General features: G+C 45.4%; 44 protein-coding genes and 1 pseudogene (1 of these 45 running past the window's edge). 20 read left to right on the plus strand and 25 right to left on the minus strand.

All coding sequences use genetic code 11. The features are described 5' to 3' along the window. Positions 1–82: 82 nt before the first annotated feature. Positions 83–373, plus strand: a complete 291-nt coding sequence (locus QUB25_RS22765) for a Uma2 family endonuclease (protein ID WP_333186455.1) — start codon at positions 83–85, stop codon at positions 371–373. Between the two features lie 130 nt (positions 374–503). Here QUB25_RS22765 and QUB25_RS22770 read toward each other — a convergent pair whose 3' ends face one another. The 4 genes from QUB25_RS22770 to QUB25_RS22785 form a co-directional block, all read right to left on the minus strand. Next, positions 504–836, minus strand: coding sequence for a hypothetical protein (locus QUB25_RS22770; protein WP_333186371.1), 333 nt, complete (start codon positions 834–836; stop codon positions 504–506). 118 nt (positions 837–954) lie between these two features. Beyond that, entirely contained in the window at positions 955–5,235 is a 4,281-nt protein-coding gene (gene avs2 / locus QUB25_RS22775) for an AVAST type 2 anti-phage system protein Avs2 (protein ID WP_333186374.1), read from the minus strand. Between the two features lie 122 nt (positions 5,236–5,357). Beyond that, positions 5,358–6,083 (minus strand): ribonuclease PH, encoded by a 726-nt coding sequence (rph, locus tag QUB25_RS22780; protein WP_333186377.1) that lies wholly within the window; start codon positions 6,081–6,083, stop codon positions 5,358–5,360. 130 nt (positions 6,084–6,213) lie between these two features. Continuing rightward, on the minus strand, positions 6,214–6,780 hold the full coding sequence (locus QUB25_RS22785; protein ID WP_333186459.1) for a nucleoside monophosphate kinase: 567 nt from the start codon (positions 6,778–6,780) through the stop codon (positions 6,214–6,216). Between the two features lie 356 nt (positions 6,781–7,136). Between QUB25_RS22785 and QUB25_RS22790 the strand changes: the two genes are divergently transcribed. Next, on the plus strand, positions 7,137–7,664 hold the full coding sequence (locus tag QUB25_RS22790; protein ID WP_333060921.1) for a P-loop NTPase family protein: 528 nt from the start codon (positions 7,137–7,139) through the stop codon (positions 7,662–7,664). Positions 7,665–7,792: 128 nt separating this feature from the next. Here QUB25_RS22790 and QUB25_RS22795 read toward each other — a convergent pair whose 3' ends face one another. Next, positions 7,793–7,972, minus strand: a complete 180-nt coding sequence (locus QUB25_RS22795) for a hypothetical protein (protein ID WP_333077141.1) — start codon at positions 7,970–7,972, stop codon at positions 7,793–7,795. A gap of 400 nt (positions 7,973–8,372) precedes the next feature. Continuing rightward, the gene (locus tag QUB25_RS22800) at positions 8,373–9,872 is read right to left on the minus strand and encodes a GUN4 domain-containing protein (RefSeq protein ID WP_333186381.1); all 1,500 of its coding nucleotides are present in this window, start codon (positions 9,870–9,872) and stop codon (positions 8,373–8,375) included. Between the two features lie 612 nt (positions 9,873–10,484). On the opposite strand from QUB25_RS22800, the gene QUB25_RS22805 reads away from it, so the two are divergent. After that, positions 10,485–11,936: a hypothetical protein gene (locus QUB25_RS22805; RefSeq protein ID WP_333186384.1), complete on the plus strand. Its 1,452-nt coding sequence runs from the start codon at positions 10,485–10,487 to the stop codon at positions 11,934–11,936. 10 nt (positions 11,937–11,946) lie between these two features. Here the strand turns inward: QUB25_RS22805 and QUB25_RS22810 are convergent. Next, positions 11,947–12,091 (minus strand): annotated as a pseudogene (locus tag QUB25_RS22810) (IS5/IS1182 family transposase); the annotation flags it as partial. Positions 12,092–12,963: 872 nt separating this feature from the next. Here QUB25_RS22810 and QUB25_RS22815 point away from each other — a divergent pair. The 9 genes from QUB25_RS22815 to QUB25_RS22855 all read left to right on the plus strand — a co-directional run bounded on the left by QUB25_RS22815 (position 12,964) and on the right by QUB25_RS22855 (position 25,514). Continuing rightward, on the plus strand, positions 12,964–15,789 hold the full coding sequence (locus tag QUB25_RS22815; protein WP_333186387.1) for an ATP-binding protein: 2,826 nt from the start codon (positions 12,964–12,966) through the stop codon (positions 15,787–15,789). Continuing rightward, positions 15,786–17,177 carry a response regulator gene (locus tag QUB25_RS22820; RefSeq protein WP_333186389.1) on the plus strand — a complete coding sequence of 464 codons (1,392 nt, stop codon included), beginning with the start codon at positions 15,786–15,788 and terminating at the stop codon, positions 17,175–17,177. Before QUB25_RS22815 ends, QUB25_RS22820 begins: the two co-directional genes overlap by 4 nt. A gap of 198 nt (positions 17,178–17,375) precedes the next feature. Then, positions 17,376–17,564 (plus strand): hypothetical protein, encoded by a 189-nt coding sequence (locus QUB25_RS22825; protein ID WP_333186392.1) that lies wholly within the window; start codon positions 17,376–17,378, stop codon positions 17,562–17,564. Between the two features lie 324 nt (positions 17,565–17,888). Beyond that, positions 17,889–18,356, plus strand: coding sequence for a ribosome maturation factor RimP (rimP, locus tag QUB25_RS22830; protein WP_333040953.1), 468 nt, complete (start codon positions 17,889–17,891; stop codon positions 18,354–18,356). A gap of 270 nt (positions 18,357–18,626) precedes the next feature. Beyond that, positions 18,627–19,916 (plus strand): transcription termination factor NusA, encoded by a 1,290-nt coding sequence (gene nusA / locus QUB25_RS22835; protein ID WP_333060929.1) that lies wholly within the window; start codon positions 18,627–18,629, stop codon positions 19,914–19,916. 94 nt (positions 19,917–20,010) lie between these two features. Further along, complete coding sequence (locus tag QUB25_RS22840) at positions 20,011–20,325, plus strand: YlxR family protein (protein WP_333060930.1); 315 nt, start codon at positions 20,011–20,013, stop codon at positions 20,323–20,325. Positions 20,326–20,707: 382 nt separating this feature from the next. After that, entirely contained in the window at positions 20,708–23,902 is a 3,195-nt protein-coding gene (infB, locus tag QUB25_RS22845) for a translation initiation factor IF-2 (RefSeq protein ID WP_333040949.1), read from the plus strand. A 432-nt stretch (positions 23,903–24,334) separates the two neighbouring features. Then, positions 24,335–25,054, plus strand: a complete 720-nt coding sequence (locus QUB25_RS22850) for a low-complexity tail membrane protein (protein WP_333186397.1) — start codon at positions 24,335–24,337, stop codon at positions 25,052–25,054. Positions 25,055–25,289: 235 nt separating this feature from the next. Beyond that, positions 25,290–25,514, plus strand: a complete 225-nt coding sequence (locus QUB25_RS22855) for a hypothetical protein (RefSeq protein WP_333060937.1) — start codon at positions 25,290–25,292, stop codon at positions 25,512–25,514. 415 nt (positions 25,515–25,929) lie between these two features. On the opposite strand, the gene epsE is transcribed toward QUB25_RS22855, so the two are convergent. From epsE to QUB25_RS22890, 7 genes are all read right to left on the minus strand, one after another. Then, positions 25,930–27,198 carry an exopolysaccharide biosynthesis GT4 family glycosyltransferase EpsE gene (epsE, locus tag QUB25_RS22860; protein WP_333186400.1) on the minus strand — a complete coding sequence of 423 codons (1,269 nt, stop codon included), beginning with the start codon at positions 27,196–27,198 and terminating at the stop codon, positions 25,930–25,932. Between the two features lie 388 nt (positions 27,199–27,586). Then, the gene (locus tag QUB25_RS22865; RefSeq protein WP_333186403.1) at positions 27,587–28,804 is read right to left on the minus strand and encodes a DegT/DnrJ/EryC1/StrS family aminotransferase; all 1,218 of its coding nucleotides are present in this window, start codon (positions 28,802–28,804) and stop codon (positions 27,587–27,589) included. Positions 28,805–29,425: 621 nt separating this feature from the next. Next, a complete protein-coding gene (locus QUB25_RS22870) occupies positions 29,426–30,001 on the minus strand; it encodes an alpha/beta hydrolase (protein WP_333186406.1) in 576 nt (191 codons plus the stop codon). 706 nt (positions 30,002–30,707) lie between these two features. Beyond that, positions 30,708–31,016 carry a DUF3493 domain-containing protein gene (locus QUB25_RS22875; RefSeq protein ID WP_333057719.1) on the minus strand — a complete coding sequence of 103 codons (309 nt, stop codon included), beginning with the start codon at positions 31,014–31,016 and terminating at the stop codon, positions 30,708–30,710. Positions 31,017–31,185: 169 nt separating this feature from the next. Then, a complete protein-coding gene (locus tag QUB25_RS22880) occupies positions 31,186–32,418 on the minus strand; it encodes a DUF445 family protein (RefSeq protein ID WP_333186408.1) in 1,233 nt (410 codons plus the stop codon). Positions 32,419–32,503: 85 nt separating this feature from the next. Next, positions 32,504–33,211 (minus strand): bifunctional demethylmenaquinone methyltransferase/2-methoxy-6-polyprenyl-1,4-benzoquinol methylase UbiE, encoded by a 708-nt coding sequence (gene ubiE, locus QUB25_RS22885; protein WP_333186411.1) that lies wholly within the window; start codon positions 33,209–33,211, stop codon positions 32,504–32,506. A 219-nt stretch (positions 33,212–33,430) separates the two neighbouring features. After that, entirely contained in the window at positions 33,431–34,375 is a 945-nt protein-coding gene (locus QUB25_RS22890) for a response regulator (RefSeq protein WP_333186413.1), read from the minus strand. A 156-nt stretch (positions 34,376–34,531) separates the two neighbouring features. Between QUB25_RS22890 and QUB25_RS22895 the strand changes: the two genes are divergently transcribed. After that, positions 34,532–35,626: a RuBisCO accumulation factor 1 gene (locus QUB25_RS22895; protein ID WP_333060946.1), complete on the plus strand. Its 1,095-nt coding sequence runs from the start codon at positions 34,532–34,534 to the stop codon at positions 35,624–35,626. A gap of 102 nt (positions 35,627–35,728) precedes the next feature. On the opposite strand, the gene QUB25_RS22900 is transcribed toward QUB25_RS22895, so the two are convergent. Next, on the minus strand, positions 35,729–36,736 hold the full coding sequence (locus tag QUB25_RS22900) for a DUF4349 domain-containing protein (RefSeq protein WP_333186417.1): 1,008 nt from the start codon (positions 36,734–36,736) through the stop codon (positions 35,729–35,731). 457 nt (positions 36,737–37,193) lie between these two features. Between QUB25_RS22900 and QUB25_RS22905 the strand changes: the two genes are divergently transcribed. Continuing rightward, the gene (locus tag QUB25_RS22905) at positions 37,194–39,656 is read left to right on the plus strand and encodes an ATP-dependent helicase (RefSeq protein ID WP_333186421.1); all 2,463 of its coding nucleotides are present in this window, start codon (positions 37,194–37,196) and stop codon (positions 39,654–39,656) included. A 469-nt stretch (positions 39,657–40,125) separates the two neighbouring features. Here the strand turns inward: QUB25_RS22905 and QUB25_RS22910 are convergent, their stop codons facing one another. After that, positions 40,126–41,853 carry a pseudouridine synthase gene (locus QUB25_RS22910; RefSeq protein WP_333186424.1) on the minus strand — a complete coding sequence of 576 codons (1,728 nt, stop codon included), beginning with the start codon at positions 41,851–41,853 and terminating at the stop codon, positions 40,126–40,128. Between the two features lie 293 nt (positions 41,854–42,146). Here QUB25_RS22910 and QUB25_RS22915 point away from each other — a divergent pair, with 293 nt between their 5' ends. After that, on the plus strand, positions 42,147–43,829 hold the full coding sequence (locus tag QUB25_RS22915) for a tetratricopeptide repeat protein (RefSeq protein ID WP_333186427.1): 1,683 nt from the start codon (positions 42,147–42,149) through the stop codon (positions 43,827–43,829). A 231-nt stretch (positions 43,830–44,060) separates the two neighbouring features. Here QUB25_RS22915 and QUB25_RS22920 read toward each other — a convergent pair whose 3' ends face one another. The 4 genes from QUB25_RS22920 to QUB25_RS22935 form a co-directional block, all read right to left on the minus strand. Continuing rightward, a complete protein-coding gene (locus QUB25_RS22920) occupies positions 44,061–45,125 on the minus strand; it encodes an aldo/keto reductase (RefSeq protein WP_333186430.1) in 1,065 nt (354 codons plus the stop codon). Positions 45,126–45,209: 84 nt separating this feature from the next. After that, positions 45,210–45,377, minus strand: coding sequence for a hypothetical protein (locus QUB25_RS22925; RefSeq protein WP_333186433.1), 168 nt, complete (start codon positions 45,375–45,377; stop codon positions 45,210–45,212). Between the two features lie 311 nt (positions 45,378–45,688). Then, positions 45,689–46,873 carry an L-dopachrome tautomerase-related protein gene (locus QUB25_RS22930; RefSeq protein ID WP_333186436.1) on the minus strand — a complete coding sequence of 395 codons (1,185 nt, stop codon included), beginning with the start codon at positions 46,871–46,873 and terminating at the stop codon, positions 45,689–45,691. A gap of 150 nt (positions 46,874–47,023) precedes the next feature. Further along, the gene (locus tag QUB25_RS22935; protein WP_333186462.1) at positions 47,024–47,734 is read right to left on the minus strand and encodes an MBL fold metallo-hydrolase; all 711 of its coding nucleotides are present in this window, start codon (positions 47,732–47,734) and stop codon (positions 47,024–47,026) included. Here QUB25_RS22935 and QUB25_RS22940 point away from each other — a divergent pair. Then, complete coding sequence (locus QUB25_RS22940; RefSeq protein ID WP_333186465.1) at positions 47,615–47,968, plus strand: hypothetical protein; 354 nt, start codon at positions 47,615–47,617, stop codon at positions 47,966–47,968. The two genes, QUB25_RS22935 and QUB25_RS22940, sit on opposite strands and share 120 nt — an antisense overlap. A 111-nt stretch (positions 47,969–48,079) precedes the next feature. Here QUB25_RS22940 and QUB25_RS22945 read toward each other — a convergent pair whose 3' ends face one another. Together QUB25_RS22945 and QUB25_RS22950 are read right to left on the minus strand one after the other, a co-directional pair. After that, on the minus strand, positions 48,080–48,889 hold the full coding sequence (locus QUB25_RS22945; protein WP_333186439.1) for an SDR family NAD(P)-dependent oxidoreductase: 810 nt from the start codon (positions 48,887–48,889) through the stop codon (positions 48,080–48,082). A 1,155-nt stretch (positions 48,890–50,044) separates the two neighbouring features. Beyond that, positions 50,045–50,197, minus strand: coding sequence for a hypothetical protein (locus QUB25_RS22950; protein WP_333040727.1), 153 nt, complete (start codon positions 50,195–50,197; stop codon positions 50,045–50,047). A gap of 109 nt (positions 50,198–50,306) precedes the next feature. Between QUB25_RS22950 and QUB25_RS22955 the strand changes: the two genes are divergently transcribed. Together QUB25_RS22955 and QUB25_RS22960 are read left to right on the plus strand one after the other, a co-directional pair. After that, positions 50,307–50,618: an RNA-binding protein gene (locus QUB25_RS22955; protein WP_333040726.1), complete on the plus strand. Its 312-nt coding sequence runs from the start codon at positions 50,307–50,309 to the stop codon at positions 50,616–50,618. A 408-nt stretch (positions 50,619–51,026) separates the two neighbouring features. Continuing rightward, a complete protein-coding gene (locus QUB25_RS22960; RefSeq protein WP_333040725.1) occupies positions 51,027–51,638 on the plus strand; it encodes a hypothetical protein in 612 nt (203 codons plus the stop codon). Positions 51,639–51,926: 288 nt separating this feature from the next. Here the strand turns inward: QUB25_RS22960 and egtD are convergent, their stop codons facing one another. The 3 genes from egtD to egtC all read right to left on the minus strand — a co-directional run bounded on the left by egtD (position 51,927) and on the right by egtC (position 55,430). Continuing rightward, positions 51,927–52,982, minus strand: a complete 1,056-nt coding sequence (gene egtD / locus QUB25_RS22965) for an L-histidine N(alpha)-methyltransferase (RefSeq protein WP_333186443.1) — start codon at positions 52,980–52,982, stop codon at positions 51,927–51,929. 380 nt (positions 52,983–53,362) lie between these two features. Further along, positions 53,363–54,670: an ergothioneine biosynthesis protein EgtB gene (locus QUB25_RS22970; RefSeq protein ID WP_333186446.1), complete on the minus strand. Its 1,308-nt coding sequence runs from the start codon at positions 54,668–54,670 to the stop codon at positions 53,363–53,365. Further along, positions 54,642–55,430: an ergothioneine biosynthesis protein EgtC gene (gene egtC, locus QUB25_RS22975; protein ID WP_333186449.1), complete on the minus strand. Its 789-nt coding sequence runs from the start codon at positions 55,428–55,430 to the stop codon at positions 54,642–54,644. Before egtC ends, QUB25_RS22970 begins: the two co-directional genes overlap by 29 nt. Before the next feature lie 165 nt (positions 55,431–55,595). Here egtC and QUB25_RS22980 point away from each other — a divergent pair, with 165 nt between their 5' ends. Together QUB25_RS22980 and QUB25_RS22985 are read left to right on the plus strand one after the other, a co-directional pair. After that, the gene (locus tag QUB25_RS22980) at positions 55,596–55,814 is read left to right on the plus strand and encodes a hypothetical protein (protein WP_333040721.1); all 219 of its coding nucleotides are present in this window, start codon (positions 55,596–55,598) and stop codon (positions 55,812–55,814) included. Between the two features lie 1,460 nt (positions 55,815–57,274). Next, positions 57,275–57,671, plus strand: the 5' end (the start) of a protein-coding gene (locus tag QUB25_RS22985; RefSeq protein WP_333186452.1) for a methyl-accepting chemotaxis protein. The gene runs 1,169 nt beyond the window's last position; only the first 397 of its 1,566 coding nucleotides appear in the window; it begins with the start codon at positions 57,275–57,277; the stop codon falls past the right edge of the window.

Genomic DNA, 57,671 nt, shown 5'->3' on the forward strand with positions numbered 1-57,671 from the left:
TCGCTTCTGTGATTTATTGCGTAAGCGTTGCTTGCCGAAGCCATCGCCTCCCTCTTGAAAAACTGTCCGGAGTATTGATCAAATTGACTTAAATGAATATCCGCCACCTGATTTAGTAATCGAGATTGACCTTACTAGCAGTTCTATCAACCGCATGGAATTGTATGCGAGTTTGGGGGTGCAAGAGGTTTGGCGTTATGACGGTTGGCGTCTAATATTCTATCAGTTAGAAGGTCAGGAATATCTTGAACGGGAGGTTTCTCCTCACTTTCCTTTTTTGTCGCCATCTGAGATTATGGGATTTTTGGAAATGCAAAAAGATGTGGGTGAAACGTCGATGATTCGAGGGTTTAGGCCGTGGGTGAGGAGTTAAATTCAGTCAGAGGAATGAAAGGGCGATCGCCTACGGGATAGCTCCGCTTCACGCTCTTTTTTAAACCGATACTATCGCGCAGGCGGGAGGCTCGTGCCACGATGAAGGCGGATAGATAAAAGGGCGATAGTCAAATATTCGAGCTTTTGAGAAGCACATCGGGTTTTCTATGCCAAGTATTCAGCTTTTCTCCATCTATTACACCATTTTTTAGCCGATACACACCATAAATTTCTAGGCGTCCAGGCCATTCATTATGATTTCCACCAATCAATTGACGTTCTCCTAATACTGTCCAAATAATATCTAAATTATTTTCACTTAGAAAGTTAACCAGTTGATTTTTGGAGATTAAAAAGTTTGCTGGGGACAGTTGATTTAAAGGATTAAACGCCACAACTTCATTGTTTGAATTCCTAAACTTCAAATATTCTCCTGACCATCTTAATTCCATATTCTTCATTAGCCAAGCGGAAGGAATTAAAGCAGATATTGTTTCATCTGTTGAACAATCAAAACTACTACTAAAAGAATATCCGGTTGTTGTTACAACGACTGGATAAGGTAAATCTCCGTCTGTACTATTTATTTATTTGAGAAACCCAAGAATTAGCTTCAATCCATTTATGATAAGGTAAACCCCAAGAAAATTCGCCAATAAATATATCAGAAATTTCTCCAGATTCTGGCATCCATCTCCCTTCAAAATTCTTATCTTTTAACCATTGGTAGGTTTCTTCCATATTTTCACAACGCACAATATAGCTTCGTATCTGATACCACATTTGTCGTTGAGAACTTTGATATTTTTCTTCTTCTAAAGGTTCTTTTTCTTCCCAACTATAATGACCTTCTAGAGTTAACCAAACTGTTCGATCATTAGGATTAGTTAATTCAATGAGTTGACATGGATCGGGACAGTCATCTTGTTGCTTTATCCAGTCTATCTGTCCTTGTTTATCAACTTCGTCAAATATATAGTCGATAGGTTTTAACCAACTTTTTTGATTATTTTGTTGAGATTCAGGAAGTTGTTTTAACAAAAAGGATGGATCGATATCTCGGATTCCTATCTGCCAAGTTCCTTCATAAACAGATGATTCAGATGCTTCATCCAACCCAGAAGAAACTGTAAACTCTAAATTATCTGCCATGCAACCAAGAAATTCATGAAGGGCAATCCATTGGTATTTCTTACCAATTCGTTCTGGTTTATCCGCACCACGACCATTACTACCACAACGCCCATCAAACCAACCGAACTTTTCAATTGTCCATCCTAATTCAAGAACTCGCTTAACAATCCAGCGTTTTGCAATAGAAGTATCGAACCGACATTCATCTTCTCTTGGATTTTCTAAAAATTGTACAACATACTTTTCAAAAAATTCTGTTTTTTCCTGGTCACTAATTTCATAAAAAGATGCTTTGCCCGATGTAATAGCTTCCTTTAATTCTTCATCTGTAAACTCTTCTTCAAAATATTTTATACGACTTTCAGGCTCTAGTTGTTTATACAACTTGACATTCTCGGATATTGTTTTATATTCTTCCCATACTGGTTTCTGTGTAGTTGTAAGAGAGTCTATAAATTGCTCATATCTCTGTTTTTTAGTGGGTTCATTTGGCTCTCCTAATATAGAGGAAGACCAGTAACGAGTACGATATTCTATAACATACCGAGAAAAATCGCCTCCCATAAAATAGTCCATAACTGATGTATAGAGAACATCAAGGCTCCATTTAGGATCTTCTTTAAAACTATTAAATTGAGTTTTCTTTGAAACCCTTCTTAGCTTACATATAATTAAAGACTTTGACTCCCATGACTTAAATAATAAAAGTAATAGTAATAGAGGTATATTGATGTCAAAATCAAGCTTTATTAATTCAATATATAGTTTTAATTCTTCTTCTGTTGGTAGATCGAAATTCCAATCACTTTTATAAGGGGGATGAGTTTTATCAATATCTACCTTGTCTGATAAAGTACCCAGATGATTAGCTACTTCAATAACACCACGAGCATAATCACGCAAAAGTATATGTACTGGTGGTGTACCTTCTTTAAATACCCATTCATAGATTTTGTTTGCAAGTTCTCCTATTTTGTCAGCATCATTGCTAACCATTGCGACTCCATAAGCAACAGCATAGAGCCGTTCTAATACATAAATATCATCAACTTCTAAAAACTGCTCGATAATTTTGACTAAAACTTGAGGTCTTGGATGTAGCATTGAAACAAGAGCTTTTGTTGCACGATCGCGAAGAAAACGATGAGATGTTGTTAAAAACCATGTCAAAGCAATTGCACAAAGTTCGATGGATTCATCTGAGATATGGTCTTTTTCGGCTTCCCAGACCCATTCAAGTAAACGATCGACTGCCCCTTTTTGTTCATACTGATCGAATAAATAAATAGACCAAATTGCATCGCGATCTGGCATTCTGAGATTTATGAGATGACGATGAAGAGATTTTGCATTTAAAGGATGTTCAGGAGCGGTAGCTACTGTCAGTAGTACATTATAAACTTTTTCTTCGTTTCCTTCTTCTTGGAATATTTCATCAAGATAATCTTTGGTTGTTTGAGTTATTTTAGTGGGATTACGCCAAATAAGACTTTGTAAAAATGGATGTTCAAACCACCATAATCTAATTGATGTTAATTCCATTACTTCTTTTCCAAGTCGTTCAGGAATTTGAATACATAAAGCTTCCAGTAAACCACTTATACTATGTGTATTCCATCTAGCTGCTACTAACCTACCTAGCGGTTTATTTTCATCAAATGATTCAGTTGGCTTGTCTTTATCAAGGTAGTTTTTCAGCAAATAACGGACTATTAAATGATCGCTAAATTTTTCGTAGGGAAACTTAATAATATCAATCTTTTGATTTTGTTCTTCTTCATATTCGTCTTCTGAGGCACGATAAATTAAATCTTCTGATAGTAACCCCTCAGCAAGCAGGTGATAAAATAAGCTCTGTGAAAAAATATTATTAGGCAAGAAATAATTAACAATACTTTTTGCTTCTTCTCTATCTATCCAAGGCTGTTCTTTTTCTGCCATTCGACAGGCTAAAGCTTCTACTGATTTTCTTACTAAATTAGTCTTATCATCATAATCGAGTCGTACACATAAAACCTCATTAACTGAATCTATAAATAGATTAAAAACAGCAGTAATCCCCTTAATGCCTTTAGGGATTCGTGTTAATTTACGATTTTTAATACCTTTACAAAGTGTTTTTAAGAAAAGTGGATTAGAAAACTCTGGAACTAACAAAGGAACGTTAGGATGTTCAATGCCATAATGAGAAAAAAAGGTTTTAGTAGCAATATATTCATGGTTAGCAAATCCATGATGTTCAACTTTAACTAACTTTTCTGGAACAATGCTTTTTGGTATTGTTACGCTTTCGTATGAAGTACGACAGCTTACTGCAATAGTAATGCGTGGATAGTTATGCAAAACAGCTAACATACCTGCTAGTTCCTTTTTCCATAAACCTTTATCATCACTCTCATTAAGAGCATCAATCAAAATCATTGCATGACTACCACAAGCTTGTGCAGCAGCATCTAATGCGCCTAAAAACTCGTCACGCTGACAAGAAAGGTGCAATCTCTGCATTATTTGAATCCAAGGGTTGCCTTGACAAAAGTGCTGACCCAATAAAATTATGGTCGGAAGTGAGTTATCAAGACGATGTTTAGCTATATCACAGAAGAGATGAGTTTTACCTGTTCCAGCTTCACCCGTAAGTAGAAGTGCGCCTTGATTACACGCAGTAGTAATATCACTGGTGGCAAACTCGTAAATTTCTATTCCTATTTCTTTTACTTTTGAAATTTTATCACGAACTGATTTTAAGTCTTCATTTGAACGATTATCAATGTCTCTATTTTCTATTTTTTCCTTTGGTTGTCCGTTATGAGACGGATTCGCTTGCCGAATTTGTGTGTAACTATCATATTGCCAAAGTTTTTTTGACAAAGAAGCAATTAAGTCAAAATCAATTGGTGACAAAGCCTGTCTATCAGATGCTTTTTTCAATGCACTGATGAGTAAGTTGACATCTTTACTCAGATCGTTTAAAGATTTAGCTACATTAGGAACTTTTTCCTGTAATTCTTCTGACGGCTTCTTGGCATCTTTCCACTTTCGACAAAGCTGACTGTATAAGTTGTCAATGCGGTCAAAGAAAAGATCGGTTCTACCAAGTCCTTCAAATATTTGAGCTGCTGGTAAATCAACATGAATTTCTGGTGTGTAGCGTGCCCCAGCATTTTCTCTAACTTCTTGAAAACGCTGAATCATCCATTCATTAGTTAGTTCTTGTTTATTAAACCAAAAATAGGCACGACCAGCATACTGAGGTTGTGGGCGAGAAAGCCTTTCAATAATTTCTGATTCTCCCCAATAAACAAACTGAACTTTCATATCATGTTCTTCAGCCCATCCTTCCCATGTTTGAACACGCTCATCCCAGCGATCCATTTGGGATTTTTCTCCGTCCTTGCGTCCTTCAGTACGGTTAAGGGGCAAACAGATTATATATTCAATTAAATTTGGATGTTTATCCAAGGCCGCTTTAACGGATTTATCAATTTGTACCCATTGGCTATCTCCCAATTTATCAGGAAAATATTTTGTTTGCCAAGCCTTCTCATTTCCATTAGGTAATCCCCAGTAACATTCAACACCAGCATCTCCTCCAGCACCCGATTTGCGACGAAAAATAGAGTCTTTTGGTACTTCCTCAAATGATGCAAGTTGACAGCATAGTTCTTCAAATCCTTCATGTTGACTACCTTTGTGAGTGCGAATGTCTTTGAAATCGATTTGAGTCATTACTAATACTCTCCTAGACAAAACTAACGTTCTACTTAGCTAACCTCTGATTCACGGACAGGCTTATATTTTATTCATCTGCCCGATCGATCGAGTACATAAAACTGACGGCTGACTAATGACTAATGACTGCTGACTAAAGCTTGCCTTTGAGCCTCCAACAATTCCTGAATTCCAGTTTCTGCCAAATCCAAAATTTGATTTAACTGACTCCGACTAAAACTTCCTTCTTCCGCAGTTCCCTGAATTTCAATGATATTCAAATCTCCATTCATCACCACATTGCAATCAATTTCAGCCGCCACATCTTCCAGATAATTCAAATCTAAAAACGGCTCCCGTTCCAAAAGCCCCACAGACACGGCCGCCACTTGACGAATCAAAGGAGACTGCACCAAATCACCTTTTTGCACCAACTTGTTCAAAGCATCAGCCACAGCCACAAACCCGCCAGTAATTGAAGTCGTGCGAGTCCCCGCGTCCGCTTGCAAAACATCCGCATCCACAAGTATTGTGCGTTCTCCCAATAGTTGCATATCCAAGCACGATCGCAAACTGCGCCCAATCAACCGCTGAATCTCTTGAGTGCGTCCCGATAATTTCATAAATTCCCGCTCTTGTCGCTGCGGCGTAGAACCAGGCAACATTCGGTATTCCGCTGTCAGCCAACCTTGTCCGGTATTCTCCAGAAATCTAGGCACTCCCGGCTTGATTGTAACGCTGCAAAGTACCTGAGTATCGCCACTTTTCGCGAGTACGGAACCGCTGGCAAATTTGGTAAACTGTCGATCGAAACTAATCGGACGAATTTGATTTGGTTGTCTGCCATCTGGACGCTGGAAAGACATAATATTTAGGTGATTGGTAATGGGTAATTGGGTATTAAAAATTTAAACTTGGTGATTAATCTTCCTGTTTTTTCGCTTCGGTAAATATGCAGTCATTCAATCTAAAATCTAAAATCTAAAATCTAAAATGCTATGACGATTGGCCCTTAACCTCGATCAATTGGAGAATATCCTGCTGGACTTGTTCTGGGGATTGATCGCCATCCACAGTTAACAGTTTGTTGCGGTATTCGTAATACTCTAAAAGAGGAATAGTGCGTTCGTGGAACAAATCGAGCCGACGCTGTAAAATTTCAGGGTGGTCATCCGATCGATGGCGCTCGATCGACCTACTCAGCAAAACCTCGATCGGCACTTTCAATAAAATCGCCCAATCTAGCTCCTGCGCCAAATCCTCTAATAAAAAATCCAATTCCTCAGCTTGAAAAGCCGTTCGCGGATATCCCTCCAACACCCAGCCATTAAAGACATCCCACAGCAGCAGCCGGCGGCGAAAGAATTCAATCATAGTTGCGTCGGGAACTAATTCCCCTCTTTCGACATAAGACGCCGCCAGCTTGCCTAAATCTGTGTCTTCTGCGATCGCCTCCCGTAGAATGTCCCCCACAGCGAGCAAAGGAAGGCTCAAATTGCTGCACAGTAGTTCAGCCTGAGTTCCCTTTCCCGCTCCTGGCCCTCCCAGAATCACCACTCTCACAGTCCCTGCTCCTAGTGCCGCGACATTCAAATTTTACGCGATGTGTGTACCTTTTCTGAAAAGCCCTGGACGCAGCGAGACTCTCATCACCTTGGTTTTTCACCCTATAACTGTATAAATGTCAAGCTCCACGCCGTATTTTCCTAAAAAACCCCGTTTCTGTGTAAGTGCTAATTGAGTTCAAAAATCGCACAAACGACTGCGAATGCCACTGCCGCGAGCTTTTGACAACTTGTATATCTAGTGTTCGATCCGATGTGCACTCGGCCCCGTACACTATATATTGTCAAGCAGGCTTCAGCCACGCCAAGGTCGGATCTGCACTCAAGACTTAGTTGCTGATTAAATATTGCCCTATGGTTGCTCAGTTACAAACCCCTAAACTAAATTTAAACCACAGCTTGCCCTACACAGTTCAAGGGCTGGTGCAAGTCTTTACAGGCCCGCACCGCTGCTTTTTTACCAGTGTCATGGCTCAAGCCCTCAGAATAGCAGGACAGGGAGCTCCCGTGCTAGCTGTGCAGTTCCTCAAAGGGGGAATTAATCAAGGGCATCAGCATCCGGTGCGGCTGGGGCAAAATTTAGATTGGGTGCGCTGCGATTTGTCACGCTGCATTGAGAATGCCGATTTAGATGAGCTGGAGACGCGATCGATCGAACAATTGTGGCAATATGTTCAAAATGCGGTGCGCGAAGGTCGTTATTCCTTAGTTATTCTCGATGAATTGAGTTTAGCTGTTAATTTGGGCTTGATTCCCGAAGCCGAAGTGGTGGCATTGATTGACAGCAAGCCGCATCATTTGGATATGATTTTTACCGGGCCATCCATGCCCCAAAGAATTTTGGATGTTGCCGACCAAATTACTGAAATTCGCCGCAGTTAAGGACAATGATTCAAGTTGCGATCGCCTGTTTAGCGGTCGCATTTTTTATGTCAAAAAATAGTATCTAAAAAAAGAGGCGATCGCTTAGCTCAAAGAGCGATCGCACGCTGATCAATTTACCAGCGACGTTACGCTTGAACTACCGGATCGAACACAACACTCAATCGATCCGCCGGCACCATCCGCTTGAGAATTTTCAAGTGACCGTCTGCATCAGACCAACTGCGAAACTCACCCACAACCACCTTTTCCACATTTGGAAGCGAGCGAACTATAGTCCACGGCTTGAGACGTTTTTCTTGCAACATACTAAATAAATCTCCTTGGTAAATTGGAGCAAAAGCCACTCCTCATGGTTGGACACCGCCGAGGACTGGCTTTTGACTTTGCAAACTTGCCCTTCTCTAAGAACATAGCACAAAAAAAAAGGTTTGTGATTATATCTTATTTGTCACTTTTTTTAGAGCTATTTTCTACACAACAGATGATTAAACTCAAAACTTGTTAACACTTTAATTCCCAACTCAAAACTATAGCAGTTCTCAATAAAGTGAGGTATTCCCTATGCCCTATGCCCGATGCCCGATGCCCTATATCAAGCGTGCACCTCATGTTACTGAGAAAGGCTATATTTCATGACTAACACTTCGACTTCGCTTGGGGTGCAGTCTGACTAATAAATTTTGCCTTCTACCTTCTACCTTCCTTCTACAAATCCCGCCGCGACAGCAGAAACCAGATCCCACCCAAACCCAAAACACCGCACAAAACCCCGCCTTCCCACCCAAAAACAGTCCCCCCCGGCAAATGTCCAGGCTTTGCTTTAGAAGTAAAATTCAGCTCCGAATAGTATACCCACTGGCTGTTAACCCGCCAGCCCACGCGATCGCCAAACTTCTCCCAAACTGTAGCATCATAAACACCAGCCTTTCCCCCCGACTTTACCCACAAACCCTTTTGCACAGAAAAACCGAATCGGCGGTGACTGTGCCGCACCCAAAGTTGATCGATAGTCTGCAAATCCTTAGCTGGAAACTTCCTAATATCTTCCTCGCTCAAATAACCCCGTGAAACTTGCTGCATCACCTCCAGCATTTTCACAGAAGTTTCCTCATCAGCACCCCGCCAATTTTTAGCAGCGAGCAGACTTGCCAAATGAGAATAATCAATCCCTTTTTCCGACTCTAAATTCACAGAAACTAGCGGAGTCTCAGTCACAGGTTGAGTCGGTACAGAAGGACTAATAACAGTTGCCTGCGGCGACTTTTCCAGCACGGGGACAACAACAACAGGAGGTTTTAAAGCATCCAAAACTTCCACAGCCGATTTGTAGCGATCTTTAACATATTCTTGAATCAACTTATCCAAAACCAGACCTAAATCCTGGCTAATTTGCGTTCCTTTTGGCAAAGCTTCTCTCCAAAGCCATCGGCCTTCTAGCGGATCGTAAAGGTCATCGTGAATGTCTCCGTAGATATCGAGATAAGGCATAACAGAAGTCAGCAAGCGAATGCAAGTTACCCCCAAACTATAAAGGTCGCTAGCAGGAACAGCCCTACCGTGACGCTGTTCTAGAGCCGCGTAGCCGGGAGTTCCCAACTTCGTTCCAGTTTTAGTTGGAGCAGCCGCTACTACCTGTTTGGAAACCCCAAAATCTATCAGAACTAACTTGCGATCGCGAGATCTGCGGATCACATTCTCAGGCTTAATATCGCGGTGAATTACATTTCGATCGTGAACAAACTTCAATAAAGGCAACAAATCTAACAGCAGTTCGCAAGTTTTAATTTCGCTATAAGCACCGTACTTATCTAACTCATCCTTTAAATTATTGCCATCAATAAACTCTTGCACTAAATACAAGCGCCCATCTTCCTCAAAATAAGAAATTAACTGAGGAATTTGCGGGTGCTTCAGTTCATATAACCGCCTTGCCTCTTGTTCAAACAGTCGAACATATTTTTTAAAATGACCAGGTTTACGTTGAAATTCTTGAGGGGGCGACAACTGTTTGATTACGCACAATTCCTCAAACTTTCCATGATTAACAGCTCGAAAAGTCCTGCCAAATCCCCCATCGCGCAGCGGCTCAGTTGCTGCATAAAGGTCTTTTAACAGCAGCTTTGAACCACAATTAAGACAATACTTTGTGCCTGGGGGGTTCTGACGCTTGTCTCTTGGGCAATCGAGATTAAGGCAGTATGTCATATATTAAAAAAAATGCGAACCAATTTATACTCAGGGTTTAATATTATTCAAGAGTCCGATCGCGATCTGGTTTTTGTAGAGGTGACACCTCGAACCTTACTCTGGCGGCTGCCACGGGAGCGCTCAGAGGGTGCACTCTCGCCCGAGTGCCCCTGAGCAAGTATAACTCTCTTGAGGGTTTGACCTCAAACTCAAAGTCTAAATCTAACCTTAGACTCCGATCCGTGCAATACATTTGATTTAGCCGTCAAATAGCGAGTATATCAAACAGAAATAGTAATTTATTACCAGCCCACTTAGCTTTGCAACACCGACAAAAAACTTAGGATTCCGCCTGAGATATAATTTTATTGCCAGAGAGAAGCAGACTAACGGGAGCTGCCACTTCCGTTAAGTTCGCTCGACCTTAATATTTTACCAGTATATTTTTTTACCTAACCAGCCCCAATCAACAATCCAAAACTCCCTAAGAAACGCACGTTAAAATAAAGACTAGCTTCCTCCAACGCAATCCGAGCGTGACGGGACAATTAGCTAGTTTTCCCTGTTTCCTTTTTTTAGCTATTACCAGTTACATCTATTTCGATCTGTCTACTTAATTAGGAACCGCCAGTGACACCAAAACTACAGCCCTCTAAAACTCCAAACTCCCGCCAAAAATCACCAAAAGTACCTTGGTTCGAGCGGTTCATGGCACTGGTCGCCCTAGGAAATTTAAGCCTAGTATTATTTGACATAAGTTACGTGCCCGGGCGAGATTTTTACCTCCGGCAACTGCCAGTTATAACTCAACTATACGACCCATTTAAAGGAATTAAACCCCACCGAGACACCCAGCAATATCTAGAAACCTTAGAAGAATTAAAAATTCAAGTAGTGCAAACAGGGTTGCCATCTCCCCAAGTAGCAGCCAAATTGCAGGAAATAAACAATCTGAGCGCGAAAATGATCGACGAAGATCCCTTTCGAGTAGCATCAAAAAGCGGCACCCTAGAAAAAATAAAAGACCGAATGCGCGATCGCATCCCGAATTCGCAAGACTCCGCTAAACAATCATTCCAAGCATTCTGGCGCCAAGACTATTTAAACAAACAAGGTTGGCAAAAAGAAATCAAGTGGTTTGATGCCAAAATCAAGCCATTAATCGCCATTAACTATTACCGCGAGATAGGAGAAAACGGTGAATTCACCGATAACTTCTGGCAAATAGACCTGCCATTTATTGCCATATTCGCGATCGAATTTCTCGCCCGTACCTACTTGATCAGCCGCCGTCACCGCAGCGTCACTTGGCGAGCAGCCATGCTCTGGCGATGGTACGACATCTTCCTGATGCTCCCATTCTGGCGCCTGTTGCGAATATTACCCGTCACAATTCGCATCCACCAAGCCAAAATGCCAGATCTGCAACCCATACGCACCCAAATCAGCCGAGGTTTCGTCGCCAACTTCGCCCAAGAATTGACCGAAGTTGTAGTAATTCAACTCATCAACCAGATGCAGCAATCAATTACCACAGGCGAACTCACTCGTCAACTATTTCAATCTCAAAAACAGCGCTATCTAGACATCAACAATATCAATGAAATAGAAGCGATCGCCACCCATCTCGTGCAAATAACCGTCTACAAAGTCCTCCCCCAACTCCAGCCAGACCTAGAAGCCCTCCTCCGGTACAATATTGAAAGCTTGCTCAAACAATCCCCCGTCTATCAAGGATGGAAGCAAGTACCCGGCCTGGGAAATCTGCCCGGACAGCTAGCAGAGCAATTAGTTGCAGAACTCTCCAAATTAGTCACCCTCGGTCCCCAAGATGCCTACGAAGCCTTCAAAATCGCCAGCGAAGACCCCATAAGCATCAAACTCTCAAGCCAGCTAGTCCAACATTTCGGGCAAGCTTTAGGAACCGAACTGCAAAAGCAGCAAACCTGGCAAGAAATACAACTGCTGGTGTGCGACTTCCTAGAAGAGTTCAAAATCAACTACATTCAGCGGTTGAGCGAAGAAGACTTCGAGAAAATTTTAGAACAAGCCAAAGAACTGCAACGGATAGCCCCACGTTAGGGCGTGTCCTGACTCGGAAATCCCCAAACCGTTCGGGCAAGTCTCCCCGCGCGGTGTCCGCTGGGTAGCCGTACAACACCGCTTCCACGAACAACCAATTGTAGGCAGACTGTCGCACCCACATAACCTTCACATCCGCGCAACAAATCTTCGATCCTTTCCCACTGTTAATGCCGTAGGGCATAACGGCAGCTTGTCATGCCGATCGAATCCTTCTAGTCGGCTGTATCTCTCCTTTACCTTCCTTTACATTAACTGATGACAAACCCTAGCCTCTAGGATTTGAAAAAGCTTTAAATCCTTGCCAGCCATGTGTTTACCTCTAATACCAAATTCACTATTAAGCTTAGATAGTTTCCCAGGATTAAAAGAATAGCCCTAACCCTCTTCTGTGTCATAATCCCCTCTGCTCCACCGCTCTACTTATTTTTTTCTTCCCCAATTAGCAATTAGCAATTACCCTGCTGTAACTCCTGCAAATGAAACTTGCTGGAATTGTAAAGTTTCATGTGCGATCGGCATTCTCTACGAGAGTCATCTGCAGAGTTGTGCATCAAATCTTCAGCGCGGTAGCGAGTTAGACCGCCGTTACGGTTCTCAGCCGCCTAGCGTGTCATGTTTTTAGCGAGAAAGGTCAATTTTTTTAGACGTATATTATATCAATTTATATGTAAGTTTGGTGAAATTATACTTTTTATACTCAATCTGTAAAGTAAAGTTAAAAACTACTACAAATAGCTCTCAACCAAGTAATCTATTAGATATGATTGCTAACTGGTTTTTTCAAGGCTAAAAATATTTACAAAGGCTAGAAAAAAATAAGACGCATCAGTATCTTTAGTTAGCTTTTATTATAACGATATCAGAGAAAACACGTAAGTAGCGATGCTTGTTTAAGCAAGTTACTGTCTCAAACTTTTCACTAACTATTAGAGATTGCTTTTCAATATATATTTCCTCAGCCTCATTTCACTAAATCCACTGAGATTTTTCAGCCAACTCGTTACCCCAGGAGTAACACGAATCAATGTCACAGACCTCTCCAACCACTTTCCTGTCAAACCGTTCTCAAAAAAAGGTGTCCCTGCGCCTGATTTTAGTATTGCCATTCGTTCTGCAAATATTTGCTGCCGTCGGTCTGACAGGCTGGCTATCCTTACGCAACGGGCAAAAAGCAGTCAACGAAGTTGCTAGCCAGTTGCGAAGTGAAATTACGGCCCGCATCCAGCAGCAGCTCAACACTTACCTAGAAACAGCCCCTCGCGTCAATCAACTGAATGCCAATGCCCTTCGACTAGGATACTTAAATCCAGACGAATTGGAGAGTACGGAGCGCTATTTGTGGGAGCAAATTCAAGCCTTTCCTTCTCTACCCCAGATGGGTTTTGCTACTAAAAATGGAGAGTTCATTGCCATTGAACGCCAAGAGAATGGCAAAATATTTTTTAAAATAGCACACAAAGAGCATCGGAATGAACTTCATATTTATGAATCTGATAGCAAAGGCAATCAAACGAAGCTCTTAAAAGTCTCCCGCAACTACAATATACTCAACCGTTCTTGGTATAAAGACAGTGTACGCTTAGGCCGATCCACCTGGAGCGAAATTTTTCCACTTACAGGTCAGAAAACGCTCTCCCTCCCTGCCGGACATCCAGTTTATGACGAAAGTGGCGAACTGCGCGGAGTATTCGTTGCTAATTTTTTGATCTCTTTCCTCAGCGACTTTCTGCAAAGCTTAAAAATCGGTCGATCGGGACAGACATTCATTATGGAACGTTCTGGACTCCTAGTAGGCAGTTCAACTCTCAAAGAAGCATTTATCACCAACAATGGCCAACTCGGTCGGCTGAATGCTTTAGACAGCACAGATGATTTAATTCGGCTGACAACAGCGCATTTAAAAGAACACTTTGGCGACCTTACTAAAATTAATAGCTCTGAGCAATTGGATTTTACGATCGCCGGCCAGCGAGAATTCCTCCAAGTTATGCCCTTTCAGGATAGCCGAGGATTGGACTGGCTGATCGTGGTCGTAGTTCCTGAAAGCGATTTCATGGAGCAAATTAACGCCAATACCCAGACTACCATTTTGTTATGTTTGGGAGCCTTGGCGCTGGCTACCGTTTTGGGAATCTTAACCGCACGCTGGATTACCAGCCCGATTCTCCGTTTGAGCGCAGCTTCTAGGGCGATCGCCAGTGGCGACTTAAAGGAAAATGTGCAGGTAAAAGGCGTAGAAGAACTAGAAGTTCTGGGTCAGTCTTTCAACCTTATGGCACAACAGTTGCGCGAATCCTTTGAGGCGCTAGCCAAGACCAATTCCGAGCTAGAAATCCGAGTAGAAGAACGCACCGCCGAACTCACGGAAGCCAAACAAATCGCTGATACTGCCAACCAAGCTAAAAGTGAATTTTTAGCGAATATGAGTCACGAATTGAGAACCCCACTAAATGGAATTTTAGGATACGCTCAAATCCTAGAACGCTCAACAACGATGGCTCCGAAAGATATCCAAGGCATCAGTATTATTCACCAGTGTGGTTCCCACCTGTTAACCCTGATCAATGACATCTTAGACCTCGCTAAAATTGAAGCTCAGAAATTGGAACTGTACGCGAAAGATTTCCATTTTCCTTCCTTTTTGCAGGGAGTCGCGGAAATCTGTCGCATCCGAGCCGAACAAAAAGGAATTGCTTTTGTTTATCAACCCAGTTCGGAAATTCCTGCTGGCATCTACGCTGACGAGAAACGCTTGCGACAGGTACTAATTAACTTACTGAGCAATGCAATTAAGTTTACAGACTCGGGACGAGTGACTTTTAAGATAGAACATCTGGAAAAGGACACAGGTGAAAAGGTACAAAGCTATGAGCAAAAGCCAGCCTCACCAATTCACAAAATTCGGTTTCAAATTGAAGATACTGGCGTTGGTATGACACCAGAACAATTAAAAAAAATATTTTTGCCTTTTGAACAAGTAGGAGACAGCAAGCGTCAGGCGGAAGGAACCGGACTCGGTTTAACAATTAGCCAGAAAATTGTCGAAATGATGGGTAGTACCATTCAAGTAAAAAGTCAGTCAGGAGTCGGCAGTGTTTTTTGGGTAGATTTGAATTTACCGGAAGCGGCAGACTGGGCAAATACAGCGACGATTGCCAAGCAAAGAAAGCTGGTTGGCTACCAAGGTAGAAAGCAGAAAGTTTTGGTTGTGGATGACAAATGGGAAAATCTCTCAGTTATTGTCAATCTCCTGGAACCCCTCGGGTTTGAAGTAACCGAAGCTAAAAACGGTCAAGAAGGTTTAGAAAAAGTAGAAGAGTTTAAGTTCGATTTGATTATCACTGACTTAGTGATGCCAGTCTTAGATGGCTTTGAGATGATGCGCCGTATCCGAAATTTGTCACACTATAAAGACGTGGCAATCCTTGCTTCATCTGCCAGTGTATTTGCTACCGACCAACATAAAAGCTTGGAGGGGGGAGCCAAGGATTTTCTCGGTAAGCCTGTGCAGGCAGAAGAGCTATTTGAGATGTTGCAAAAGTATTTAAAACTTGAATGGATATATGAGGAACAAAAGAATGAAAAAATCAGCACTATTCCTTTTTCATCAGATACTCAATCACTTTCTGAATCGACCTCTGTAGTAGCGCCCCCGCCCGGAGAAATTGAACTCCTACTTGAACTGGCGATGAGAGGCAACGTGAAAGGAATTGTGAAGCGCAGTGAACACCTAGAGAAATTGGATCAGAAATTTGTGTCCTTTGCTGTTGAGCTGCGCCATTTAGCCCAAGGCTATCAAGTCAAAAAAATAAAAGAGTTTATTACATCCCACAGAATAGAAAAAGAATGAAGGCAGCAAATATGGAAACAAGTAGCATCTTGATCGTCGATGATAATCCTAGCAATCTGGACGTGCTTTCTGAAGCTTTAGCGGGTTCGGGATGGGAGATATTGGTAGCAACTGATGGTGAAAGTGCCATCGAACAGGCTGAATATACTCAGCCTGATGTGATTCTTTTAGATGTGATGATGCCAGGAATTGACGGGTTTGAAACCTGCCATCGCCTGAAGGAAAGTCCGTTGACGAACGAAATTTCGGTAATTTTTATGACGGCTCTGTCTGACATAGGAGATAAGGTCAAAGGCTTTAATCTAGGGGCTGTAGATTACATTACTAAGCCCTTTGAACAAAAGGAGGTTTTAGCTCGCGTCAATCTCCATTTAACACTGCGTTCTTTGACTAAAACTCTCGCCGCCCAAAATCTGCTTCTCAAACGGGAAATTGAAGACAGGCTCGCAGCAGAAGCAGCGTTGCATCAGCTCGCGCAGGAGTTAGAAAAACGGGTGGAAGAACGAACCGCTGAACTTTCTCAAGCTTTGGATAATCTTAAAAAAGCTCAAGTGCAAATCGTTCAAAGTGAAAAGATGGCTTGCCTTGGTCAACTTGTAGCTGGGGTAGCTCATGAAATTAACAATCCAGTTAGTTTTATCTCCAATAATATCCCTATTGCCAAGGAATATATTGCCGATTTGATCGGAATGACTCGGCTGTGCCAGCACAATGTTACTTCGACATCAGAATTTGAGGATAAGTCCCAGGAGAGTGAGTTAGATTTTATTGTTGAAGATTTGCCAAAAATTCTTGATTCAATGGCGGTCGGAACAGAGCGACTTTACAATCTTTCTATGTCACTGCGTAATTTTTCTCGCTTGGATACATCGGCACTAACGCCAGTGAATATTCACGATGGGCTAGATAGTACCTTATTAATTTTAGGGCATCGACTGAAACCTAAAGGAAGTTTCCCAGGAATTGCAGTGATTAAAGAGTATGGGAAATTGCCGCTAGTAGAGTGTTATCCGGGGCAACTCAATCAGGTGTTTATGAATATATTGGCGAATGGAATTGATGCTTTAGAAGAGTCTACGATTAGTTGTCCGCTGTGCGGGGAAAACAAACAGAGCAATGAGACTCCACAGCTTCGGATCTGCACTGAAATGCTTCAGGATGACAGAGTGGTGATTCGGATTGCTGATAATGGGGTTGGCATAAATCAGGAAGTAATGCAGCATTTATTCACGCCGATGTTTACTACTAAATCTGTAGGTAAAGGGACAGGTTTAGGTTTGTCTATTAGCCGTGAAATCGTAGAACGAAAACATGGTGGTAAGCTGACTTGCATTTCCTCGCCCGAATGGGGGGTAGAGTTTGTAATTGAGCTTCCAATCCAGCATTAGTAAGGAAACTTTTTTAGGGTAAATCTTAGTTTTGCTGTTTTGTCAATATACAGTTAATCATGGGATCGCCCATGTCGAATCTACCAATCACCCTGACTGTCAAACTCTTCGCCACCTATCAAGAAGCAGAGGGCTTGTCCGAACTAAAATGAGAATTTCCTCAAGAAACTCCCCTATCGCAAGTCCTAGAACGCCTGAGTGACCATCGCCAACAGTTTTAGGGACGATCGCACCGGCTTCGGTATCAACCAGGAATTTGCCCTCGCCCCACCCCGCTCCAAAACGGTGATCGAGTCGTCCTTATTTCCCCTGTCAGCTCTCCTCTTGTGCCGTCGGACAGTCCGCCGATGCCGATTCGGTTTGTCACCGGACGGGCGATCGAGCTAAACTGAGAACAGAGGCCTCCCTTCGATCAGAAGAAGTCCTCAAACTTCTTGGAAGAAATTGTTTTACCTAGGAGTGGGTCAAGCCCACTTTTTTTGTTGCATTAGTCGCAGGAAAAGAGCTCGGGGCGTCTGACTTGCAAGTTGAGGACTGATTTAGTAAGGGTACCCCCCGCTTGAGATCCCCTGCTGGGATGTTGGGTAAGTCCCAAAGTTGAAGACGAAAGTCGCAGCCACCTAATCAAACCACCTCAAAGCCAAGCAATCTCAACACCAAATTTTTCCTTGCCCCTGTCCGAGTTTAGGAGTTTTAACTTAAGTATTCGATATGACTCATCCCCTAATCCCACAAATCATTGACTTAGCTACCCCCGTTGCGGAAACACTGGGATTGGAAGTAGTGGGAGCAGTGTTTCACACCAACCAAAATCCTCCCGTGTTGCGGGTAGACATCCGCAACCTCCAACAAGACACTGGTTTAGCCGACTGCGAGCGCATGAGCACAGCCCTCGATGCTGAGTTAGAGGCAGCCGACATCATACCCGATGCCTACGTGCTAGAGATTTCCAGTCCCGGAATATCCCGATTGCTCAGCAGCGATCGAGAATTTATTACCTTTAAAGGTTTCCCCGTGACAGCCAAAACCACCGAACCCGACTCGCGAATCAAAGAGTGGAAAGGACTACTCCTGGGCCGGGATGAAACAGCGGTTTATCTCAATCAAAAAGGGCGACAGGTTAAAATTCCCCGCCCTCAGATTGTCAAAGTTGAACTAGACGAAGGAAAGGAGATGTAAAGGGAAATTTTGAGTTTTGAGTTTTGAGTTTTGAGTTTTGCGATTGCCTCGCAGCAAGCTGAAAACGCTTGGCTGCGAGTTAATTTTTAACAATCACATCTGTAGCAGCGGGTTGAAGAGGAACAACAAATAAATTGTTACTGCACCTAGCTTCCCTAATCCTATCCAGTAACTCATCACTCCTCTGTCATCACTTTTTCTTAAAGATTTCCAAGTACCAATTACCGATTACCAGTTACTTATTACCACAGCAAAAAAGGAGAGTTTTATATGTCAATGGTTCCCCTGCCCGGACTAAAAGAAATGGTCGAAGGTATTAGCAAAGAACGCAATTTACCAAAACACGCCGTCCAAGCAGCCTTGCGAGAAGCCCTGCTCAAAGGATACGAACGCTACCGCCGTACCCAAAAACTCGACCATTTCAGCGAAGAATACTTCGACAACTTTGATGTAGAACTCGACGCAGAACAAGAAGGTTTCCGCGTTTTAGCCAACAAAACTATTGTCGAAGAAGTCATCAATCCCGATCACGAAATCTCACTTACGGAAGTGCAAGAAGTAGCCACGGAAGCTCAGCCTGGGAGCATCGTACTCGTAGACGTAACACCAAATCAAAAAGAATTTGGTCGCATGGCCGCCATCCAGACCAAACAAGTTCTCGCTCAAAAACTGCGCGACCAACAGCGCAAAATGATTCAAGAAGAGTTTAAAGATTTAGAAGAAACCGTTCTTCAAGCAAGAGTGCTCAGGTTTGAGAGGCAGTCGGTAATTTTAGCAGTTACCAGCAGCTTCGGTCAGCCAGAAGTAGATGCCGAACTCCCTAAGCGCGAACAGTTGCCCAACGACAATTACCGGGCCAACGCTACATTCAAGGTTTATCTCAAAAAAGTAGGCGAAGGCTCTACTAGAGGGCCGCAGTTACTTGTTTCTAGAGCCGACGCAGGTTTGGTGGTTTACCTGTTTGCTAACGAAGTACCAGAAATAGAAGACGGGGTGGTGAGGATTGTCGCCGTAGCCAGGGAGGCAAATCCGCCCTCCCGGCACGTCGGCCCCCGGACTAAAATAGCAGTGGATACTCTCGATCGCGACGTAGACCCTGTAGGAGCTTGCATCGGAGCACGGGGATCGCGGATTCAGGTAGTAGTCAACGAATTGCGCGGCGAAAAAATCGACGTGATCCGCTGGTCTCCAGACCCAGCAACTTATATTGCTAACGCTCTGAGTCCCGCTAGAGTAGATGAAGTGCGTTTGGTTGCTCCAGAAGGCAGGAGAGCTCACATTTTGGTCGCTGAAGACCAACTGAGTCTTGCCATTGGCAAAGAAGGTCAGAATGTCCGCCTCGCAGCTCGCCTGACAGGTTGGAAAATCGATATCAAAGATATTGCTAAGTACGATCGCGCCGCCGAAGACAGCAAATTGGCAGCAGAAGCAACTAGGCTCGAAGAACTAGCAGGCGACTACGACGCAGACGAAGCAGGCGACTACGACGGCGACGAGGAAACCGCAGAATTTGAGGAAGAGGAGGCAGCCACCACCGAGGAAACCGAAGCCGCAGTCTAAAAACTGTGACATTTACAAGATTTTCTCTCTTGGGGAGACCAGGAGGACTTGTCCCCTACTCCCCCCTCTCCCCCTACTTCCCCTCTCACAAGAAATGAAACCGAACTACCGGTGCTGTGCAAGTTGTCGAAAAATAGCTCCTAAGGAAGCTTTTTGGCGAGTAGTCAGGCTCTATCCTTCTCATCAGGTACAATTAGATCGTGGCATGGGCCGTTCTGCTTACCTTTGTCGGGAAGCAGAATGCCTCAAAGCAGCTCAGAAAAAAAATCGACTTGGGCGATCGCTCAAAGCGGCTGTGTCTGACGAACTGTACCAAACACTTTGGCAGCGTTTAGCCACATCTGACTGTACATCTTACTCTGGCTCACCCGGACGAAAAACCGACAATAGTTCGGCATCGACTGTATAAACCCTCTTGGCAGCCCTACCAGTAATTACCGGTAGCGCCAGCTATAAAACCCCAATCCGATCTGCCCACCAGTCTGGAAAGATTTGTGTCAGATTAGATAAGGGTAGGGTACTAGCAGAGGTATCCTCAAGGTGGAAAGGCAAACTTTGAAGCTTGAGAGAGTGGGTTTTGCCAAAACTCAGACTTCGGAGTTCCAAGTTCCCAAACAGACTTGAGAATTCTTCAACCGCAGACTTCAGCGAGTTGCATCTTTTAGATAAAATTGCTGAGCGAGTACCAAAACCCCGATTCCTGACACTGAATCAATCACAGCGAATGATGTCGTCATTAGAACAAAAAATCACAATGTAAAAACTGGTTGGCACAAAAGAGGGCAGAGTGGATGAACAACGGCAAAGTAAGAATTTACGAATTATCACGGGAACTAAATTTGGATAATAAAGACATCTTGGCAGTATGCGAGCGGCTCAATATTTCAGTCAAGAGCCACAGCAGCACAATTACAGAATCCGAAGCAGAGCGCATTCGCAAAACGGCGGAAAAATACGTAGCCAGTAGCCACTCTTCCCCCGGCAAGCCAGCTCCACCCGAAAGAGCAGCAGCGCCATCTAGAGAATCTGGCCCTCACCCTAACGACCAACAAAAAAAGCAGCAAATTTTAGAAATACGCAGTCCAAAAGTACGACCGGCTGGTGCAAACTCCCAGCCTGCAGGCAACGAGGAGAACAAAAATCAGCCGGCGGCAACCGTGGCAACTCCTCCCAAGTCGCCTGCAGCTCAACAACTCCAGCCTCCAGCTAAACCGAATATCAATCGACCTGTACTGTCGAAGCCAAATGTCGCAGTCTCGGCGGCTCCGTCAGAAATAGTGTCGGAAACAGTGTCGGAAACAGTCTCGGAAAATGTAGGTGCGATCGCCCCGGAAACAACCGCCCAGGCTCAGGCACCTGCGGCACCTCAACCGCCGTCGGAAAAGGCTCCCGAACGCACCAAGCAACCGCCGATCGCCCCCCCTGCGCCGTCGGCCAAACTCACTTCGCCGCCAGTCAGAGGGGCATCAGAGTCGGCTAGCCGTACCCCACAAAATCTGGGGAACAAGCCGGTACTCAAACTTGCAAAAACCGAGCAAGAGCAATCAGAACAGTCAGAAACTCTGGAAGCGCCGGCTAAACCGAGCCGGCCCAGCAGACCGACACCGGGAGCTCCTACCGAATCTCGCGACGCGCAAAGACCGCGCCGGGAAGGCGCTGGTGGCCCAGTAAAAACTCCACTGGCCGCTCGACCCCAGCCCGGTGGCCCGCGCCGGAGCCTTGCCCCCGCAACGTCAGCTACCGGGCTGCGTAGCCGCGGCGGTGACACCGGAGCCCTAGGGGATGACACGGATGACAATGAAGAAGATAATACGCCGTTGCTGGAGATTCCTCTCCTCGAAAGGCCCTCCCTCCCTCGTCCTGCCAAAAAGACATCGGTCATTTGGGAAGAAGATGATGACGAAAACTCAGATGCTGCAAAAGCTGCTAAGGCTGTTAAGGCAAAACGTTCTCGCCTCAAACCCATAGACGAGGATGACGATGACTTAGAAAACGGCTTGGATATGCCAGCACCGGTCACGGTCAGCCTGTCCCTAGCCCGCCCAGCTAAAGCGAAGTCACAAGCAGCACCCAAGTCAACACCAACTCCGGGCGCACCCGGAAGCAGTGGAAAAAATAAAAGACCGGGCCCTTCTCACGATAAAAGTTCTTCTTCTGGTTCTAGTGGGGGACGCGGCAACCGGGGCAAAACAGCCGAAGCTAAGGTAGAACGTCCAGAAAAGCTGCTGCTGAGCAGGCCGATGACCGTTCAGGAACTAGCAATTACTTTGGCAGTTCCCGAAACCGAAATTATTAAGCGGCTGTTCTCTAAAGGTATTGCGGTCAACATTACCGAAACCTTGGACATTTCAGCGGTGAGAATGGTAGCCGAAGAAATGGGCGTAGAGGTGGAAACCCCAGAAAAAGTAGCCCCAGCTATCAAAGTGATCGAGATGCTGGACGAAGCGGATTTGGAATACCTAGAACGCCGTCCCCCAGTGGTAACGATTATGGGACACGTGGATCACGGCAAAACTACCTTGCTCGACTCGATCCGCAAAACCAAGGTGGCTCAGGGAGAAGCTGGGGGCATTACCCAGCACATCGGTGCTTACCACGTGGATGTGGTACACGAAGGCAAGAGCCAGCAGGTGGTATTTTTGGATACGCCCGGTCACGAAGCCTTTACAGCGATGCGGGCTCGGGGAACACGGGTTACGGACATCGCCATCTTGGTGGTGGCGGCGGACGACGGCGTGCGACCCCAGACAATTGAAGCGATCAGTCACGCGAAAGCGGCGAAAGTGCCAATTGTCGTGGCTATCAATAAAGTTGACAAGGAGGGTGCTCAGCCGGAACGGGTGAAGCAAGAGCTTACTGAGTACGGCTTGGTGGCAGATGACTGGGGCGGCGATATCACGATGGTTCCAGTTAGCGCGATCCGAGGCGAAAACCTGGATACGCTGTTGGAAATGATTCTGACAGTGGCGGAAATGGAAGACCTCAACGCCAACCCGCACCGACCAGCTAAGGGTACTGTGATTGAAGCTCACCTCGACAAGGCAAGGGGGCCTGTGGCAACTCTGCTGGTGCAGAACGGCACTCTGCGAGTGGGCGATATTGTGGTCGCCGGCTCGGCTTTGGGCAAGGTGCGGGCAATGATCGATGACCGGGGCGAACGCGTAGAGCAAGCAACTCCATCCTTCGCGGTGGAAGTGCTAGGGCTGCGGGAAGTTCCTCGCGCCGGAGACGAGTTTGATGTCTTCGCAAACGAAAAAGAAGCTGCGGCGATCGCCTCTGGAAGAGCTACCTCCCGACGAGATTCACGCCTGCTGCAAGGCGGCCGGATCAGCCTCAGCGGCTTCTCTCAACAAGCTAAGGAAGGCGTTCTCAAGGAACTCAACTTGATCTTGAAGGCAGATGTCCAAGGCTCCCTCGAAGCAATTGTCGGCGCTCTGACTCAACTTCCTCAAAAAGAAGTTCAACTCCGACTGCTGCTATCTGCTCCTGGGGAAATTACAGAAACGGATATTGACCTCGCAGCAGCCAGTAATGCTGTAATTATCGGGTTCAATACTACTCTCGCCACCGACGCTCGCCTCGCGGCTGACCAAGCGGGGGTAGACGTGCGGGAATACAGCATCATCTACAACCTCTTGGATGACATTCAAGGGGCGATGGAAGGTCTGCTGGAACCCGAACTGGTCGAAGAACCTTTGGGTCAAGTCGAAGTGCGCGCTGTCTTCGCGATCGGTCGCGGGGCTGTGGCTGGATGTATGGTACTCTCTGGCAAAGTCATCCGTAACTGTAAGGTGCGGGTGCGCCGGGGTAACAATGTCGTTTACGAAGGTGTCCTCGACTCCCTAAAACGGATGAAGGAAGATGCCAAGGAAGTCAATGCTGGCTTTGAATGCGGCATTTCCTTGAGCGGCTTTAGCGACTGGGCGGATGGCGATATTATTGAAGCCTACCGGATGGTTACTAAACGCCGGACTCTCTCTCAATAGTTTTGAGTTATGAGTGTTGAGTGGGAAGAGAATTTTTGAGCGATCGCAACCAAATTGCCGATCGCTCGCAACTCTTCTCTTCACTCAATACTCCCAAACTCATCACTCGCAACTTTTGTTTTTAACTTATAGCAGAAGGAAGAAGGTTTTAGTTATCGAGGAGAGAATGAAGAAGTAATAAAAGCAAAGATGTCCGCAATTAACAACGTCCTCATCGTCTTGGCTGTTGCTAAAAATTCAAAATTTAAAACTCCAATAAAACTTACGCACAGCAATCGAGTTTCCTCCCAAAATGCTTGGTGTTACCGCTAGATATGTAGTCTTCGCACCGGGTTTATTGGTTAAGAGTGCGTCCTACACTATCAAAACTCAAAATTAAAAACTAATAACTCATAATTATTGAAAGTGCGTTCTTTTTGGTCAGATCCTTTTTTGTGGATTCACCTTTCTGGGGTGGCTACACTGCCGATTTTCCTGGGACTGTGCTTGCTGGGACTCGCAGTGGGTTCTCCCCTCCTCCCTGTCTGGTTAGAAATATTTTTAGTGGCTGTAGCAGGTATTGTTCCTGTGCTGTGGATGCAGTGGTTCCGCCCTTTTTACATTTTTAGTATTTTAGTGGTGGCGGTAAAACCGCAGAATTTAACTTCTGTGCAGCAGCGGATTCTGACTCGGTTTAAAACTAAGTTAAATCAAGGACTCGCTCTTTTTGTCGCTGTTTTGCTAGCAGTAATTTTGTGGCAGCTTTACCGATGGGCCCCCCTGGCGGCTTCGGTGGCTCCCTTTCCTCCTTCCTGGCGGTGGGCTGGATTGTTGTTGGCAGCTTCTGCTTTTTTATCTAGCAATTTGTTTTTCCAGGTGTCTGCTAGTGTCATGGCGGTTTTGCTGACGCCGGAATCAGAATTTGCCGCGACAAAGCCTCATGTTTTAGAAAAAATTCGGCAGGATTTTACGATCGCGCCTTGGCAAGTCGATCGACTTTTGCCGGCTTTTGCAGCCGAGACAACTGCCACTGTGGCTGCACCCGTAGAGTCAATTGGGTCAGCATCCGCCATAGGGAATTCGTCAGTCGGCAGTCTTGTCAACCCAAAACCTGCTGAGAGCAACGGCTTTAAATCTCTACCCGAACAGTCGAGCGAAAAAAAGTTAAATTAAAAATTAAGAGGGGGACAATTGTAGTTTAAGCTACTTTAATTTGTACAGATGTATGCTGTGAAAAAAATAGGTAAGGCCCCTCTTCGGATAGAGATTATTAATAGTCTTAATATTTAATTTTTAATCGCAGGTTGTGGATATTTTATATTGGCTATCTGGAGAGAAGAATCTATAATAGAGAGTGTCAAGGTCAGCTTTCAATCCTTACAGGGGATTAAAACAGAGGTATAACAATATGGCGAATTATCTACCGCTCGCGCAAGAACCTCAAGCCGCCGAGCCGATTGAGCTGTGCGAAGATTCTGAAATCTGGGGCAGTCTCAAATCAGCGATCGGCGCAAGTTCAGGATTTCAACGCTGGCAGCTAGAACTCAATTTTGATCGTCAGCAGCAAAATGCCACCATCGATCAGCAGGTTCGTTCCTATCTGCGGGAAACTTTAGAAACTTTGGCTTATTGAGAGCAGCCAAGCCCAATGCTGTAACCGATAGTACCTTCCCATCGCCCCATGTTTAAAACCAACTTGAAACACGGCGTTAATTTCACGATTTTTCAGAACAAAGGGCGTTTTAGAATGAATCATAGATATCCTAGCTCCTTCTATTCAGGAGCTAGGACGTTATCGATACCTACTCAAAAAAATCACCGTGTTCAATCTTAAAAAAATGAGCTGAGTTCCTTGAGGGGGCGACAAGGCCTATCTTACCTTGATAGTAAAAGCATTGAATCCCCTGAACCTCAACAAAGATAGCGGATTCTAGACAGGCTTATTGACTCATAAGATCGTCCAAGATAGGCTTGAACCTGATTCTCTACGATCGCCACTCTCTTTTATTGACTCATGCCCGCAAAGATATTTTAGCTTGACCATTTACTCAAAACCTTGACGCAGCAATGCTTTCAACTTGCTTTTCACCCCGTGAAGTGAGTTCCTCCAAGGATTGAAGTAATATCTGAGCACTACGCCGATGGTGGAATTTAGCAGCAATCTTCTGTCGTGATTTTTGAATCAGGCTCAATGTTAATTCTTTGTCCTTTAGCAATTTTGCTATGGCCTCTGCCATTTTTTCGGGATTTTCCGGCGGGACTAGCATACCGTCAACACCGTTATCTATCAGTTCCGCCATTCCACCCACCTGCGTCACTACTACAGGAGTTTGCATAGCCATTGCTTCCATAACAGCTACAGAAATTCCCTCTTTCAAGCTGGGTAAAACAAAAATATCAGCCTCTTGATAACCTTGGCGATTTCGTTCTTCTGAGACAGAACCAAGCAGCTCAACATAATCAGACATTGATTGCTCTTGAATGAATTTTTCGAGTTCTTTACGGTAGCCATTACCGGATTTTGCATCTTCCCCAGCAATCTGCAAGCGGACATCAAACCCTTGTTGTCGAAGCAACTTAATTGACTCAATCAGGTACTTTTGTCCTTTGGCTATATTGAGACGGCCACAAGTGTAAATTAGGCATTGACTGCCTTCCTGCCAAGGAGTATAGGGAGTTTCACGCTTAATTTCATCGAGATTTACACCGACTGGTGACACCCTCACATCCTTTGGCAAGAAGCCTGCTAGGTCATTTTTAACCGAGTTGAGGAGTTGTTCAGACATTACAGAAGCAAAAGCAGAATATTTCCATTTTTGTTCTTGATTGGGCCCAAAATCTTCTAACTGACCGAGAAGAGCCAGACTATAAGTTATGTCCGAAAGTATGGAGGCAAATAGGGCAATATTAGCAGCATTGCTACAGGAATGAACGTGGACGTGAGACCAGCCCTGGGTTCGGGCAAGCCAAGCTAGCTTAGCCCCCATAACAACCAATAGCAAATAGTAAAGTCTTTGAGAAAAGGATATATTTTTAGTATTAGCAATTACACTGAGACAGCGCCACCAGGCAATCGGGCCAGCTTTGATGAGCTCTATGGGAACATTCACAAAATCTTTGATCTCAAATGGTATCAAATAATCAGTCATACTTTGCGCTTTCTCAGCCCAAGTATGTACAACTTGAGTGGGCGGACGGCGGGTTGATATCATGTGAGGTTCCATACCAAGATCGAGCAGTGCTTGATATTCTCGCCATATCCAAGTATGAGTTTGTCCGGGAAATTCAGGGATAAAGTAGCCAATCTGTTTATTCATTATTGATTATTTTCCTTAGCAACTTGACAAATTGAAATATGCTAAACCATCGGTTATTTGTTCCTGAGCAAAGATGATTTTTAGCTGGCAAAACCCACGCCCAGCCATTTTTTGGGGAGAGGTAGTCGGTGATTTCAATAACTAGCTTTACAAAATCTATGTTCACAGGATTTGGACTCACATTCGGCACCCCAGAGAGTTCATGTCTCAGAACTTTTAATAGCTACAAATATAGTTTTGGGGATACCCAAAAGTCTAGATGTAGGAACAAAAGACTCCAACCCCACTACATTGAAAGGGTGTAGAATTTTAGGTTACTGAATGTGAGCAGTTCTTCAATAGATGGTGACTAGCCGGAGAGGTTTCACATTGTTGTCTAGCTAATAGTCTAGGTGGCTTGGCCGGCTGTCAATTCTAATTGAGTCCGATCTTTGCCGAGCGCCAAACATTTTTTAACAGCAGCAATTACATCTTCCACATCTGCATCTGTTAGTTTGGCCGAAATCGGCAAGCTAATTGTATGCAGTCCGATGTAGCTAGCATTCGGATAGTCTTCCGGCTGCCATCCAAACATTTGTTGATATATAGGATGTTCCGGCATACTCATGTAATGTACGCCGACACCGATATTTTCAGCATTTATAGCGTTGAGAAACTCGTCGCGGCTGATTCCTGCTTTGGCTTCATCTACCAGAATGGTGTAGAGGTGATAAGCATGAATTGTATCCGGTTCGGGGCTCGCGGGCAAAGTAATCGGCAGATCCGCAAATGCTTCGTTGTAGCGCTGCCAAATCTGCTCCCGCCGCTGCCAATAAGGAGCAACTCGTTTCATTTGATGAATGCCGATCGCAGCTTGCAGATCCATCATATTGTATTTAAAACCGACCTCCACCACTTGGTAGTGCTTGTAACCCGAGTCTCCGAAGCGCTTCCAAGCATCTTTGCTCATACCGTGCAGCGCTAAAATTTTGAGCCGGTCGGCGTCTTCTTGACGGCCGGCCAGAATCATTCCTCCTTCGCCCGTCGTAATGTTTTTGGTAACATAAAAGCTGAAGCATCCGAAGTCGCCAAATGTGCCTGCTTTCCGCCCCTTGTACTCTGTTTCGATCGCGTGAGCGCAGTCTTCAATTAACTTCAAGTTGTGACGGCGAGCAATCTCGCAAAGCGCATCCATGTCACAGGGACGGCCTGCAAAATGAACCGGCAAAATTGCTTTTGTTTTTGGAGTTATTTTAGCTTCTACTTGAGCCGGGTCAATATTCATTGTCACCGGATCTACATCCGCCAGTACCGGTGTTGCCCCCGCGTGGATGATCGCATTAACTGTAGCGCAAAAAGTCATCGGAGTAGTAATGACTTCATCCCCCGGTTCTAACGAAGCAGCGAGGATGCTCAAGTGCAGTGCCGCCGTACAGGAATTGACTGAAATCGCGTACTGGGAACCCTTGTAAGCTTTGAAGTCATTTTCAAAACTCATGACTTTAGGGCCTGTACCTAACCAACCTGTTTTCATGGTTGACACCACTTCTTGAATTTCAGCATCTTCGATCGCCGGAGCGCCGAAAACCAAAAAACGGTCTTTTGAACGAATAGGATTGTTGTTCATTTTTCTAGTGTTACCCAGTAAATAGAGTCGAGCGAGTGAAAGTGTAGACCCCTAAAAAGTAAGATTTTATTGGGATTGGAGGTGCTGTTAATTAATCCACTCTCTCACCTTTTTTTAGTCAAGAGTTTTGGGGATGCCTTGCGCAATGGCATTTGTTATAGCACGAGCTTACTAATGACCAGCCGTTTTTCCGCAAGCGCCTGATTCTGACAGCGTTTCTCTATATTAATATAGATAATCTCCCATGTCCACCCGATCGGATTTCATTTTATGGGCGATACACAAGCTCTTGCGTGCATTTTGTGTTTTAAATACTTTACTCAAAAAAAATAAGACTACTTCTGGATAAACTTTTTGTCAACTGTCGAACATCTATCGCGATATAGATTTTACAGCGAAGTTATCTAATTTCAGATTTTAGATTTTAGATTTTAGATTTTAGCATTAGGAATGACTGATTTCCGTCTGGTTTGAAGCTTGCCTGAAGTTAGATTTTGTTTTTAACTCGTATCAAAATTAGGCAAATTTTGCACAAAAAAAAGGTAACTTCCCTGTAATTGATGCAGGTTCAACAATATTCTGCGATCGCTCGCACGAATCCACCCTCCTTGACACCATCTGCTATAGTCTAGGCAGGCGAATCTTGTTTAAAATGTCTTGCAACCGTTCTGAAACGCCGCCCAATTGTTCTGACAAAGCTACAAGTTTGCCGTAAGCTTCAACTAAACGATCGCCCTCAACGTAAACTTCTGGAGTAGGATAATTCTTCATAGCTTCCAGTAGTGTAATCTCGTTATCATTAGTGGCCGATAGCACCAAAGCCTCGCGCAAAGCTTCTCGATTTGCATCCCCAGAGGGAGTGCGAATTACCTGACCCACTTCATCGAGAATTATTTCCCCAACCTTGCTGTTAAGCGTCCGATCCAAAAAGCTTTGACTGACTTTCACCGGTCTCATCAGACTGTTGCGAACCGCTTCCGGGTCTTTTTTTGCCTTTCCCAGCAGCATTTCTAACGCGGGGGACATTTGCCCAGTTACTGCAAAAATTTCTAATTCGCTGACGGGTAAAGTCATTCGGATCGCACTGTATTTGAGCACTACCTTTTCGGCAGCCGCCGCAGCATTGCTGTAAAAGACAATTCCCGCGCCTGCTGCTAAAAATAACGTCCACCGCCCTTTGAAAAATGATCGACCCATAGTAAAATCTCCCAACATCTTTTTCTACTTCGACTTTGACACATCTCATTAGTTACTACACAGACTAAGCTCTTCGGGAAATGCCAAATTATTTGATCGCCCCAGCACTTATACCATTTTAGATTTTAGATTTTAGATTTTAGATTTGCCAATGACTGATGACGATCGTGGTTTCGATCACAAGTCTACAGTTGGATGATTTTTGGGAACTGGTATTACCTATATCGGATGCTAGGCAAAAAACTCGGTTCAGGGCACTTGTACCGGTCTCTCTGTACGCGGTACACACCCTACTGATAACACTCAACCATTCACTTTTGCGACCACGATTCAACCGTCAACAGTCAATACTCAACAGTCAACAGTCAACAGTCAAGAATCACCGACGGTGCAACCGAAATTGATATGATTCTCTCTCCCAAGCTCCCGATCCTAGCAAAATGCCGAACGCCAGCTATTCTATCAGTGAAGGCTGGCGCTGGGCTTAAATTTATTTAATATATTTAGGGTCTTTATGAAAGCTGACCCCAATTGAACGAATTACAAGCGGTTTATGATTAGGGCCTTTAAATTTGCTGACCCCAATTGAAGCCACATTATTATAATTACAGGGATCGCTGGCAAACCAGGATTTCATAATAATTTCTTTATATTTCTAACTTTTCCTTGCCTCAGATAGATTTTTGTCTCCATTTGTAAAGTTTTGTTACTTCGACTTCGGGGATCGGCCCTCGGCGCGCTGCTCCCAGCGAAACAGGAACACCATCAGGGCCACAACTCCGACTTGGAGGGCAAAATTAGGCAAAGCAGAACCAATTTCCCGGCCAGAGGCAATTTTAGCGAGGAAAACCAAGCCGCCGATAAAGCCCGAAGCGCCACAAGCTACGTAAACAAACTGTCGCAGAGGCCGGTAGGGAGTGGCCATTTCTGCGGTTAAACGCTCGTATTGTTGGCGGCTGAGGTTGCGCGGGTTTTTGGGGATGTTTGTGCGATCGTCCGAATTGGGGGCTGGCATAGATTTAGGAAATAGGTAAATTAGGATTGGGCCACAAAAACCCGGTTTCTACCAAAAACCTTCTGGCTTAGGTGGCAACTACTGCCGAAAAACCAGGTTTTTGGTACGGGGTGCGCCAGAGAGAGCGAATATTAGACTACAACAAATATCTCACAACTGCCGAAATAAATCACCGTTGAATCCAAACCACAACTGTCTGCAAACAGCCGACAAAAACACCCAAAATCCCTCCTAAATTTACAATTCCCTGCAACTCGCTTTGGACAATTCCCTGAATAGCTAACTCCAACTCTTCAGGAGAAGTACCTTTTACTCGATCGACAATCACCTGGTCAATATTCAAAATCGGGATAGCCTGAGCTACAATATTTTCTAAATCCCGCTCTAAATAGCGCTCTAAAACCAAAGCCAGTTCTTGGCTGACAATTCCGAGGGAAGCGCTCATCACCGCTGAAGTTTGCAATCGATTGAGAAGCAACCGCGAAATATTTTCCCAATCAATAGATTTGCTCAACCCCTCAAGTACGTCTGTACCGCGCTGTTGAACGTAGCTGCGAACGCTGTCGCGCATAGTTTTTCGCAACTGTCTCACAGTCGAAACCGGTAAATTTTGCATCGACAAATTTTGCAGCCATTCCTGAATTCGCCCGCGAATTCCCAAAGAAATAGTTAACTCTGCTAAGCGCTGATTTGTCGCTTCTCTGTCATCAAGACAAAAAGTCCGCAGCCGAGTTAAAGTATTCCGCAAACCAAACAAATTTGCTACTACCCAATAAGTGCCGCTGGTTTTTTCTCGAAAGCCTTCATCGATGATCGAAATATTGCGATCCGTCAAAAAGTCAATTAAAGCCTGCCGCAGCACTTCCGGTGGTATTACTACCTGCAACAACCACTCAGCAAGCTGAGCCGCCTGAGCTTCCGTTAGCTGAATCTCCAGCAAAACTTGGTCAAAAATTTGATTTAGCTGAACTTCTAAAAAATCTTCCCGGCGCGCCAAAACTTTGAGAATTCGCGGCATAGATTCCCCCAGCAAATCTCGCAGAATGTTTGCGAGAATTTTAGCGGTTTTTTGCTCTGCGTCAGCTTTTACCTGATCCAGCGCCAACTGCAACAGCCAGAGAATTATCGACTGCATCCGCTCGGTTTGCAGGAGGCGGCGCGCCAAGTTTTGCAGTTCCTCCGGCGTCAGCAGGGAACCCATAATTGTGTCGGAAATTCGCTTTGCTAAACGCTCTTGGTTCCGGGGGATCAAACCTGGAGTGAAAGGCAACTGCCGCCCTTTGATGTAAATAGCTCGATAGGGGCGGAACAGCATTTTGATAGCTATATCGTTAGTGAAATAGCCAATAATTCCTCCCACTACAGGTGGGGCCAACAACAGCCAAATTTCAGACGGATTCATAAATGATTAAAAATAGGGTAAGGTGCACAGGGATCGGTGCACCCTATAGTTAGATAGCCGATCTAGACTGCAAGCATTTTTAATTTTAAATTGCTTTGCCCAGTACCAATACTCCCATCATAGCTCCAGCAATGGGGTAGTGGGTGGCGGCGGCAAATCCGGCTTTGTTGGCGATCGCCACTTGCTCCTGGCCGATCGGGAATTTTTCTAAACTAGGATTAATGTAAGCATATTCTTGAGTCATGCCAAATTGCTGAGCAATGGGCACTACGAGACTGTCTAAATAAAACTGCTGAAAGCTCCGCATTAGGGAATTGCTGGGGCGGTGGAGGTCGAGAATAGCTGCTTTGGCACCGGGTTTGAGCACGCGGTGCAATTCCTGAAGACTGCGGGGGATGTCAGTCACGTTACGCAGGCCGTAACCCATTGTGGCGCAGTCGAAGTAATTGTCAGCAAAAGGCAAGTTTAGGGCGTCAGCTTCTACCCAGGAAATGGGACTTATAGGGGTGAGAAAAGGTCGATCGCGCCTCGCAGCCACAGCCAATTGTTCGGCGGAAAAATCTACTCCAAATACGCAACCGGTGGGCCCTGCTTGTTTAGCCAGCAACAAAGCTAGATCCCCGCTACCGCAGCACAAATCTAAACAAGTATTTCCGGGGCCCGCACTGCTCCATTTCACCGCCATTTGCTTCCAAATCCGGTGTTGCCCAAAGCTCAACCAGTCGTTCAATTGGTTGTAAACTGGTGCAATTCGATTAAATATAGTTTTAATTTGTTCGGCGTTATTAGTCATCGGTCATTTGTCATTGGTGATTGATAATTTGTAAAGTCAGCCGGACAAAATAATTAATCCGTGCATTCATGTCATGCTGTCGCCAGTCATTAATGCTTTTTTATTTGTTAGCGAGCGCTGAGCTTTTGTCGGAACTCATTGGTTTGCTATCATTTTAATCTCAAGACTTAGAGGCGACTAAGGACTAAGGACTAATGACTGATGACTCATGACTGATGACTAATGACCCTGAAAACTCGTCAATACCAAAGCAACTTCTTGAGCGGCGAGGTGAACTGTTGTGAGCTCGTCTGGGCGCAGGGAACAAGGCTGCTTCCACTGCATGGAAATCAGGGCGATCGATCGACCTTTGTGAATCACCGGGATGGTCAGGTGAGCTTGAATGCCGGATTTCTGATAGTGCGGCAGACTCGCTAGGTTTGTGTCGAGTCCAATATTCACAGCACCCTGAATAGTTTGAGAGGTAATTGCTTCTCGAACCAGAGGATCATCTGCCAGCCAATTTTCCACAGGTGAACCAGTGGTGTGACAGCCTTGGAGTGGCATTAAAACATTTGCGTCCACCAGTTGTAAAATGCAATAGTCCGCCAAAAAATTATCACTTATAGCAGTAGCAATTGGGTCTAAACTTGCTTCCAAACTCGGATAATCCACAGCCGTTTGCATGATTGTTGCTAACAGTTGTATTTGATTTTGGGCGCGATCCAATTCCTCAGTCCGCTGCTTGAGAATTTCATAAGTCTCGGCAGCCTTTTGCACCACCATTTTCAGTTCGTTCGGGTCCCAAGGCTTGGTGATATACTTGTAAACCTGTCCTGAGTTAATCGCATCCACCAAGTCTTCAATGTCCGTAAAACCAGTCAAGATAATTCTGACCGTATTCGGAAACTGGGGCACGGTTTTGCTCAAAAACTCCGTTCCCTTCATTTCGGGCATCCGCTGGTCGGAAATGATGACGGCGACCTCGCCTTCGATGCCGAGGACTTCCAAGGCGCGAATTCCGCTCTCAGCTTTGAGCACGTTAAAATCTCGTCGGAAAGTGCGGTAGAGTAAATCCAGATTGTCTGGTTCGTCGTCTACTACCAGCATTTTGGGCTTTTTCGGTCTGTGTAGGGTCATGAGCTGGCGTTTAATTTGATCTAGCTCTGAAATGGCATTATCCATAACAATACGATAAACTCCCCTTTGTAAATTTAGGCGAGCAACTATTCTGTAACAATAGTCTCATAACTCACTTACTATTAATCTATCGCTCTGCCGCGACACGAGCCTTGCCGGTATCCAACCACACATAACTTAGCGCTAGTTTTTGATTCAATTATGACTGATACACCGCAAGATTCATCCCCTCCTGCATCTGCATCCTCCACAACTGCTGTGGATGCCGAAAAGTTAATTCGATCGCTCCGCCGAAAAGAAGGCACTTGGGTAGAGTGGGGACAAGCCTGCACTGCACTGCTAAAAGCTGGCTACAACTCTCAAAGGATTTTTGAAGAAACAGGTTTTGAGCCAATTCAGCAAAATCAAGTGAGCGTCGCAGCCCAAGTCTACACCAGCATGGTAAATGCTGGGGCTTCCGAGGAAGTTCGATCGCACTTTTTGGGCAAAGGTAGCGATATCTTATACGAGTTTCGGATTCTCTCTCAAGTAGAGCGGGCCGGGGCGGCTGCTTTGATGCTAACCCACAATTTGGATGTTGACGATGCTCGCCAAGTTGCTAAAGCCATCAAGGAGTTTTCGCACTTCGGGAGTCTCCCCCAAGGGTTCACAGACACTCCCGGCGATGCTATGGCTTACCAATGCTGGCAATTGGCGAGACAGAAAAGCGATTTGCAAGAGCGATCGCGCTTAATTGCTCGCGGTTTAAAATTAGCTAGCAGCCAAACCGCTAGGGCGCAAATCGAGCAGTTGCTCGTCGATTTTACCGTAGTTCCGAGACGGGAAGCGCCCCGCCTGCCCGTCTACAGGCTCGATACCGAGGAACAATTGCCCCGCATTGTCCCGGTTGTGGGCAAATTGCCGCTTTCTACGACAGATTTGCTGGCAGTGCCTTTGCCGGAGGAAATCGAGCCGTTCCGAATGGTAAAATTTTCCGGAGCCGGAGCTTGGGTGGCGATTCCGGGATGGCAGGTAATTTTGAACGCTGAAGATCCGGTGGCTGTTTTGGAAATGAGCGATCGATTGCCGGTACCGCTGCAAGGCAAAGTTGAAGAAGTTTTGATTATTGCCGATCGAGCTCAAAGACAGTGGGATGCTGAGAGTTATTTCCTCGCAGATAACGGGGGCAATTTAGAATTGTACTGGTTTGAACAATCCCCGGATATTCCTATTTTGGGGCGAGTTGTTCTGGTGATGCGTCCCAAAAAGATTGTGGATGAAGACTATACCAAAGATGGATGGCAAATTGATGATTAGTCGGTTGTCAGTTGTTAGTTGTTAGTTGTTGTCAGTTGTTAGTTGTTATCAGCCAACAGTCAACAGCCAACAGTCAACAGTCAACAGTCAACTGACTACTGACTACTGAGGCGGTTTCGGTTCTGGAGTTGTCGGATCAGAATGCTGTTTCTTAAATCGATTAAAGCCGTAAACCGCAGCCGCAATTAACAGAAAATAAGGACTGTAAGCCAACAGCCAAATACCCAAAGCAAACAAACCGAGCGTCAATTCACCCACCGAATGAGTCGCTTTCCCCCAAGTTTCCTGCACCCGCAAACCTAGAGAAGGTTCGGGAGTTTGTTGAGCCGATACTGCTGCTTCTAGAGTTAAGCTAATAGTCGAATAGGCTACTTGATTTCGCAAACTTTTTAACTGAGCGTCAATGCGTTCGATCGACTCCCGAATATTGCTCAACTCTTGAGAAACTTTGAGAACATCGCCGACAGATCCCGATCGCTGCATAATTTTTAACACCATTTCTTCCGATTTGCGGAGGTTCCGCAGTCTAGCCTCGCTGTCAACTAATTGATTGGTAACATCCTCAGCCGTCAGAGAACGGTTCTCTACAGTTCCGAGTTTTGCCAAAGCCTCTAAAGTAGTTTCTAACCGTTCTTGAGGCACCCGAATCTCCACAGACGCGGTTTGGCGGACACTCGAATCCGGGGGCTTTTGATTTTGGAAACCCAAGATATCGCCTTGCTGTTTTTCGACAATATTAGTAACAGATTTAGTGCTGGCGTCAATAGATTTGACAACTACACTGAGTTGGGCTTTTTTAATCAGTTGGGGACGGGTTGCGGGAGTTTCTGCTGCTTTTTTTGGTACAGCAGCAGTTTGTGACCCTCCGGCTGCTCGCTGGGCTGCGGGTGGGGGTGGTGGAGCAGGTGCGGCAACTTGGTTTTCAGGGCTGCTGGATGAACCTGCGCCACCTGGAGCGCTGCTGGACGTTTGAGCTCCTCCGCAGCTAGGTAAAGCAATGGCTGAAGATAAAGTTAAGAATACTGCCACAGCAAAACGAGTTGTGCTGTTGTTGGCTGGGTTTGGGTTTGGCTTGGGCGGGGGGGAATTGATTTTGAGGTGAGTTTTCATTTGGGTGACTCCTCTAAAAAAGGCTTGGGTATTGAATTTTAGGCTGGTTTCAATTTAAGCTTCAATAGATAGTGTTAGTTTAGCCGATACCAAAATGGAAACGGTAGAGGTTGAATACTTGGGGATTTTTAACCGCAGATAAACGCAGATGAACGCAGATGAAAGCCAATAAATATCGGTGTGATGACCGAAAACAATTGGGTCACAAGTCCCCGGATTCATCCGTGGAGCGAGAAAAAAGCTCCTCGCTCCCAATGGCCAGCCCCCGGATTTCTCAGCGAGGTCGCTTTATTCAATTCTTTAATCTAAAATCTAAGATCTAAAATCGATTGACGGTTTGGGTTCTGGCAATACGCGATCGGAACTAAAGCAAGTCGGTTTCTGATACCGTTTGAAAAGGCTGAACGCCACAAATATTTTTCTAATCTAAAATCTAAAATCTAAAATCTAAAATCGAATGACAGATGAATTTGATACTGATTTTATGCGATCGACAACCCAGATCGATCGCCCGGATGTAGCCTCAGCGCTTTCCGAATCAGGGTTTGCCGCAGTTTTGCGAGAACAAGCTTGCCTTAAAATTCGCGAAAGCTTGCGTGCGGGGCAGCAGGACATGGCGGATTGGCAAGGCGGCCCCCTTGCTGTTTCAGCGGTTCCGGGGGCCGGGAAGTCTACGGGAATGGCTGCTGCGTCGGCAATTGCGATCGCCCGCAACCAGCTTCACAGTCGCCGCCAGTTAATTGTCGTGACATTTACGCGATCGGCTGCTGCTAATATTAAAGCTAAAATTCGGGAAAGATTGGCAGAATTGTCTTTATCGCAAGGCGGTTTTGCGGTGCACACTTTGCACGGTTTAGCTTTGAATATTGCGATGCGCCATCCCGATTTGTCGGGTTTAAATTTAGAAAATTCAACCTTAGTTACTCCCACTCAAAGTCACCGATTAATTCGCACTTGTGTAGAACTTTGGGTTGCCGAAAATCCCCGCAGATATCAAGTTTTGTTGGAAGGACAGCAATTCGACGGAGAGGAAACGGAGAGGCTGCGGCGACAATCGGTTTTGCGGACAGAAATTTTGCCACAGGTAGCTAAAACTGTGATTCACGAGGCGAAATCTTCTGGTTTATTTCCCGAACAGTTGTTAGAAATGAACGCTCTTGATACTGGGGACGGTTATGAGATTTTAGCAGTAGCTGGGGGTTTATATCAAAAATATCAGGCTTTGTTGAGGAGTCGGGAATTCATCGATTACGACGAGATGATTTTAGCCGCTTTGCGGGTGTTGGACAATCCGAGGGCGAGGGCGATCGAGCAAAAGCAAGTATTTGCTGTTTTCGAGGACGAAGCGCAGGATTCTACACCTTTGCAGACTCGGCTTTTGGAAACATTGGCGATCGATCCCGATCATCCTACTTTACCTCCCAATTTTATCAGAGTTGGCGACCCAAATCAAGCGATTAATTCTACTTTCACTCCCGCAGACCCGATTTATTTTAACCAATTTTGCGATCGCTGCGAAGTAGAGAATAAGTTAGCGACAATGGACGGCGCAGGTCGCAGCACCCAAGTAATTATCGATGCGGCTAACTTTATGTTGCAATGGGTAAATAGCTCGAAATTAGCGGGAACCGAACAGCCTTTTCGCGACCAAACTATTAAGCCAGTACCCAGCCACGACCCGCAGCAGAATGCAAATCCGGCTCCCATTGGTCGCGGCTTAGAATTGCATACTCCCCGCGATATTTACCATACAATTGAGTTAATTGGCAAGCGGGTAATTGAGTTAGTAGAGGAATTTTTACCCACCGATTTTGAATTTGCCAGGGATGGCAAAGATATCGATTCAGGCGGGGAAGCGAGCGATGGGGAAAATAGTGCCAAATTGCCGTTAGAAAATCTGAAATCGATGGCTATTTTGGTGCGGGAAAACAAACAGGGTAAGTTTATCAAAGAAGTGCTGGAAAATCCTCAAAAACACGGATTAAGCTTTGATTTGCGGAAATACGGGATTAAAATTGAGGATGTGGGAGAGCGGGACAGACATTCTCAAGTACCTTGGGAAATCTTAACACTGCTGCAATTCCTCGATCGCCCGCACTCTCCAGACTACCTGAAAGCAGCATTAAAGATTTTGAGCGATCGGCAACTGATCCCCAAACAAGACTACAATGCTTTTGCGACTAGCCCCGAGAAATTTCTTTACCCCGGCCCGCTAGACCCGCAGCAGTCAGACCCCGTTCGCAAATGTCGCTATTTTTGCTGCGGTTTGCTGCAAGCTAGTTTAGAACTGCCACCCTACCAAATCATTTCATTCTTAGCCTTAGCGCTGCAATACGACCAAACAGAATTAGCCACCGCCGACAAATTAGCAGAACGAGTAGCAATCCAAACAGCCGGCAACAATTCAATGCGGAATATTTTGGATGTACTGAGCGAAATTGTCAGTTCCGAAAGATTTGAACCTGTGGATGCAGACGACAAAATAGAAGAACGCTATACCAGCAAAGGTCAACTAACAATTATTACCATGCACAAAGCCAAAGGATTGGATTGGGATTGCGTATTTTTGCCGTTTCTGCACGAACAAACTATCCCCGGAAATTTGCGAGTTTTGCCGCAAACCCGATTTTTAGGAGATTTCACTTTAGCAGAGGTAGCGAGAGCACAAATTCGAGCAAGTTTGCACGAAAAATATCCTTTACCAAATCTAGGCGAAGCCTGGGAACAAGCAGGTTATTTGAAGACAGCAGAAGAGTTTCGACTGCTGTATGTGGCGATGACGCGAGCAAAAAGCTTGCTGTGGATGGCGGCGGAGAAGAAAGGGCCTTTTACTTGGAACAAACCGGAGAATTTGCAGGAGCAAAAACCTTGTCCGGTAATGCCTGTTTTGAAGCAGAGATTTCCGAGTAATGCCATATAAAAGAAGTAAGAAGTAATCAGTAATAAGTAGCTCGTTCCCCGGCTCTACTCATGGGTGAGAACTTAAGGTGAAGTTCCCCCTTTTTGGGAACTTCTAGCTTCTATCCAAGCCTTGGTATATAATGCTTTGAGTAACCTACGACTCGGTTAACCTAAATTGCTAGAAATATCCAGGGACGGTTAGCCTAACCCTCTGGTTAGTACAACTAAATACACATCCTTGTGTAGGATTCACCAGGGGATCATCTCACTTTTGATGCGCGCTATTGACGGTAATATGAAGTTCATATATTGCCCGAAAGTCTTTCTTCATTTAATACGCAATTCTCCACCATTCTGATTGTTTTAAGGTGGCTGCTAACCTGTAAATTCGCTCAGAATTCAGGTGGTTTTGATTACTCAACAATAAATATTTGCTGCCTCTATCTGTAATTCCTACTGCTAGACTATCTCTCGTTGCCACCCTGAGTTCAAAATGGTGTTTCTGCCTTTAGGTATAACCTTTCTCCCAACTGCGGATGCTCAAATGAAAGTTCCCTCGCGTGCAAGTGTAGCCGCTTCGCAGCAGCCCGACATCCGTAAAGCCGATCGCCCAAAATCGGTATCCCTAACCCTCGAACATTCCCTGCATGAACCCTCAATTGATGCGTGCGTCCCGTCAGCGGCAAAAACTCGACGCGAGTAAAATTTCCCTCCCTCGCCATTACCTGAAAGCGAGTAACACTGGGTTTTCCGCACTCCGAATTGACTTGCTGGTAAGGGCGATTTTCTGGATCGCCCCAAAGTGGGAGATCGATCGTCCCCGCCTCAATTTTTACACTACCCGAAAGCAGCGCTTCATAAACTTTGTGAACCTGCTTTGTTTCAAATTGCTGCCTGAGTTGACTGCTAGTTTCTTTGTCCCGCGCCAATAGCAAAATACCCGATGTTTCCCAATCTAAACGATGCACCGCATTCAAATCAAAACTATCCGGTAATAAGTTACGCAAACGACTAAAAACACTATCTTGATTTTGCAGATAACGACCCGGCACTGACAACAATCCAGAGGGTTTATTAACCGCAATCAACCATTTGTCTTCATAAATAATCGGTAGCATTTGCGTAACGGGCAAGATGCCCGTTCCACAAGAAAAATTATTGCTTGTGGGGTGGGCTTCTAGCCCGCCCGTAAAACCCTCATCCATATTAGAAACAATCGGATTTTGAGCCAATCCTGACAGCAAAAAACCCATCAACGGCTGACACCGATCGCTACAAGCGCCATAAAATTCTCCCTGAATCTTATCCCCCGATGGCGGCCCCCACCAAAACTCAGCCATTGCCAGCGGTTTCAGGTTGTGTACTGCCGCGTAGTGGAGCAATTTGGGCGCGCAACAGTCGCCGGTGCCAGTGGGAATAGAATTGATTGGCATCAATGAAGAGAGCGATCGCGATTTTCCCAAAAAATTCACCAGAGTGTAAGCCGCGTGCATTTGTGTCTGAAGTTCGCGGGAAAGTTCTTTTCGCTGCTGTTTCAGCGCCCGCATCCGCCCATCCGCAGCTTCAATTAATTGTTTTAGCGGCTGCAATGTTTCATCCCGCTGCCGTTTTAATTGCCTGCGTTCCATTTTCTCCAAACGGCTTTCTTGATTCAGTTGTTCCAGGGCAACTTCTAGTGTTTCTGCTGCGAGAGTTTGACACAGTAACTGGCGTTTTTCGTCTCGCTGCTGCTTGCAATTGCGATGCCGATCGCTCAAAACTTGCAATTGCACTTCAAACTCCCGAAATAAGGCTTCATACTCTTGTCGCTGCGGGAGTTGATTCAGTGCAATAAGTTCCTGTTTCATCGCCTCCAATTGAGTTAACGTGCGGGCTTCCTCAAAAGCAACTCGATCTCGTCCCGGAATCGGTGGCACCCAGCCCTCAACAATGCTGCAACCGTTCAGCAGCCCGGAAAATGCTTTGAGTATCCGCTGTTCCCCCGAAGGCATCTCCACCAGCAATATGCCGTACATCTTCCCTTCGCGATCGTAGGCATCGTCAGCCGCAAGGTACTGCATCAAACCCCGGGCGACTTCCTCGGACATTCGAGTGCGCGGCAGTCTCAGCAGCTCGCCGCTTTGAGGACAACGGCCTTCGTACCAATAATTCGGGTGGGAGTCGATAGACTCCCAATGACAGTCCGTGAAATCTAAAAGCGCGTCCAACTCTAGCATCTTGAATTTGGTTTTAAACCTGAATTAGGGCATAGGTGCTTGTGTCCTCGATGCTTTCGGTCAATCGAAAATCGAAAATCGAAAATCGAAAATCGACTGACCGTATACAGCCGTGTACTGCAAGGGGGAAGGGTGCATAATTTTATACCTACTCGAATTAAGTAAAAAGGATTTGTCGCACCAAGCCTGATATGCTAAATTTGTTTCCAAACAGCAGCGATATTAAGAAAAGCATAAGTTAATATATAAGACCGCAAGCTTGTTATCCCACTAAATTTTTATGTGAAAGGCGTATGCCAGACCTCTCGACTTCGGCTACAGAAAACTCCTCAAACCCCCAACCAGCTCTGCTGCCGCCGATTTTAAGAATTTTTGCAGCATTTCCAGACTACGATCGGGGCAATAGATTGTACGCCGCAGGAAGGTACGAAGCGGCAGTTCTTTGCTACGGAAAAGCGGTTCAAATTAAGCCGGACTGGGCCCGGGCGTGGCTGAATCTGGGCAAAGCTTACAAGCAACTGCATTCCTACGCAGAAACCGTAGCCTGCGCCGATCGAGCTACAGCAATTAATCCCGAAGAATACTGGGCTTGGATGCTGCGCGGGACAGGGCTGTTAAGTTTGCAAAATCACTCAGAAGCGATCGCGGCTTTCGACACCGCAATTCAAATCAATTCAGAAAAGCACGAAGCTTGGTATCAGCGAGGCCGAGTTTTAGAGGAATTGCAGCAGTGGGATGCAGCCGCAAGCTGTTACAAAAAAGCAACCCAACTTCATCCGAATTTGCCCGGCATGTGGTACCGGCAAGGCAACGTGTTGGTTCAAGCGGAGCGCTACCCTGAAGCCGTGGCCGCTTTCGAGCGCGCGCTGAAACTCGTCCCAACAAATTGGGAAGCTTGGCTGAACCGAGGTTTGGCTTTGATGAAAGCGGAACGCTACGCTGAAGCTGTAACTTCTTACGATCGCGCCATTCAACTGCAACCACAAAATAGTCTGGCTTGGTTCAATCGGGGCATTGCTTCAGCAAAATTGCACAAATATGCAGAAGCCGTGACAGCTTACGATCGCGTACTGCAAATGCAGCCCAACGACTGCGAAGCTTGGTTTTATAAAGGAATGGCCCTCAAACACCAGTGGGCAGACGCGGCAATTGCTTGTTTCGATCGGGCAATTCAAATTAATTCTTTTTATCCCGAAGCATGGATCGGGCGCGGTCAAACACTGTCAGAATCGAGAGATTTTGAAGGGGCGATCGCTGCTTTTGACCAAGCCGTTCAAATTAATCCGAATTTTCCCGAAGCTTGGCTGGGTAGAGGCATCGCCCTAGCAGGATTGGAACGCTACAAAGAGGCAATTATCGCTTACAGCAATGCCCTACAAATTGAAGGTAATTTTCTAGAAGCTTGGAACTTGCGAGGCGAAGCTCTGGAAAAATTACAGCAATACGAAGAAGCGATCGCCTGTTTTGATAAAGTAATCTCTCTGACTTCAGAAGCAGAAATTACATCAAAAGTAGGGCTGCAGCAAGGCGCAGCGCTGGAAAAATTGCAGCGTTACGAAGAAGCCGTCGCAGCTTACAACCGCGTACTAAAAATCGTGCCAGACAATTTTGAAGCTTGGTTGCAACGCGGCAACGCTTTGTCAAAATTGCAGCAGTACGAACAAGCTCTAGCATCATACGATCGAGCAATTACTGTCTGGCCGGATAACTATCAAGGCTGGGTACAGCGAGGTCTGGTCCTAGGGGAAATGCAGAATTATTCCCAAGCACTCGTCGCTTTTGACCAAGTGATTCAACTCAAGCCCGACAACTGGGAAGCTTGGGCGCAGCGGGGCGACGTTTTGCAAAAATTGCAGCGAACTCAAGATGCCATTAGCTCTTACGGAGTCGCCCTCGAAATCAAACCCGATTACTACGAAGCTCTAGTCAGTCGAGAAGAATTGAGACTCAAAGGCGCGATGTCCGGAAAGTGGTAAGGGGAAATTGACAAATAGCTTTAATTTTTGAAATTGCTTTGTTCCTCGTAATACTGCGCTGGGGTAAAGCTTGAACTATTTAAGTTAAAACTAAAAAACTTCCCTCTTCTCTATGCTCCCTGGAAACAATCCAAAAGAGCCGGAGACAACCTCTCCTCTAGCCTTTGTGGGTTATCTAAATAAATCATTTCGACCTCATCCTAGATTTGCTTAGGAATAATACAAAAGCGCTTACCCTAGCCACGATGGGTTCATGGCGGTACTATCAAATTGGTTGGTAGTTTTATACAGTTCGTATTGCCCTTTTGCCGCTGCCTCGCGAGTGCGATTCAGCATTGCTGCAACTTGTACTCGATCCATCGGCTTAAACGTGCGAGCGGCCTCAAACGCTTGATCGAGGAGTTGCATACTATCAATGCCAGTAATCACAACAGAAGTAGGCAGATTCATCGCATAGTGGAGGCATTCGATCGGGCTTACTGTATTACTTCTAAGCACGTAGGGGTCGCCCATAGATTTCATCCCCAATACACCTATTTGGTTCTTCACCAGCACTGGCAGAACTTGTTGCTCAAAACTTCTGAAATGAGCGTCCATCACGTTCAGCGGCATCTGTACCGCGTCAAAACGGAAATTGTTTTGAGCGGCAATTTCCATCACTCGCAGGTGAACCAAAGGGTCTTTGTGTCCTGTAAAGCCGATGTAGCGAATCTTGCCCGCCTTCTGCGCTTCTACTACCGCCTCCATAGCCCCGCCGGGAGCAAAAATGCGATCGGGGTCTTCCATCCGAATAATTTCGTGATGCTGCATTAGGTCAATGCGATCGGTCTGCAACGCCTTCAGCGACTCATCAATCTGCATCATCGCAGCGCCCTTGGTGCGGCCGTCAATCTTGGTCATCAGAAACACCTTTTGCCGGTAGCCATCCTTGAGCGCTGCACCCATCCAGCGGTGGCTGCGTCCGTTGTGATAATCCCAAGAATTGTCCATGAAATTAATGCCGCGGTCGATCGCACTGCGGATCAGCTTGATACTTTCTTGCTCCTCTCGAATGCGTCCGATATGGTGTCCCCCCAAGCCAATTGCAGACACTCGCTCTCCTGTGCGTCCCAGCGTCCTGTAACTCATCTCGCCGCTTTGGGTTTGAGCTTGGGCTACTTCATTTTTAACCTCTACTTGAGTGAGTTCATCTTGAGCTAACACGGGTTTCAACAACCCTTCTGAAGCAGCCAGCCCTGCTGCAACCAAACCTGAAGCAGAAGTTACTTTTAACAACTTGCGTCTGCTGATATTCATAAATGTCTCCTTCAAAAAACTACTAAGACCTATACTAAATCCCTACTCTTGACGCCCTAACCGCGACAGCTACTTGCGCGTCTCTCAAAATCCCGATCGCAATCCGGCTGCTGCTTCGCCAACTGCCTGCTTTGCCTTATCCACCACGGCTCCCATGCCAAAGAACTCATGAGTTACGTAGGTATAATTGGTTGCCTTGAAAGCAGAACCCGCTTCGCGCAGCCGATTGTCCTTCACCCCGCAACGGGTCAATGTCTGCCGCAATTACCGTCGCAGGGGGCAGACCACGTAGGTTTTCGGCTCGCAACGGTGAAGCGTAAGGATTACTCCCGTCAGCCTAACTTTTGAGATATTGGCTCCAAAGGATATTTTCTGATTCATAAACTTCTCCAATAAATAATAATGATGAAGCGTGCGATCGGGTCTTTCCAACGAACGAGTGCGCTTTGTGTGTTTGAGACTACTTTTCTAGAATTGACCGCCACCGATCGTAGAAGAGACGATCGCGCGATCGCCCGGAATGCAAACGCTTGACTGCCTTTTGTGACGGTGAACGCGGTAGTTCACCGCAGTCCTACAGGTTGGGCATTAATCCGAACTCGAAACAGGCTGTAGGGTTTCTGCCGCAAATCCTGACCGTTGTGATACCTAGCTTGGCGGTGGAGTTGATTTGCCGTGAAATAAAGGTAACCATTCGAGGCGACGGAAAGCGTGTCGGGCCAAAGCACTCGCGGGTCATGCACCAGCCGTTCGATCGAGCCGTCCGGCAGACGACGCTGAATAGCATTCTGCTCGTAGTTTGTCAGATAAATGCGGTTTTGAGCATCCGACTCCAAGCCATCGGAAGCTCCTCCCTTCTCGCCGTGGTCTACCACTGTGCTGGCAACTTCTCGATCGGACATCGGCTCGTTTACTAAGGCATCGACCGCCACGCTGTAGAGTCGTCGTGATGCAAGTGGAGTGTAGAATAGTCGCTCTCCATCCGCACTAATTGCAATCCCGTCGGAACCAATTTTGATCTGACTGGGCGGTTGACCCGGTTCTCGATTCATAATGGGCATCCCTTCCACACTGGGTAGAAAATTGGGGACAGCTTTCGTGGAAGGATGATCGTTCAACCGCCGCCAACTTCTGCCGGAGTCCAAGTCAACCACAATAATTCCATTTGGTCCCTTGTCGGACGAGTCGGTAATGAAGGCCATTCCAGCCTTACCTCGCCGCAAATCAAAGCGAACATCGTTCAGGTAAGTTGTTGGCAATGCCACATTTGGGGGAAAGACAATGGTTTTAAAAATCTGGTTTTGCTTCAGATCCACTCCGACCAATTTTGCTCCACCGGGCTGTGGTGGGCCAAAGTTGATGCTGGCAGTATCTAAAATCCACAAGCGATCGCGCGGGTCAACCACCACACTTTGAACCGAAATCAGGGACTTTGATGGGTCGCTTGGGTTCGGGCGATTAATTTCAGGATTAGGATACGCCACAGTCTGACCATTTCTGACTTCAGCAACAGTGTACTCTACGCGATCGCCCCATTTAGGAAAGTTCACGAAGATGCGTCCGCTTTGGGAAACAGTAACGCCTGTAGGCATCGGACCGTTGAAGACCGCAACGGGTTCAATATCGCCAACCGTTTGCTCTTTGGGCAGCGTTGTTCGATCGATCTGGGCGGGTTGAGACTGGGCATAAACAGCAGAGCCGAGAAAACCGACGGTTGCAAGAAATAGTAGGATTTTAAGGATCTTCATAGAATACCTTCTTTATACTGATGCCATTGGCATGAGATTTTGTAGAAGAAGATCGGACGAGTGTCGCGGACAAAAAAGCCTCGGACACGCCGATCGTCGATGATCGAAAAATCAGAATCTGTTACCAAAAAAATGATGAAATTTCTAGTTTTAAGAGTTCCTAGACCCGCCAGCGAAGGCTTTTAACTCAATAGCATCGTGACTGCAAAACACGCGCACATCTTTACTATGCTGCACCGATAATGCGTGCAGCCGACCTTGATTGAGCAACCTAGCCTTGCGATCGACCTCCATCATCCATTGGTAGGCGCGCAGACCGGGCGTGCAGCGTCGGTTAGCGGCATCCATCTCGTGTCGGTAGAAATAGGCATCGCCTGCGTGCAGGAGCCAGCCATCTGGTGTATCAATGGCAATGCCTGCATGACCGCGCGTGTGCCCCACCAAGGGGATTAGCAAAATTTCCGGTGGCAACCCGTCGAGGTCGCGGACTGCTTCAAAACCGAACCAAGGTTCGCCACCCGCCGAATAGTATTTCCACCGTTTGACTTCATCCCACTGCCCCGGACGATAGCGCCTTTTTGTGATGAAACCGTGCCGATCCTGTGTGGCATCGATTTCAGCCTGCATGACGTGTACCGTGGCTTCAGGGAAATCCTCTAGACCACCGGCATGATCGAAATCGAGGTGGGTTAGCACAATATGGCGCACATCGCTTGGTGAAAATCCGAGCTGTTCAATTTGATGGATGGCCGTGTACTTGCGATCGAACTGGATGTTATTAAAGTGGACGAAAAACGGGCTGAGCCGGGAGTAAGGGGACTGGATATCCCGCAGCCCGAAGCCGGTATCGATCAGAACCAGTCCCTGATTCGTTTCAACGAGCAGACAGTGGCAGACGAGGTTAGCCGTCAAACCCCGACTGAACCCATCGAAAAGCGCCCCTCCAATGGGACACATACAGCCACAATTGAGATGATGAATTTGCATAAATGTGCTGTACTAAATTACTTAGGCGATAACCCTTTATTCCTCAGTCCCCATCCAAGGCCGATGCTGCATAATGGCATCGATGAACGCCTGAGAAAACTTCGCTAAATCCTCACTACTGGGAGAAGTAAACACGCTTTTATCGGCTGCAATCTTGCCATTATCTGCGATGTTTACTTTCTTTAAATCGGCACATAAGAATAGTAAGACGGGCGCGAATTATTTGTTAGCAGAACCCGGTTCAGTAAGCTGGCGGTGCATTTCGGCATTGACGGTATCAGGCAAAACCTTGCTCGCGCTGGCGAGAATCTTTGTCTTGAGTGAACCCGCGATAATGTCGTCCTTACCCGCCATCAGCGCCTCGAAGCCCTGCTTGGCAACTTCGGCCGCGTCGTCTTTCTTGTCTGCGCCCGCCTTCGTGTCGTCCATTCCCGCGCGATGGAAGAAGTTGGTATCCGTCGGCCCTGGCATCAGCGCGGTAACGGTGACGCCTGTGTCCTTTAACTCGTTACGCAGCCCTTCAGAGAAGGAGTGTATAAATGCTTTAGATGCCGCGTAGACTGCCTCGAATGGCCCCGGCATTAGGGCGGCAATGGAGGAAGTGAATAGAATCCGTCCTTGGCCGCGATCGACCATATCCTTAACTACCCGTTTAGCCAAATGCACAGACGAGACAACGTTGAGGTTAATCAGATTTAGTTCGTCCTTCAAGTCTGTCTCGCGGGCAAAGTCGCCCCCGACGCCGACACCGGCATTAATTGCGATCGCATCCACTGGCCGATTAGTCGCTTTTATCTGGTTGTAGAGCGTCTCAACACCGTCGTAGGTAGCGAGGTCTGCCTGCAATGTCTCGACTTTGGCACCGAGCCCCTCAAAGGCTTGAGCCGCTTCATTGATGCTCGCTCCGGTGGCGGTGACTAGGAGATCGAACCCGTTTTGAGCGAACTGTTTGGCGAGTTCGTAACCGATACCGTTAGAGGCACCCGTCACGACAGCCAAGGGCCGGGTCAATGAACTGTTTATAACCATTTAAAATCCTCTGTAACTGCTTCACGCTCGTTTGTCTAGGCTTGCTTCTCTCTGTACCAGACAATCTTTGTGAACTGTGGGCTTTCAACTTTTACAATGCTAGGGAGGTAGGAGTGCGATCGCATCTTTCCCAGGACATAAGCTGTTAGGCATTGAAATACGGGATAATCGAAAACAAACTTTATGTAATTAGTGTGAAAATGACAGCAGAGAATCATCTCAGAGAAAGAGCCAATAGAGAAACTACAGAAAGCGTTAAAAAACGAATAAAAGGGAAACCTTATATTAAAAATAATGATTACATCATTACTGAATGATGCAACGATATAGCTAGACCCGCTGATTTTTTGTGTTTTTTGTTTAATTTTTTTCTCTTTGTTCCTTTAGAAAAATTCATAGAATTTAGCAATTCTAAAAGATGAACACATTAATATTTATTTAAGGGTGGTTAAATAATATCACCACCTCACCAATAATTAGAATATAAATTTGGCAGAGGAACCGCTCAAAGATTAGCAGCTCGTTGAAAAACTAGCGACGGCACAAAATTAAGTAGCTCACAAATACAGAAGATAGATATAGTTTGTCTGATAAAGACCAGATAATCACCTCTCTTGTTTCTTTAAAAGTCAGTTTTGTTTTGAAGCCGTGAGCAATTCTGTTCCCTAATATCAACACTTAATTTTTTTTACCGGGTAAGTGCAATCATTTTTTACATTTTTACAATGTATTGAGAGTCGCCAATGAGATTTTTCATAAGCTCAAAGTGAATCTATTTTGAATAAAAATTACAACTGATTTTTCTGCTTATGGAGGAATAGCCACAATTCAAGAGGGCAATTCTGGCAAAGTCCCTCTATATCGGGTGAAATTTGATGTCTATATGTATAAAATGCGCGTAGATATGGCTAATAACTCTTTTGATAATTATTTGGGAACCGCCATTCTCTGGCGCTAAATCGGATGCGATAAGAGACGGGAGATGGGAGATGGGAGATTGACTCCGAAGATTAATCCTGGGCTAAAAACATTTATCTCTGGTGGAACGGGCAGGAGGCTTGCCCAAGGAGAACAGTGCCTGATGTCAGTTATAACTGAATCTCAGGCACTGTTCTCAATCAGACCCAATCAACCTGGTAACAGCGATGAAAAATCTCAGATATCAGGTCGATCGCGCAGCAAGAAACCAAGTGGAGGATGCCAAGAGTGTAAGATGTCAGTTATCACGAATACTTTCTGTTGGCGATTGCCCGACGGCACAGAAAATTGAAAATTATGACAGCCAATTGCTGATTCTGGTGGCTTCATGTTATAGTGGTTTTCCAAGAATTAAATTCGGTTGCGTAGTTTGTTGGTGTTTATTTACAAGCGTCTCTCCGAATCTAAGTCTCTGCACCCTAATGATTCTGGAGATTTTATGTCGATTTACGTGGGTAATCTTTCATATGAGGTAACATCAGACGACCTCAACGAAGTATTTGCCGAGTACGGTACTGTAAGCCGCGTCCAAGTGCCAGTGGACCGGGAAACAGGCAGGATGCGGGGTTTTGCTTTTGTGGAAATGGCAAGCGAGGCAGAAGAAGCAGCAGCCATCGCAGCTCTAGACGGTGCTGAATGGATGGGCCGCGACTTGAAAGTCAACAAAGCCAAACCTCGCGAAGACAACAAACGCTCATCGGGTGGCGGCGGCTGGGGCGACAAAGATCGCTCTTCACGCGGACGCTACTAAACTTTGAGACTGAAAATTTGAGTTGTGGTAGTTGACGGCAGGTGCGAATGCTGCTTCTTTTTCTGGTGGTTCGATCGACCCATCACATAAAACTCCCAAACCTCTAAATCAGTTTTGCCCCCTCCTTCGAGGGGGCTTTGTTTTTGGCGAAAAATCCCGCGAGGTACGTCGGCGGTGCAGTTCCCAGTCTCGTTCGTAATTCAGTACCCTCTTAACTGCTTTTTTAAGAGGCTGTCGGGATTTCGCGGCTCGACTCCTGTAAACTATCAAACTAGAATTAAGCAGCAAGAAAAGTTAGAATAACGGCAAAACTGAATATTGCCAAGAACAGCCAAACTATCTTTACCGAAGATTAGTCGAGAAAACCAGCCGAATATCAGCCAATATCTTGATTTTGCCTCAATAAAGATGTCCAAGGTCTACAGCACGGCGGAACTCATTAAAATCCTCGAAGAAGAGCGCCAAGCCTGCTTGCATGGGCGGCGTCTCAATTTGACTGAAACTCCTGCTACAGGCAACCCCGTGATTGACCGCTTTCTCAAATCTGAGGGAGTTCAGAAGTTCACTGCTTATCAAAATTTTAAGGCTGCCGTGCACGAATACCAGCGGGAACATCAAGTTTCTGGGATTGTCTGGCGGGAAATCGCGGTTAAAGGCAATACTCTACGCTATCCGGCAGTGGATGACGAATTAATAGCTCTACCGGTTGATTTGATCACGCTGAAGGCAGCTAAGATTTCTATGTTGGAATTCTGGCAGCAGGTAACTGCCGGGATGGATTTGTATTTAAGCATTAACAGCGGGAAGGATTTTCGATCGATCGAGCCGGTTGATGTAGAGGCTATAGCCCAGCGCACAGAATGGGCCAGTCTCTCGAAGTGGGAAAAGTTGGATTTTCTAGAAATTTTGTTGCAGTTGGGCTGGGGGAAGCCGGAGGAAGCTTATTATAAGCGGGGATGGCCGACCTCGGGCAGCGAGTACATTCACGCCGTAAAACCCGGACAGCGGCCGATTTGTTAATTGGTAATTAGTAATTTGTTTGTAGTCAGGACTTTATTCCTGATTTGACTTGTTAAACGTTAAACCCACAATCCGGCAGGGAATGAATTCCCTGCCTCAAAGCTAAAGTCCTCGCTATGAGGACTGAGATAGGACTTACGCATTAACAACGTAACTAAGTCCTTCTGAGTCCTGAGCATTGCGAAGGAACTGAAGAATCTCAAAGCCTTGCAACACCATCTAGAGTGCGTAATTCCTGTTAAACTCCTTAGTCCTCATAGCGAGGACTTTAGCTATTAGCCTGGGAATTCATTCCCAGGCGGCATTAACAACTGACATCTGACAAAGCATCAAGCCAAACCACTGATTTGGATCTGTCCAAACCTGCACTGGCATTAAACCACGCTGCGAAAGTTCTTTTTTTACAGTATTGAGATTAAACTTGCGCGATATTTCGCTGCGGATAGTTTCTCCCGCTGCAAATTCAATTGTTAAATTGAGAGAACGCAACTGCACTGTTTGTACTTTTTTACTTTTTAAGTGCATTTCAATTTGACATTCCTCTTGATTGTAAAAAGCCCAATGCTCGAACTGCGCTAAATCAAAATTTCCCTCATATTTTCGATTTAAATGCCGCAGCATATTTAAGTTAAATGCTGCCGTTACTCCTTGACTGTCATCGTAGGCAGGCTCTAAAATATCCTTCGATTTGTCCAAATCAATTCCCAGCAAAAAATACTCTCCCGGCTGCAATGCACCGACAATTTGCGAGAAGAATAAATCGCATTCTTGAGCGTTGAGATTGCCGAGGGTACTGCCGAGAAAGCAAATCATTCGGGTTGGCAACGGCGACGGTGCAATTTTAGCTAAGGCTAATTCGTAAGTGCTGACAAGTCCGTGAATCTGGAGCGACGGATAATCTGCCAAGAGTTGACAAGCGCTGCTTTCTAGGATAGTAGGACTGATGTCGATCGGCAAATAGTGCAGGGGATATTCCAGTTGACTGTAAGCATCAAGGAGAATCCGAGTTTTGGTGGAACTGCCGCTGCCGAGTTCGACGATTTCGCAGGGGCCAGTTAAATTGGCGATCGCCCCCGCGCACCCCTGCAAAATTGCCGTCTCAGTGCGCGTCAAGTAGTATTCCGGCAACTGGCAAATCAACTCAAACAGATTCGAGCCGCGATCGTCGTAGAAATACTTTGGAGGCAGGGATTTGGGGGTTTGAGTCAACCCGCTAACTGCATCGCTGCCAGCATTGATTTCTGCAGGTGTCAGTGCCGCAGCGCTCACCAGGCGCTCTAAGTGCAGGCGGTTTTCCTTCGTTAAGGCTGAGTTTGTCGTATCGGAGAGTCTTGGGGATTTCATAAAGTAATTTTTAGATGCACATATCGGTATAGCACGCAGCCGCGTTGCCAAATATCGCGCTCAAGTCAGATTTTTCATGCGGCTCTGGATTCTGTATTTTCTCACCGGATGGCGATCGCATCCACAATTAAAACTTAAAATTTCTCCACAAAAATTATTGAATACTTAACCAAACTTGTTTTATTTGAGTTTGTTACATGGAAAAAAGTTGGGCATTTCGCAAACATTTTTTTTCCCCAATTCCCTCTCCAGCCAGTTATCTGAGGTTCGTAAAATAAGCTTTGTAAGGCAAGTATTAAGGAATTTGTTCATCGCCAAAGTCCGATGAATAAATTCCTCACTATGAACAAACTTGATGGTAATTATAATTACCTAGCCAACTACGTAGCGCAGCGAAAACCAGCAATAATTTGCCGCACGCCCGGATAGTACCAATTCCGAAAGGTCGATCGCAGTGCCTGCGGAAAAGTCGCCCAACTCCCCCCTTTCAAAACCCGGTGTTCTCCATCAAAATAAACTTGAGAATAGCCCCTGTAAGGATAACTTTCAAATCCCGGATAGGCGTCAAAAGTTGAAGCAGTCCACTCCCAAACATTCCCCAACATATCATAGCAGCCCATCGCACTTGCTCCTTTGGGAAAGGCATCAACGGGCGAGGTATTGGCAATATTATTGCCGTGATTGCACAGGCTGCCGTTTGGGGGTTCTTCTCCCCAAGGATAGATGCGATATGTTTGATTTGTGGCATCCCAACTCGCAGCTTTTTCCCATTCTGCTTCCGATGGCAAACGCTTGCCAACAAAGTTGCAGTAAGCTTCGGCTTCGTACCAAGTCACGCCGCAGACTGGATGGTTGTTGAAAGCTGGATTTTCTGACCAGTAAAGCGGTTGAAAGACGGCTTCGCCTTGCAGCCATTTCCAGCCGTCCGCTGACCACCAATCAGGGTTTTGATAGCCGCCGAATTCCATGAAATCTCGGTATTGACGGCAGGTGACGGGATAGCGATCGATCGAGTATGCTTCTAAATAACATAGGTGGCGCGATCGCTCGTTATCCAAAGCCTCAGCAGCATCGCTCCCCATGTAAAATTCCCCGGCCGGAATTTCAATCGTCGGGGAATCGGTAATTTGTAATTGGTAATCGGCAATTAATCTTCCCTCTTTCTTATTCCTTCTATCCGTTACGTCCCGGAAATCCGTTAAATCCGTTACCAAATCCGTTGCCGAACTTCCTTCTTCCTTCTTCCTGTGCATTTGCAACACGAAAGCAACAGTTTCGCAGTGCTGGCTTTCGTGCTGAATAATAAACCGCCAGAGACGTTCTTGCTCGTCGATCGGCGCTACTTCCAAATAATCTAACACCTTTTTTCTCACCGCGTCCAGATATAATTCAACTTCAGGTAACGTCGGCAGAAAAACCCGTTGCTTTTTCGGCAAAATATCAGCAGCAAACAGTTGGTGATACTGAGGAAAGACAGGTTCCAAGCCAGCACATCGTTGCAACAGCCACAAATCCTCAGTATAAGCAATGTGACCTAAGTGCCAGCCAACTGGACTGAAATCAGGATGAGCTTGGCGGCAAAAAGTATCGTAGTCGATGTCTGTAAATAGCTTGAAAGTGCCGCGGCGACACTGCTGCAAATCGCGATAAATTGCCTCTCTACAAGATTGGATAGATTTCGATATCACGCTCTACTCCGGTACTGATAATGCTCTGGACTGGGCACGAGTGCCAATTGCCTGCAAATAAAGGTTCAGAAGCAATGATGACAGAATCCGGGAAATTTAAATCGTCCCGCAGCCAATAGAGGGAAGGAGGGGTTTTTTGGGAAGCAAAGCGAGAGGCAACGAGCTGGTGTCCGTCGCTGATAATGATATTAGCTGAAAATTCTACTTGGTGAAAGTTTGCTAGCTCTGCCAAAATTTTCAGCGAGTTTTGCAAAGCAGCTTCTAGAGTTAGATTGGCTGCTGTCAATTCATTGACAAACAAGCCGAAGATATGCTCTGAATCTGTAGTACCGTTAATTGATTGATAAAGCGTATCGCTGAGCCGATCGCGAATTGGTCTGTAAAGAGTTTGCCGAAAATTCTTCACGAAGCCGTTGTGTACGAACAGCAGGCGATCGTTCTGAAACGGCTGACAGTTGCTCAAATCTACAGCTTGTCCTGAAGTTGCACTGCGAACATATCCGATCGCGCATCCAGATTCAACGTATCGACTGATACTCGGAAGGTTAACGTCGCTCCAAATTGGCTGTACATTTTTATAAGTAAACGGGTCAGTATCTAGGCGCGGGTGATACCAACCAATACCAAAACCGTCAGCATTGAGTAGGCCAGAAGTCATTTCGCGGGGATCGTAACTCTGCACAATTAGGGAATGTTCCGGCTTGTACAGAATAGCATCGAGTAAAATCGGCTCCCCGAGGTAGCCAAGCAAACGGCACATAAAATTTTTGCAGCAATGTGATTAGCATTGTAAGTCAATAGCCGAAAAATTGCCCGATCGCCCATCGTCAGTGCTGGGAACAAGGTTTTTTGTAGCCCGCTGCCAGCATCGCAGTACAAACGATACAGTTAAGGTAGAACCCCTGCAACACAAGGAGACTCTTGAATGTTCATCGACGAACTCATCCCAATGGCGAAAGAATTGATCGAACAGCCGATCGCCTTCGCGGGCGGATTTTTATCTGGCCTGCTTCGACTCAACCTTCACGAAGATCCCGTTAAAAGCTGGATCGACGAGCAAGCTGGTTCAACTTCCTACACTACTCCCCCAGCCGAACCCACCAACGGTAAAAGCACGGGGCCTCAGTCAATCTCGATCGACTAAGGAAAAGCAGTAACATCCTCCCAACGCCAAACTGATTACAGTTATGGCGTGGGCTTCCAAACTTCACAGTTTGGCTTTCCGCGTTTTTCCCTTATGGGATTTGCACACTTGGCTAGATTGAATTGCTCAGTCCCCGCTAGAAAATCTGCACAGACACAAGCGATTCCCGTATAGCCTTTCTCAGATTGATGAAGTACAATAACAGCAGTCTGTAAACCAGTTCCAAATATCTTGCTTAGAAAGTTGACGGAATGCAAACTCGATCGCCTTTCCTGATTAGTGATAAATTTGTTGTGTTGATCAAACTGAAAATATATTTATGTTTGAACTATAACTATAAATTCTTAGGTTGGTGATAAATCGGGCGAAGGGGGCGACAATTATATTACTTTCGCCCTTTTTTTTGATTAGTTTTTTTACTTATTTTGTCTATTTATATGACTATTTTCCATCACTACCAAAGCATTTTTCCCTAGTTTTGGTAGGTTGCCGGAGCATGAAAGCCTCAAATGTAATTGTATCATTTTACTTCTTAAAGTAACTTATATTCTAACTTTATCGCTCGTTATATAATGTTGCTGGAAAATATTTTTACACGTTTATTAGTTTTATTTTTAGCCACGGAACTTTTTATTGATATAGTTAAGAATGAATTTATTCAAGACTTGAATTATTTTTATTTTCACTCGTAGCTAAAATTATCAGTTGTTCTGCCTTAATTTTGCATGGTCGCATAAATTAGCTGGTTGAGCAAGCAATATTTTTGGTTTCACGAGCCTGTTTAAAGATTTTTTTAACCAAACTGATAACTCCCAAAAAACACTTAGCTATGGATTTTTGTGAGATTGCTTCCGTAATGATCAACATCGATAATTTTTTGTCTAAAATCAAGATAATAAGCTTTCATTGCTAGTAATGTATGATGTTTTCGATGCTTGGCAAACAAACGTGCTGTGAGTGGAGGGGGCGTCCCCTCCACTTCTGGTGATGGTGTGACTCCTGAGCGAGTTATAGTTCATTTATCTTATATCTTATGTTTTATGTTTTACCGTTATTAATGAGCCAGCAATATGATACCTCATCTGCCTCACAAAGGCTATATCTCTGAACTCCAAACTAAATTATAATCCTACCACTTTTTATAGTTGGCGTCGGCAGGCTTAATTTGTGTAAAGCCAGCTTTTAACCTGTAGACTAAAGGGGTTTATAAAAATGAATTCAGCATCCTGACAACCAAAAACCTAGCGTAACTACGTGGTCACCCAAAATCGATAGCGACTTTCAGGCTCAGGATTTACTCATCAATTAATTAATTACTACTTTTAAAATCTAAAAGCCAAAATAGAAAAATTTAATAGGTAATTCCTCTAGCTAATAAAAGCTATAATATACAAGATATGTTCATGATTGCAGCGAGGATAACTGTAGTAGAAGGAAGCAGAAATAGTATGTTGAGAAAAATGAATTTACAAACCAGACTGATCAGTGCTTTTTTGATGATGGGACTTTTAGTATTTTTAGTTGCCTGGGTAGGATGGAACTCAACATCTAATCTCAGTCAACACATAGATACTATAGGTAAAAATAATTTACCGAGTATTGAAGCATTATGGAAAATTAACGAGGGACAAACCCAAATTGAGTCATCCGAGAGAGCGCTAATTAATCCGGCGCTCAGTCAAGCAGAAAGGCAAGATGCCTTAAACAGAATGGACAAGGCTTGGCAGCAGATTCAAGATGGGTTTAAAGCATACGAAGCCACTCCACGTACCGCAGAGGAAAACGCACTATATCAACAAATGCTTAAGTATTGGGAGAAGTGGAAGCAAGAAGATCAAGAACTCCTGCGAATTAATC

Source organism: Microcoleus sp. B3-D7, from assembly GCF_036705305.1.
In the GTDB taxonomy this organism is placed as follows: Bacteria; Cyanobacteriota; Cyanobacteriia; order Cyanobacteriales; family Microcoleaceae; genus Microcoleus.

Bases quoted from the DNA above. Each gene is read 5' to 3' on its own strand.
- QUB25_RS22915 (WP_333186427.1), top strand. From the start codon at position 42,147: ATGCCAGACCTCTCGACTTCGGCTACAGAAAACTCCTCAAACCCCCAA.
- QUB25_RS22880 (WP_333186408.1), bottom strand. From the start codon at position 32,418: ATGAATCCGTCTGAAATTTGGCTGTTGTTGGCCCCACCTGTAGTGGGA.
- rimP (WP_333040953.1), top strand. From the start codon at position 17,889: ATGACTCATCCCCTAATCCCACAAATCATTGACTTAGCTACCCCCGTT.
- QUB25_RS22875 (WP_333057719.1), bottom strand. From the start codon at position 31,016: ATGCCAGCCCCCAATTCGGACGATCGCACAAACATCCCCAAAAACCCG.
- QUB25_RS22930 (WP_333186436.1), bottom strand. From the start codon at position 46,873: ATGAAGATCCTTAAAATCCTACTATTTCTTGCAACCGTCGGTTTTCTC.
- egtC (WP_333186449.1), bottom strand. From the start codon at position 55,430: ATGTGCCGTTTGCTTGGCTACCTCGGGGAGCCGATTTTACTCGATGCT.
- infB (WP_333040949.1), top strand. From the start codon at position 20,708: ATGAACAACGGCAAAGTAAGAATTTACGAATTATCACGGGAACTAAAT.
- QUB25_RS22815 (WP_333186387.1), top strand. From the start codon at position 12,964: ATGTCACAGACCTCTCCAACCACTTTCCTGTCAAACCGTTCTCAAAAA.
- QUB25_RS22840 (WP_333060930.1), top strand. From the start codon at position 20,011: ATGAAACCGAACTACCGGTGCTGTGCAAGTTGTCGAAAAATAGCTCCT.
- QUB25_RS22905 (WP_333186421.1), top strand. From the start codon at position 37,194: ATGACAGATGAATTTGATACTGATTTTATGCGATCGACAACCCAGATC.
- QUB25_RS22855 (WP_333060937.1), top strand. From the start codon at position 25,290: ATGGCGAATTATCTACCGCTCGCGCAAGAACCTCAAGCCGCCGAGCCG.
- QUB25_RS22790 (WP_333060921.1), top strand. From the start codon at position 7,137: ATGGTTGCTCAGTTACAAACCCCTAAACTAAATTTAAACCACAGCTTG.
- QUB25_RS22900 (WP_333186417.1), bottom strand. From the start codon at position 36,736: ATGAAAACTCACCTCAAAATCAATTCCCCCCCGCCCAAGCCAAACCCA.
- QUB25_RS22980 (WP_333040721.1), top strand. From the start codon at position 55,596: ATGTTCATCGACGAACTCATCCCAATGGCGAAAGAATTGATCGAACAG.
- QUB25_RS22955 (WP_333040726.1), top strand. From the start codon at position 50,307: ATGTCGATTTACGTGGGTAATCTTTCATATGAGGTAACATCAGACGAC.
- ubiE (WP_333186411.1), bottom strand. From the start codon at position 33,211: ATGACTAATAACGCCGAACAAATTAAAACTATATTTAATCGAATTGCA.
- QUB25_RS22950 (WP_333040727.1), bottom strand. From the start codon at position 50,197: ATGAAGCCACCAGAATCAGCAATTGGCTGTCATAATTTTCAATTTTCT.
- nusA (WP_333060929.1), top strand. From the start codon at position 18,627: ATGTCAATGGTTCCCCTGCCCGGACTAAAAGAAATGGTCGAAGGTATT.
- QUB25_RS22920 (WP_333186430.1), bottom strand. From the start codon at position 45,125: ATGAATATCAGCAGACGCAAGTTGTTAAAAGTAACTTCTGCTTCAGGT.
- QUB25_RS22820 (WP_333186389.1), top strand. From the start codon at position 15,786: ATGAAGGCAGCAAATATGGAAACAAGTAGCATCTTGATCGTCGATGAT.
- QUB25_RS22870 (WP_333186406.1), bottom strand. From the start codon at position 30,001: ATGGGTCGATCATTTTTCAAAGGGCGGTGGACGTTATTTTTAGCAGCA.
- QUB25_RS22960 (WP_333040725.1), top strand. From the start codon at position 51,027: ATGTCCAAGGTCTACAGCACGGCGGAACTCATTAAAATCCTCGAAGAA.
- QUB25_RS22795 (WP_333077141.1), bottom strand. From the start codon at position 7,972: ATGTTGCAAGAAAAACGTCTCAAGCCGTGGACTATAGTTCGCTCGCTT.
- rph (WP_333186377.1), bottom strand. From the start codon at position 6,083: ATGTCTTTCCAGCGTCCAGATGGCAGACAACCAAATCAAATTCGTCCG.
- avs2 (WP_333186374.1), bottom strand. From the start codon at position 5,235: ATGACTCAAATCGATTTCAAAGACATTCGCACTCACAAAGGTAGTCAA.
- QUB25_RS22770 (WP_333186371.1), bottom strand. From the start codon at position 836: ATGAAGAATATGGAATTAAGATGGTCAGGAGAATATTTGAAGTTTAGG.
- QUB25_RS22865 (WP_333186403.1), bottom strand. From the start codon at position 28,804: ATGAACAACAATCCTATTCGTTCAAAAGACCGTTTTTTGGTTTTCGGC.
- QUB25_RS22910 (WP_333186424.1), bottom strand. From the start codon at position 41,853: ATGCTAGAGTTGGACGCGCTTTTAGATTTCACGGACTGTCATTGGGAG.
- QUB25_RS22895 (WP_333060946.1), top strand. From the start codon at position 34,532: ATGACTGATACACCGCAAGATTCATCCCCTCCTGCATCTGCATCCTCC.
- epsE (WP_333186400.1), bottom strand. From the start codon at position 27,198: ATGAATAAACAGATTGGCTACTTTATCCCTGAATTTCCCGGACAAACT.
- QUB25_RS22890 (WP_333186413.1), bottom strand. From the start codon at position 34,375: ATGGATAATGCCATTTCAGAGCTAGATCAAATTAAACGCCAGCTCATG.
- QUB25_RS22800 (WP_333186381.1), bottom strand. From the start codon at position 9,872: ATGACATACTGCCTTAATCTCGATTGCCCAAGAGACAAGCGTCAGAAC.
- egtD (WP_333186443.1), bottom strand. From the start codon at position 52,982: ATGAAATCCCCAAGACTCTCCGATACGACAAACTCAGCCTTAACGAAG.
- QUB25_RS22945 (WP_333186439.1), bottom strand. From the start codon at position 48,889: ATGGTTATAAACAGTTCATTGACCCGGCCCTTGGCTGTCGTGACGGGT.
- QUB25_RS22940 (WP_333186465.1), top strand. From the start codon at position 47,615: ATGGATGGCCGTGTACTTGCGATCGAACTGGATGTTATTAAAGTGGAC.